Source organism: Companilactobacillus insicii, from assembly GCF_003946015.1.
GTDB classification, from domain to species: domain Bacteria; phylum Bacillota; class Bacilli; order Lactobacillales; family Lactobacillaceae; genus Companilactobacillus; species Companilactobacillus insicii.
On sequence record NZ_RHNU01000013.1, the window covers coordinates 1 to 57,671 of the forward strand.

At 34.8% G+C, this 57,671-nt stretch carries 58 protein-coding genes (1 of these 58 running past the window's edge); 34 read left to right on the top strand and 24 right to left on the bottom strand.

What is annotated here, in order from left to right; genetic code table 11:
• Nucleotides 1-121: 121 nt before the first annotated feature.
• The 5 genes from EKM79_RS05525 to EKM79_RS05545 form a co-directional block, all read right to left on the bottom strand.
• On the bottom strand, nt 122-1,309 hold the full coding sequence (locus EKM79_RS05525; RefSeq protein WP_125566720.1) for an NAD(P)/FAD-dependent oxidoreductase: 1,188 nt from the start codon (nt 1,307-1,309) through the stop codon (nt 122-124).
• Nucleotides 1,310-1,396: 87 nt separating this feature from the next.
• Nucleotides 1,397-2,545 (bottom strand): cation:proton antiporter, encoded by a 1,149-nt coding sequence (locus EKM79_RS05530; protein ID WP_125566722.1) that lies wholly within the window; start codon nt 2,543-2,545, stop codon nt 1,397-1,399.
• Nucleotides 2,546-2,553: 8 nt separating this feature from the next.
• Entirely contained in the window at nt 2,554-3,141 is a 588-nt protein-coding gene (locus EKM79_RS05535) for a TetR/AcrR family transcriptional regulator (protein WP_125566724.1), read from the bottom strand.
• A 121-nt stretch (nt 3,142-3,262) separates the two neighbouring features.
• On the bottom strand, nt 3,263-4,195 hold the full coding sequence (locus EKM79_RS05540) for a glycosyltransferase family 2 protein (protein ID WP_125566726.1): 933 nt from the start codon (nt 4,193-4,195) through the stop codon (nt 3,263-3,265).
• Nucleotides 4,196-4,269: 74 nt separating this feature from the next.
• Nucleotides 4,270-6,210 (bottom strand): coiled-coil domain-containing protein, encoded by a 1,941-nt coding sequence (locus EKM79_RS05545; RefSeq protein WP_125566727.1) that lies wholly within the window; start codon nt 6,208-6,210, stop codon nt 4,270-4,272.
• Between the two features lie 138 nt (nt 6,211-6,348).
• Between EKM79_RS05545 and EKM79_RS05550 the strand changes: the two genes are divergently transcribed.
• Nucleotides 6,349-7,542 (top strand): acetate/propionate family kinase, encoded by a 1,194-nt coding sequence (locus EKM79_RS05550; RefSeq protein ID WP_125566729.1) that lies wholly within the window; start codon nt 6,349-6,351, stop codon nt 7,540-7,542.
• Here EKM79_RS05550 and EKM79_RS05555 read toward each other — a convergent pair.
• Complete coding sequence (locus EKM79_RS05555; protein ID WP_125566731.1) at nt 7,539-8,453, bottom strand: 1,4-dihydroxy-2-naphthoate polyprenyltransferase; 915 nt, start codon at nt 8,451-8,453, stop codon at nt 7,539-7,541. The two genes, EKM79_RS05550 and EKM79_RS05555, sit on opposite strands and share 4 nt — an antisense overlap.
• Before the next feature lie 82 nt (nt 8,454-8,535).
• Between EKM79_RS05555 and EKM79_RS05560 the strand changes: the two genes are divergently transcribed.
• On the top strand, nt 8,536-9,507 hold the full coding sequence (locus EKM79_RS05560) for a polyprenyl synthetase family protein (RefSeq protein WP_125566733.1): 972 nt from the start codon (nt 8,536-8,538) through the stop codon (nt 9,505-9,507).
• 359 nt (nt 9,508-9,866) lie between these two features.
• Here the strand turns inward: EKM79_RS05560 and cydC are convergent, their stop codons facing one another.
• From cydC to thiD, 7 genes are all read right to left on the bottom strand, one after another.
• Nucleotides 9,867-11,606 carry a thiol reductant ABC exporter subunit CydC gene (gene cydC / locus EKM79_RS05565; protein WP_125566735.1) on the bottom strand — a complete coding sequence of 580 codons (1,740 nt, stop codon included), beginning with the start codon at nt 11,604-11,606 and terminating at the stop codon, nt 9,867-9,869.
• Nucleotides 11,593-13,338, bottom strand: a complete 1,746-nt coding sequence (gene cydD / locus EKM79_RS05570; RefSeq protein WP_125566737.1) for a thiol reductant ABC exporter subunit CydD — start codon at nt 13,336-13,338, stop codon at nt 11,593-11,595. The genes cydC and cydD overlap by 14 nt, the downstream gene beginning before the upstream one ends.
• A 2-nt stretch (nt 13,339-13,340) precedes the next feature.
• Nucleotides 13,341-14,354 (bottom strand): cytochrome d ubiquinol oxidase subunit II, encoded by a 1,014-nt coding sequence (cydB, locus tag EKM79_RS05575; RefSeq protein WP_125566739.1) that lies wholly within the window; start codon nt 14,352-14,354, stop codon nt 13,341-13,343.
• On the bottom strand, nt 14,351-15,793 hold the full coding sequence (locus tag EKM79_RS05580; protein WP_125566741.1) for a cytochrome ubiquinol oxidase subunit I: 1,443 nt from the start codon (nt 15,791-15,793) through the stop codon (nt 14,351-14,353). The genes cydB and EKM79_RS05580 overlap by 4 nt, the downstream gene beginning before the upstream one ends.
• Nucleotides 15,794-15,948: 155 nt before the next feature.
• The gene (locus EKM79_RS05585) at nt 15,949-16,407 is read right to left on the bottom strand and encodes a hypothetical protein (RefSeq protein ID WP_125566742.1); all 459 of its coding nucleotides are present in this window, start codon (nt 16,405-16,407) and stop codon (nt 15,949-15,951) included.
• A gap of 54 nt (nt 16,408-16,461) precedes the next feature.
• Nucleotides 16,462-17,052: a hypothetical protein gene (locus EKM79_RS05590; RefSeq protein WP_125566744.1), complete on the bottom strand. Its 591-nt coding sequence runs from the start codon at nt 17,050-17,052 to the stop codon at nt 16,462-16,464.
• A 35-nt stretch (nt 17,053-17,087) separates the two neighbouring features.
• Entirely contained in the window at nt 17,088-17,900 is an 813-nt protein-coding gene (thiD, locus tag EKM79_RS05595; protein WP_164506020.1) for a bifunctional hydroxymethylpyrimidine kinase/phosphomethylpyrimidine kinase, read from the bottom strand.
• A gap of 134 nt (nt 17,901-18,034) precedes the next feature.
• Between thiD and EKM79_RS05600 the strand changes: the two genes are divergently transcribed.
• Nucleotides 18,035-18,790: a MerR family transcriptional regulator gene (locus tag EKM79_RS05600; RefSeq protein ID WP_125566747.1), complete on the top strand. Its 756-nt coding sequence runs from the start codon at nt 18,035-18,037 to the stop codon at nt 18,788-18,790.
• Nucleotides 18,791-18,807: 17 nt separating this feature from the next.
• A complete protein-coding gene (locus EKM79_RS05605) occupies nt 18,808-19,353 on the top strand; it encodes a GNAT family N-acetyltransferase (protein WP_164506016.1) in 546 nt (181 codons plus the stop codon).
• 137 nt (nt 19,354-19,490) lie between these two features.
• On the opposite strand, the gene EKM79_RS05610 is transcribed toward EKM79_RS05605, so the two are convergent.
• On the bottom strand, nt 19,491-20,249 hold the full coding sequence (locus EKM79_RS05610) for a DUF975 family protein (protein WP_125566750.1): 759 nt from the start codon (nt 20,247-20,249) through the stop codon (nt 19,491-19,493).
• Between the two features lie 203 nt (nt 20,250-20,452).
• On the opposite strand from EKM79_RS05610, the gene proC reads away from it, so the two are divergent.
• Both proC and EKM79_RS05620 read left to right on the top strand, forming a co-directional pair.
• Nucleotides 20,453-21,220, top strand: coding sequence for a pyrroline-5-carboxylate reductase (gene proC, locus EKM79_RS05615; RefSeq protein WP_125566752.1), 768 nt, complete (start codon nt 20,453-20,455; stop codon nt 21,218-21,220).
• Nucleotides 21,221-21,370: 150 nt separating this feature from the next.
• Complete coding sequence (locus EKM79_RS05620; RefSeq protein ID WP_125566754.1) at nt 21,371-21,961, top strand: ECF transporter S component; 591 nt, start codon at nt 21,371-21,373, stop codon at nt 21,959-21,961.
• A gap of 46 nt (nt 21,962-22,007) precedes the next feature.
• Here EKM79_RS05620 and EKM79_RS05625 read toward each other — a convergent pair whose 3' ends face one another.
• Complete coding sequence (locus tag EKM79_RS05625) at nt 22,008-22,682, bottom strand: type 1 glutamine amidotransferase (protein ID WP_164506017.1); 675 nt, start codon at nt 22,680-22,682, stop codon at nt 22,008-22,010.
• Nucleotides 22,683-22,740: 58 nt separating this feature from the next.
• Here EKM79_RS05625 and EKM79_RS05630 point away from each other — a divergent pair, with 58 nt between their 5' ends.
• Nucleotides 22,741-24,063: a C1 family peptidase gene (locus EKM79_RS05630; RefSeq protein WP_125566756.1), complete on the top strand. Its 1,323-nt coding sequence runs from the start codon at nt 22,741-22,743 to the stop codon at nt 24,061-24,063.
• Nucleotides 24,064-24,110: 47 nt separating this feature from the next.
• Here EKM79_RS05630 and EKM79_RS05635 read toward each other — a convergent pair whose 3' ends face one another.
• The 3 genes from EKM79_RS05635 to EKM79_RS05645 all read right to left on the bottom strand — a co-directional run bounded on the left by EKM79_RS05635 (nt 24,111) and on the right by EKM79_RS05645 (nt 26,328).
• Entirely contained in the window at nt 24,111-24,758 is a 648-nt protein-coding gene (locus EKM79_RS05635) for an EAL domain-containing protein (RefSeq protein WP_125566758.1), read from the bottom strand.
• 206 nt (nt 24,759-24,964) lie between these two features.
• Nucleotides 24,965-25,735 carry a zinc ribbon domain-containing protein gene (locus EKM79_RS05640; RefSeq protein ID WP_125566760.1) on the bottom strand — a complete coding sequence of 257 codons (771 nt, stop codon included), beginning with the start codon at nt 25,733-25,735 and terminating at the stop codon, nt 24,965-24,967.
• Between the two features lie 161 nt (nt 25,736-25,896).
• Nucleotides 25,897-26,328, bottom strand: coding sequence for a GNAT family N-acetyltransferase (locus EKM79_RS05645; RefSeq protein WP_125566762.1), 432 nt, complete (start codon nt 26,326-26,328; stop codon nt 25,897-25,899).
• A 193-nt stretch (nt 26,329-26,521) separates the two neighbouring features.
• Between EKM79_RS05645 and rsmG the strand changes: the two genes are divergently transcribed.
• The 19 genes from rsmG to EKM79_RS05735 all read left to right on the top strand — a co-directional run bounded on the left by rsmG (nt 26,522) and on the right by EKM79_RS05735 (nt 42,337).
• On the top strand, nt 26,522-27,247 hold the full coding sequence (rsmG, locus tag EKM79_RS05650; RefSeq protein WP_125566764.1) for a 16S rRNA (guanine(527)-N(7))-methyltransferase RsmG: 726 nt from the start codon (nt 26,522-26,524) through the stop codon (nt 27,245-27,247).
• Between the two features lie 76 nt (nt 27,248-27,323).
• The gene (locus EKM79_RS05655) at nt 27,324-28,100 is read left to right on the top strand and encodes a ParA family protein (protein ID WP_125566766.1); all 777 of its coding nucleotides are present in this window, start codon (nt 27,324-27,326) and stop codon (nt 28,098-28,100) included.
• Nucleotides 28,081-28,953, top strand: coding sequence for a ParB/RepB/Spo0J family partition protein (locus EKM79_RS05660; protein WP_125566768.1), 873 nt, complete (start codon nt 28,081-28,083; stop codon nt 28,951-28,953). The genes EKM79_RS05655 and EKM79_RS05660 overlap by 20 nt, the downstream gene beginning before the upstream one ends.
• A 10-nt stretch (nt 28,954-28,963) precedes the next feature.
• A complete protein-coding gene (locus tag EKM79_RS05665; RefSeq protein ID WP_125566770.1) occupies nt 28,964-29,230 on the top strand; it encodes a DUF951 domain-containing protein in 267 nt (88 codons plus the stop codon).
• Nucleotides 29,230-30,333 (top strand): redox-regulated ATPase YchF, encoded by a 1,104-nt coding sequence (gene ychF, locus EKM79_RS05670; RefSeq protein ID WP_125566772.1) that lies wholly within the window; start codon nt 29,230-29,232, stop codon nt 30,331-30,333. The genes EKM79_RS05665 and ychF overlap by 1 nt, the downstream gene beginning before the upstream one ends.
• Nucleotides 30,334-30,348: 15 nt before the next feature.
• The gene (locus EKM79_RS05675; protein WP_125566774.1) at nt 30,349-31,095 is read left to right on the top strand and encodes a DUF1129 family protein; all 747 of its coding nucleotides are present in this window, start codon (nt 30,349-30,351) and stop codon (nt 31,093-31,095) included.
• Nucleotides 31,096-31,261: 166 nt separating this feature from the next.
• Nucleotides 31,262-31,393, top strand: a complete 132-nt coding sequence (locus EKM79_RS12460) for a hypothetical protein (protein WP_281273209.1) — start codon at nt 31,262-31,264, stop codon at nt 31,391-31,393.
• A 370-nt stretch (nt 31,394-31,763) separates the two neighbouring features.
• Nucleotides 31,764-32,450 (top strand): response regulator transcription factor, encoded by a 687-nt coding sequence (locus EKM79_RS05680; RefSeq protein ID WP_025023524.1) that lies wholly within the window; start codon nt 31,764-31,766, stop codon nt 32,448-32,450.
• A gap of 4 nt (nt 32,451-32,454) precedes the next feature.
• Nucleotides 32,455-33,582 (top strand): sensor histidine kinase, encoded by a 1,128-nt coding sequence (locus EKM79_RS05685; RefSeq protein ID WP_125566781.1) that lies wholly within the window; start codon nt 32,455-32,457, stop codon nt 33,580-33,582.
• Nucleotides 33,583-33,593: 11 nt separating this feature from the next.
• Nucleotides 33,594-34,817: a D-alanyl-D-alanine carboxypeptidase family protein gene (locus EKM79_RS05690; RefSeq protein WP_125566783.1), complete on the top strand. Its 1,224-nt coding sequence runs from the start codon at nt 33,594-33,596 to the stop codon at nt 34,815-34,817.
• A gap of 24 nt (nt 34,818-34,841) precedes the next feature.
• Complete coding sequence (locus EKM79_RS05695; protein ID WP_125566785.1) at nt 34,842-36,362, top strand: UDP-N-acetylmuramoyl-L-alanyl-D-glutamate--2,6-diaminopimelate ligase; 1,521 nt, start codon at nt 34,842-34,844, stop codon at nt 36,360-36,362.
• Nucleotides 36,363-36,364: 2 nt separating this feature from the next.
• Nucleotides 36,365-37,102, top strand: coding sequence for an aspartate/glutamate racemase family protein (locus EKM79_RS05700; RefSeq protein WP_125566787.1), 738 nt, complete (start codon nt 36,365-36,367; stop codon nt 37,100-37,102).
• 69 nt (nt 37,103-37,171) lie between these two features.
• Complete coding sequence (locus EKM79_RS05705) at nt 37,172-37,729, top strand: hypothetical protein (protein ID WP_125566790.1); 558 nt, start codon at nt 37,172-37,174, stop codon at nt 37,727-37,729.
• Nucleotides 37,730-37,828: 99 nt separating this feature from the next.
• A complete protein-coding gene (locus EKM79_RS05710; RefSeq protein ID WP_164506018.1) occupies nt 37,829-38,707 on the top strand; it encodes a metal ABC transporter solute-binding protein, Zn/Mn family in 879 nt (292 codons plus the stop codon).
• A gap of 103 nt (nt 38,708-38,810) precedes the next feature.
• Nucleotides 38,811-39,470 (top strand): ATP-binding cassette domain-containing protein, encoded by a 660-nt coding sequence (locus EKM79_RS05715; RefSeq protein ID WP_125566792.1) that lies wholly within the window; start codon nt 38,811-38,813, stop codon nt 39,468-39,470.
• A gap of 14 nt (nt 39,471-39,484) precedes the next feature.
• Nucleotides 39,485-40,282 (top strand): metal ABC transporter permease, encoded by a 798-nt coding sequence (locus EKM79_RS05720; RefSeq protein WP_125566794.1) that lies wholly within the window; start codon nt 39,485-39,487, stop codon nt 40,280-40,282.
• Between the two features lie 31 nt (nt 40,283-40,313).
• Nucleotides 40,314-40,736, top strand: coding sequence for a GtrA family protein (locus tag EKM79_RS05725; protein WP_125566848.1), 423 nt, complete (start codon nt 40,314-40,316; stop codon nt 40,734-40,736).
• Nucleotides 40,737-40,832: 96 nt separating this feature from the next.
• Complete coding sequence (locus tag EKM79_RS05730; RefSeq protein WP_125566796.1) at nt 40,833-41,747, top strand: hypothetical protein; 915 nt, start codon at nt 40,833-40,835, stop codon at nt 41,745-41,747.
• A 98-nt stretch (nt 41,748-41,845) separates the two neighbouring features.
• A complete protein-coding gene (locus EKM79_RS05735) occupies nt 41,846-42,337 on the top strand; it encodes a hypothetical protein (protein WP_125566798.1) in 492 nt (163 codons plus the stop codon).
• A gap of 65 nt (nt 42,338-42,402) precedes the next feature.
• Here EKM79_RS05735 and scrK read toward each other — a convergent pair whose 3' ends face one another.
• Nucleotides 42,403-43,275 carry a fructokinase ScrK gene (gene scrK, locus EKM79_RS05740; RefSeq protein WP_125566800.1) on the bottom strand — a complete coding sequence of 291 codons (873 nt, stop codon included), beginning with the start codon at nt 43,273-43,275 and terminating at the stop codon, nt 42,403-42,405.
• Between the two features lie 162 nt (nt 43,276-43,437).
• Between scrK and EKM79_RS05745 the strand changes: the two genes are divergently transcribed.
• The 4 genes from EKM79_RS05745 (at nt 43,438) to EKM79_RS05760 (ending at nt 49,878) form a co-directional block, all read left to right on the top strand.
• Complete coding sequence (locus EKM79_RS05745; protein ID WP_125566802.1) at nt 43,438-44,415, top strand: LacI family DNA-binding transcriptional regulator; 978 nt, start codon at nt 43,438-43,440, stop codon at nt 44,413-44,415.
• Between the two features lie 156 nt (nt 44,416-44,571).
• Nucleotides 44,572-45,795 (top strand): MFS transporter, encoded by a 1,224-nt coding sequence (locus tag EKM79_RS05750; protein WP_125566804.1) that lies wholly within the window; start codon nt 44,572-44,574, stop codon nt 45,793-45,795.
• Nucleotides 45,796-45,807: 12 nt separating this feature from the next.
• Entirely contained in the window at nt 45,808-47,238 is a 1,431-nt protein-coding gene (locus EKM79_RS05755) for a glycoside hydrolase family 32 protein (RefSeq protein ID WP_125566806.1), read from the top strand.
• A gap of 165 nt (nt 47,239-47,403) precedes the next feature.
• A complete protein-coding gene (locus EKM79_RS05760; RefSeq protein ID WP_125566808.1) occupies nt 47,404-49,878 on the top strand; it encodes an SLAP domain-containing protein in 2,475 nt (824 codons plus the stop codon).
• A gap of 23 nt (nt 49,879-49,901) precedes the next feature.
• Here EKM79_RS05760 and EKM79_RS05765 read toward each other — a convergent pair whose 3' ends face one another.
• From EKM79_RS05765 to EKM79_RS05780, 4 genes are all read right to left on the bottom strand, one after another.
• Nucleotides 49,902-50,420 (bottom strand): helix-turn-helix domain-containing protein, encoded by a 519-nt coding sequence (locus EKM79_RS05765; protein WP_125566810.1) that lies wholly within the window; start codon nt 50,418-50,420, stop codon nt 49,902-49,904.
• A gap of 119 nt (nt 50,421-50,539) precedes the next feature.
• Nucleotides 50,540-52,147, bottom strand: coding sequence for a putative polysaccharide biosynthesis protein (locus EKM79_RS05770; RefSeq protein WP_125566811.1), 1,608 nt, complete (start codon nt 52,145-52,147; stop codon nt 50,540-50,542).
• Between the two features lie 21 nt (nt 52,148-52,168).
• Entirely contained in the window at nt 52,169-52,540 is a 372-nt protein-coding gene (locus EKM79_RS05775) for a DUF1304 domain-containing protein (protein WP_125566813.1), read from the bottom strand.
• Between the two features lie 150 nt (nt 52,541-52,690).
• Entirely contained in the window at nt 52,691-53,575 is an 885-nt protein-coding gene (locus EKM79_RS05780; protein ID WP_125566815.1) for a LysR family transcriptional regulator, read from the bottom strand.
• A gap of 206 nt (nt 53,576-53,781) precedes the next feature.
• On the opposite strand from EKM79_RS05780, the gene EKM79_RS05785 reads away from it, so the two are divergent.
• The 4 genes from EKM79_RS05785 to EKM79_RS05800 all read left to right on the top strand — a co-directional run bounded on the left by EKM79_RS05785 (nt 53,782) and on the right by EKM79_RS05800 (nt 57,607).
• On the top strand, nt 53,782-54,771 hold the full coding sequence (locus EKM79_RS05785) for an ornithine cyclodeaminase family protein (RefSeq protein WP_125566817.1): 990 nt from the start codon (nt 53,782-53,784) through the stop codon (nt 54,769-54,771).
• 29 nt (nt 54,772-54,800) lie between these two features.
• Nucleotides 54,801-55,826 carry a proline racemase family protein gene (locus EKM79_RS05790; RefSeq protein ID WP_211331274.1) on the top strand — a complete coding sequence of 342 codons (1,026 nt, stop codon included), beginning with the start codon at nt 54,801-54,803 and terminating at the stop codon, nt 55,824-55,826.
• Nucleotides 55,827-55,948: 122 nt separating this feature from the next.
• Nucleotides 55,949-57,196, top strand: a complete 1,248-nt coding sequence (locus tag EKM79_RS05795; protein WP_211331275.1) for a CD0519/CD1768 family membrane protein — start codon at nt 55,949-55,951, stop codon at nt 57,194-57,196.
• Between the two features lie 93 nt (nt 57,197-57,289).
• The gene (locus EKM79_RS05800) at nt 57,290-57,607 is read left to right on the top strand and encodes a hypothetical protein (RefSeq protein ID WP_125566819.1); all 318 of its coding nucleotides are present in this window, start codon (nt 57,290-57,292) and stop codon (nt 57,605-57,607) included.
• 23 nt (nt 57,608-57,630) lie between these two features.
• Here the strand turns inward: EKM79_RS05800 and EKM79_RS12375 are convergent, their stop codons facing one another.
• Nucleotides 57,631-57,671 carry the final stretch of a nucleoside triphosphate pyrophosphohydrolase family protein gene (locus tag EKM79_RS12375; protein WP_246005637.1) on the bottom strand. 103 nt of this gene lie beyond the right edge of the window, so 41 of the gene's 144 nt are visible here — the last part of the coding sequence; its start codon lies beyond the right edge, outside the window; the stop codon is at nt 57,631-57,633.

Consider the following 57,671-nt stretch of genomic DNA (forward strand, 5'->3'; position numbering starts at 1 on the left):
CCATTTTACAAGGTCTCAGGCTATGAGTCTTCTTTTATATTCTAAAACTGATGTTGCACTTCAATTGTAAATTCGTCGTACAAAAAAAGACCTCAAAATGAGGTCTTTGTCTATTTATGAATTAAATTGTACCCTTCCTAAAGGCAGTCTTAAGTCCAGCAACTTCCATCAAACTTCTGTCACCTGATAGATGTTTGATAAGTGAAGCTGTGTGACCCTTGAATTTGTAACCCTTGCTTAATATTTCAGCAATACCATGGTTTTGACCAAGTGATGCAACAGTACCCATTGATTTGTATACGAATGGTTTTAATTCTTTACCATTTAATGCAGCACCAATGTTATTTGCTACTGATACACCTTCAGCTGAAGCAAGTTGACCAGTTGTTGGTAGTGGACGTTCTGCTCCTTCTGGAATCATAGCTGAGTCATCACCTATGAAGAATGCTTCAGGGTGTTCTTCTAGGTTAAGGAATGATGTTGTCATAACACGGTTTCTTCTAGCTTCGATACCTGAATCTTTGATAACATCACTACCACTAACACCAACAGTCCAAAGAATTGTGCTTCCTTCGACCTTTTTCTCTGTATCGCCATCCATGTATACGACAGCCTTTGGTTCGATTTTTGTGATTTTAGCACCAGTTAGAAGTTTGATACCGTTCTTTTCAAGGTATGAAACAGCGTAACTAGCAAGATTTTCATCGAACATTGGAAGAATTCTTGTTGCCATTTCTAGGCAAGTTACTTTAATTTCAGGGACACCGTATTTTGCTTTAAGAATCTTAACAGTATCAACTAATTCACCAAGGATTTCGATACCTGTGAATCCAGCACCACAAACAACAATACTTAAGTCAGCTGGGTCTTGAGATTCTTTGTAGTTAGCAATATTTTCGTTCATTGTCTTATATATATTTTTCGCTGTATCTAAGTCTTGGAGGATGAGGGCGTTATCGCTAGCACCTTCTAGGCCAAAGTCTTCAGAACGGAAGCCAAGAGCTACGACGATATAATCATATGTAATATCGTCGTGATCTTCGAATTCAACTGTCTTGTTGTCGAGATCAAGGTTCTTAACCGTAGCTTGAATGAAGTTGACGTTTGAAGGAAGAACAGAACGAATATCAAAGCTAACAGCATCTGCTCTTGTTGTTCCTGCTGCAATCATGTGTAATCCAGTTTTTTCAACGTGCAATGCATTTTTATCTACTAAATCGATTTGTGTTCCTGCTGGTGTCGTTTTGGCAAGGTCACGAGCGGCCGTTAACCCACCGTATCCAGCGCCTAATACTAAAATATGTGCCATATTAACCTTCTCCTTCATATAATTGATTGAAAAATTGTTTACGCTACCATTATATATCTTTTTATCAAATATGTGGTACTGATAAGATTATATTGGGTTTTTGCTGATAGAGTGTTTCAAGAAGAATGGTGCTAGTATCGTAATCAATATAATACTGATAATAACTGATGAGTAATATTCTTTTGATAACAGATGAACACTGAATCCTACTTGAGCGACAATTAGTGCCATTTCACCACGAGAAATCATCCCTGAACCGATAACGTATGAATCTTTCATGTCGAATCCGGAGATCTTTGCTCCGAATCCTGCACCAATAAGTTTACCAACGATTCCGGTAATAGTGAATAGCAGAATTAACCAAAAATCATTAATTAAACTATCAAATTCTAAGTTTAAACCAATACTTATAAAGAAAACCGGTATAAATATAGAATATCCGATGATCTCGATGTTTTGATTTATTTTCGTATTGTAATTTGAAGAATTAGAAATAGCGATTCCTGCTACAAATGCTCCTAAGACAGAATCTAATTGTGTCCAGTCTGCAAAGTAAGCAAACAGTAAACAAACAACCAGTGCGGTTATTGTTGGAGCATGTGTGGCTTCAAGATAGCTAGCTAAATGCATTAGCCCTGGAACGATCCAGCGGTAAGAAACATAAGTAACAACTACGAATAAAATCCAAAGAACCAGCAACATGGCAATCTTTTTAATTGAAAAGTGTCCTGTTAATGTTCCTGACATAACACTTAGGATAGAAATCGCTAAAATATCATCTGCTACGGCAGCTCCTAGAATTACTGTACCAGCAGTACTTGATAAATAATTCAAGCTTTTGAGAACTTCAACTGAGATAGAGACTGAAGTAGCTGCGAATACTACTGAAATAAAAATACTTTCGCGAAGATTTATTCTAAAGACTAATGCAGTTAGTAATGTCAATACTACTGGTAGAATAACCCCGAAGATGGCCACTGTAATACTGGGTCCTAAATGCTTTCGCAATAATTTCAAGTCACTCTCTAATCCAGCTATGAACATCAGTATAATTACACCAATATCAGCGAATAATTGTAGTTCATCTGTTGGTTTAACGATATTCAATAAGCCACGCCCTAGGATTACTCCAAGTATCAGCTGCCCAATCACAGCTGGTAAATTTAGCTTATTGAAGATGTGACTAACAATTAATGTAAGGAAAAGCATTAAAGCCAAAAGGGTTATAAATTCCATTATTTCTCCTATTCTTTTTTTATACCATGAATAAATATTTTGATCATAGTATTGAGATTAGCGATATTACGTTTACGACGAGCTTCGCTGTATTCAATATATGGTACTAGCATTGTCAAAAAAGTTCCAACTTGTACGGGAATTGATAAGTCAGTTCTAAGCTCGTCTTTATGAGCTTGAAAGATATTAAAAAGAACTTTGTAATATCCTCCATCCCAGTTTTTACTAATTTCTTTCTTTTCTTCGTCGGTAAAAACTGTATCTAAATCATGTCTTAACATAAAAAAGTTAAGCTTAAAATTTTCTACCATAAATGTTGAAATGGTGGTAAGCATTTCGTCAAATGGAAGGTCCTTGTTTTGATTGTATTCTTCATAGAGTTTTTCACTGAAGCCGCCGACTTCGTGCTCAATAGCCTTAACGTATAAGACTTTTTTATTCTTATAGTAGTGGTACATATTGGGCTGAGTGATATTTAACTCTTGAGCAATTTTTCTAGTAGATGTGGCTTGATATCCTTGAGATAAAAAGTCCTTTGCGGCTACTCGCAAGATTGCATTCTTGGTATTTTCCGCCTGTTTATCACGTGAGTTCATTTTTTTATCCGTCCTCTTGTTCGTTGATTCTATTATAGCCTATTGTTACTAAGTTTATATGCCATTTATCATTTGATAAGAATATATTTCGATAAAAAAATAAAGACCTCAAAATTGGCCTTTATTTTTTCTCTCTTATGATATAAATTGGACGTTTTTTAACCTCTAAGAAAATTTTTCCAATGTATTCACCTAAAATACCAATACTTAATAGTTGAATACCACCAATCAGAAGAATTATTGAAACCATTGATGCCCATCCAGTAACACTGCTTAATGGATAAATTAATTTACGTATTATAATACCAATGATTGCAAAAACAGATACAACAGAGAAGAATATTCCCATCCAAGTAGCAAACATCAGTGGTTTCTCTGTGAAGTCAATTATGCCCGTAATGGCGTATTTAAGTAATTTCCAGAAGTTCCAAGAAGTAGTTCCGGCCACACGTTCTCGGTTCTTGTAAGGGATGTATTTAGTTCTGAAGCCAACCCAGCTAAAGATTCCCTTGGAGAAACGATTATACTCAGTCATTGAGAGGATAGCGTCAACCATTTGGCGTGTCATAAGTCGATAATCACGAGCGCCTGGAATGATCTTAGTTTGCGACATTTTATTGATTACACCATAGAATGAATTTGAGAAGAAGGAAATAATCGGATTTTCACCTTCACGATCCATTCTAGCTGTACCAACACAGTCGTATTCATCAGTTTCTAGTAAGTCGAACATTTTCTCTAACATTTCAGGAGGATCTTGTAAGTCCACATCCATAACAGCAACATAGTCGCCAGTTACAGCATTAAGACCGGCATATAAAGCAGATTCTTTACCGAAGTTTCTGGAGAAGGTAATATAGTGTACCTCGTCAGGATGAGCAGCTTGCAATTCCTTGAGTACAGGATAAGTCCTATCCTTTGATCCATCGTCCACAAACCAGTATTCAAATTTGAATTTAGTACTGTCTTCTTTTACCTTAGTCATAGCGTCGTAGTACAAGTTAATTGTTTCCTCTTCGTTATAACAGGGCACAATTACGGATATGGTTTTCATATTTGTTAGTCACTTTCCTAATTTTAATTCAAAAAAAAGATACTCAAACAGATGAGTACCCATCATAAATACTATTATATTTCTAGTGATTCAGGTAATGCAAGGTTACTACTGTTAGAAGTTCTAATAACACTTACACTGATATCGCGATTTGTTTCACTTTCGATTGCATGTAAATCTTTGCTGTATTGAACAAGAATGTTAGTAATGTCTTGATTTTTGTCCAACAATTTAATTACATCATCGATATTTTCAGATACATTTTGTAATAGTGAAATTGTTTGATCATGGTCTAATTTATTTTCTTTAATAACTAATTGATATAGTTGATCGTCAGAACTACCTACAAAGATGGCATTTTGTGTATCAGGAGAGATACTTTCTAACCACCAAGTAATAAGTTCAGCCTTGCTATTAAAGTCGTGTTCTAATAAGCCATTCTTATCAAATAATTGGTAACTAGTAGGTTTGTTATCTTCAAAGATAATTGTTAAAACAATAGATCCATCTGTGCGATAGAAGTTTTGTTCTGTAAGAACTTTTTCTTTATTGAAATTTTGAACTGATGATAGTTGGCCATCGGCGTTATAAATATTTGCTTTAACGACTTGATCATTCTTGTAGTAATTAATACGATCTATCTTTTTGTCATCGTTGATATTGTCATATTCAACGGTCATCAATAGTGTGTTACTTTGGTCGTAAATGACTGTGTCGTGTGATTTGACGTCAGTTCTAGTTACCCAACCGTCATTTTCAGGGATTGTAACGGTCTTGTCCGTTGGGTTAGGGCTTGCTTGTAGTTGATCAAATAGACTGACAACATTTGGAATATGCACTTTAGCTGTCTTTGCATTGTGGTCGACTAATTCATTCAAGTGGTTGTTATAAAATGTAGAAACCAACGTAACAGGCTTTTGTAGTTTTGATTCGAGGAATTGAATTGTGTCGAAAACGTCGCGTTGTTGAGATTCTGTTTCAAACTCATCAGCTGTAACGTAGTAATCTTTGTCTTTATCTAAATAAACGTCACGTACTAAATAAGCTGAATGGAAGACATCTTTGATGTACTTTTCAAGGTAGTCAATATTACCATTAACTTCTTCCAATTCAGATTCGATTTTTTCACGTTCATCATCAAGACTTTGAAGGTGTCTTTCAAGCCCAGCTTTAGTTTCAATACGATAATTGCGGTCGTTTTTGATCTTGTCTTCGATTTGATTGGTTTTTGACTTCAACATATCAATGTTAGAGCTTGTATCATTGATATTCTTGTTAGCCTCATCGAGTTCTTTTTGAAGTGAATCGATAGTAGCTTTGATATCGTCGATATTCTTCTGGATACCTTCACGTTCTTGATACAATTTATCAATAGAATTCTTTTGATCTTCCATTAGAACCATCATCTTCTGGAGATCTTTTTCTTCCTTGATTGCAGAAGACATGTCGGTTTCAGCTTGCTCGTTCTTAGTTAATTCATCCTGTGCATTGCTCAATTTTGATTGATTATTAGAAATCTTATCTGATAATTCTTGTTGTTTAGACTTGAATCCTTCGAGTAATTCGTTTTGTTCTTTTTGATCGGCATGAACACCAGCTAGTCGTTCTGTTTCAGCATCGTCATTTTGTGCCTTAACATCAGCTAACTTTTCGCTGGATTCTTTTTGATCACGTTTTAATGTATCTAGGTAATTATCTAATGTTTCTTTTTTAGTTTCATGTTCATCTTTCTCTGAGAAAAGATTCGTTTTGAGGTCGTTACGTAGTTGAGCGTAATGATGTGATAGTTGATCCATTTGCTCTTCAATATTGACACGTTTGTCATGAGTTGTTACAGGAAGTTGTTCCTTTTCATTGTCTTTTTGTTCAACAATTTCACTTTTTTGATCATTATTTATATTTTTTTCGTCGGCAGCCGAATCTTCTTGGGCCGCCTTGGAGGAAGCGGTATCAGTATTTGGAGCACTCTTTTCTGGCTCTGCATCTATTTTGCGTAACATATCTAAAAATTTCACGAATGAATTCCCCCACAAGTTGACTTATAATAGTTACTAAAGAGTAGCATTTTTTTAAAGTGGTGTAAAGCTGTTGTGAAGCCTATTAAAGTACCACTTGAGCTAAATGTTAACATCAAAAATAAGGGAGATTTACGTATGAAGATAATGGCTATAAATGCGGGAAGTTCAACTTTGAAATGGAAGCTGTTCGAAATGCCGGAAAAACAAACAATTGCCTCAGGAATGATCGATCGTTTAGGCTCACCAAAATCAGTATTTAAGTTGAAGTATAACGGTGAAAAATTTGAACATGAAGAAGCAATTGAATCAAATGAAGTTGCCGTGTTGTTAGTACTTGATGCTCTAAAAGATAAGGATATTATTCAACGTTTTGAAGATATCGTTGCTTTTGGTCATCGTGTTGTTGCAGGTGGGGAAGAATTTAAAAAATCTGAAATCATTACTGAAGAGAACCTAAGTAAGATTCTTCAATTATCGGAATATGCTCCATTGCATAATAAAATCGAAGCTTATTATATTGATGTCTTCAAAAAATTGGTTCCTAAGGCAATACAAGTAGCTGTTTTTGATACATCATTTTTTGCAGATATACCGGAAGTAAATTACTTATATAGTGTTGATTTGAATGATTATAAAGAATTCAAGGCACGTCGTTATGGTGCACATGGAACTAGTCACCGTTACATTGCTCAACGTCTAAATGAACTAGTTGATGGTGGAATTAATGATAAGAATGTTATTGTTATGCATTTAGGTAGTGGAGCTTCTATCAGCGCCATCAAGAATGGTAAGGCCTTTGATATTTCCATGGGATTCACTCCGTTAGCAGGTATTACTATGAGTACTAGGAGTGGTGATATTGATGTTTCGATTTTGCCATATTTGATGAAGAAATTAGGGTTAACTGATATTGACGACATGATTGAAATTTTAAATCATAAGTCAGGATTACTTGGTATCTCTGGTATTTCTGCCGATATGCGTGATATTGAAGCCGCTGAAGATACTAATGATCGTGCTAAATTAGCACTTCAGATTTTCCGCAATCGTATTATCAAATATGTTGGATCATACATTGCTGAAATGGGTGGTGTCGATGTCTTAGCCTTTACCGCGGGTGTTGGTGAAAACTCACCTGAGGTTCGTCATGATATTCTTGAAGCATTCAGTTATTTAGGCGTAAAAATAGACACTGAAAACAACAAATTACGTGGAAAAGAAGTCCGTATTACAACAGACGATTCCAAGATTGCTGCATACACAGTGCCTACAGATGAAGAGTTGATGATTGCTCAAGATACTTACGGATTTGCAAAACTATTAAACTAAAAATGCATTAAAACTCCGATGAAAAATGTGACGACTTCAGTCAAAGTAATTAATAGTAAGTTCTTGATAATGAGTGGAAAAGTCTTCTTCTTGATTGGTTCGTCGCAGAAAGCTTTGGCATTTTTATAGACGATAGGTGTAATTAAAAATGTTAGTAACATGGCTTTAGGTAATACGCCAATAATTACAGAACAAGTAAGAGCCAAGTATCCAAGTACATATAATGATTTCAATATAAAAATAGAGTTATCTCTACCCAAATAGTAAACGAGCGTCTTGCGTCCTAATGTCTTATCCTCATCCTCATCAGCGATGTTATTAGCTAATAGGAGATTTGATATAGAGAATACTGTTAGTAGTGATGATAATAAAATATCACCGTAGAATTTGAAATCTAGAATTGCTGCTGGTGCATCGAAAACGTTAATATAAATTGCGATTAAGTAAATTATAAATCCCATTGTGAAGCCGGAGAATAATTCACCAAAGGGTCCGCGGTTTATTGGATGCGGGCCTCCAGCATAAAAGAATCCTACAGCAAACGAAAATAGTCCCATAAATAATAATGGTAATCCAGTTCGATAGACGATGATAAGTCCGATCAGTGCTGCAATAGCTGTGAAGACAAAGTCAATCCATCCAACTAGATGAATATTTAAATTATTAACACCGATAACGTTGGTATTTCTGCGAAAACTCTCAGCTCCAGTGGCGTTTTTGTAGTCCCAATAGTTATCATTTATGTCGACAGCCATGTTGAATAAAAACATGGCGATGAAGAATAAAATTAAATCAAGAGCATTAATAGACTGCCAGTGATAGTATGAATACAACGTTCCCATTAAAAATGGAAACACACTGGCAGTTTTTGCTTTTATTTCGACTAATTCAAAAAATACAGATGGTTTCACAAAATCATTCCTTTGGATTTGATAAACTATATTATAGAATTAGTTTTAGTTACACTACAAGTAATAGGGTGAGAGGGATTTCATGGCGCATTCAATTTGGAAAGACTATCCGAGTATAGATAGTAGATTAGATCAAACAACTGCTTTTATTCATAGCAGTGTAAAAATTAGAAATAACGAGATCAGCCAGATGATAGTTGACTTGACCTCAGAAGGGAAAATGCTTAGACCAGCATTTTTTCTATTGTTTAGTGCATTTGGTCCGGAAAAAAAATCTGAAAAAGAGCTAATACCACTAGCTGCTTCTTTGGAGTTATTACATGTTGCCACGTTGATTCACGATGATGTGATTGACGATTCACCACTACGCCGTGGTAAACCGACTATTCATACTCGTTATGGAAAACGTAACGCTATATATGCTGGGGACTACTTATTTACATTGTATTTTGAAATGATTTCTAGATATTCGCCAGAGCAAAAAAATATTTTGATGAATGCTTTGAGCATGAAGAAGATTTTAATTGGGGAATTAGATCAGATGCTCATCAATTATAATGTTGATGCGACTGCTAAGATGTACATTCGAGAAGTAAGTGGTAAAACGTCCGAACTGTTTAGTTTGAGTACTGAAATGGGTGCAATTATTAGTGAAGCTGATGATCGAATTGTTCATATATGTAAGAATATTGGCCATGACATTGGAATGTCATTTCAAATAATCGATGATATTTTGGATTTTGGTGATAGTCAAACCACTGGAAAACCTAATTTTGAAGATTTAAAAAATGGTGTTTATACATTGCCTTATATTTTGGGATTACAAGATAAAAATCAGAAGTTAATTTCAATTTTGTCTGGAACTGATCTAACCAATGAGCAGATTCAACAAGCAGCTGATATTGTTGAGTCAGAAGGCTACTTGGATAAGGCTAAGGACATTGCTAAAACTTATAATCAACATGCATTGCGTCGGATTAATTTATTACCGAATAGTAAAAATAAGATAGTGTTAAAAAAAGTTGTTAGAAAGTTATTGAATAGAATAAAATAAAGCATCATTAACCGTTATAACGGTTAATGATGCTTTATTTTTTTAATCTATTTTGCATTTTGTTGTAATTTTTCTTATAGATAGTTTTTCGATTATATTTAAAAATTAGATAAGTTGCGACGAAGGACAAGATGCCTAGTGAAAATATATCTAATGATGGATTATCTGAATAAAGCATTCTGAACCAAATTAGGACAGCCGCAGCTATAATGAATGCAATAATATAATTTATCCACTTAAACATTTTGATCACCCCGATACTTTTTATTTTGAGAGATAGTACAACATTTGTTGTAGATTATCAAAGTATTAGGAGTATTTTTTTATAAAAAAATAACGCCTGCTTAGGCGTTATAAGTTTAGAGACCTTGGTCCATTTTGTATAGTTCCTTGAAGTGTTCATTTGTTTGATACAGTTCACTTGGAGAACCTTGCATCTCGATTTTTTCAGAGTTCATAAAGATTACATGATCTACATGATTAATGCCTTGTAGATGATGAGTAACCCATATAATAGTCTTGTCTTTTAGAACATCAAAAAATGTAGATAATAAATCATTTTCAGTTATTGGGTCTAATCCTACTGTAGGTTCATCTAGTAAAACCACCGGGGCGTCTTGTAGAAGAATTCGAGCAAGAGCTAACCGTTCTTGTTCACCACCAGAGAAATTGGAACCATTTTCACCTACTAATGTGTTGTACTTATCGGGCAATGACTCTACAAGATCTTTGAGACCAACTTTTTCTAGGGCGGATTTTACTTCAGAGTCACTTTTATTTTCATTACCTAATCGAACATTATTCATAATACTAGTATTGAAAAGGAATGGTTTTTGGTTTAAGACAGAAAATATTTGTTCACGGTGTACTTGTATTTCTTGGATGTCGTGACCATTTACTTTGATACTCCCATTTTGTGGCTTCAAATCACCCAAAATCAATTGTAGAATCGTTGTTTTACCGATACCACTAGGCCCTAACAAGGCTATTTTTTGTCCCTTTTTAATTTCTTGTGAGAAATTCTTGATTAAGACTGGTGAGTCAGTATCGTACTCGAAATCGATATTTTTTATTTGAATATCCTTGAAATCACTAGGATTAAGTTCAAATTGTTCTGGCAGATTATTTTCCACTGGTTTAAGAGTATTTAAACGAATGATTGAGTCACGATATTCAGGCCATTCTTCGTAACCTTGACTGACTGGAATAAAGGTCTCAGAAAGTGGGAATAGGCACAATACAACAGCTGAAACAAAATTTGCTTGTTCTTGCCCATTAGTCATGGTCAAGTTTGTAAAGATAATAAAGCAAATAGCAATTCCAGCAAAAATCAGTTGTAGGAATAAATCACGATTTCTGCGAAAAGATTTAGATTTATCTTTGGAAATGTTTAATTCTGAAATATTCTTGGCAGATAAGTTTTTGAAGTCTTTTTGACGACCGGAAATGATCCAATCATCTGCTCCCAAAATATTATCTGTAAGATTAGTGTATAGGTCGGCTTTAATTTGCTTTTGACGCTCACGTCTGGCACTTTCAATCGTTACAGATGCAAGTGGGACAATTAATACTTCGATTGCTAGTAATAAAAAGACGAAGAATCCAAAAGCTGGATTGTAGAGACCAAGTACTAGTGAGCCGATGATAGCCAATAAGTATGAAATAACAGTTGGAAATACAGTTCTCAAATAAAGGTTTTGCAAGTGACTGATATCTTCTGATAGTAGTCCCATGATATCACCAGTTTTGTGATGTTCATTTAGGAATGCTGCATCACTTTCTAGTGTCGTGTATAAACGAGTTCTTAGATTAGAGGTTACTCTTAGAACCCAATTATGACTCTTAAGTCTTTCGATATATTTGAATGTTGGACGACCAATACCAAAGGCACGTGTTAACAAAATAGGCACGTAAATTAGCAATATATTGACGGGGTGTGTAGCAGCCTTATCAATTGTGTAACCAGAAGTGAACATCAAAGCAGATGCACAGATAGCTGTTATTAATCCTAATAGTAGAACTGTGATCAATAGACCTTTGTATTGTTTGATATATGGTTTGACCCAAGTATCGTGTTTAAAAGTTTTAAAGAAGTTCATTTTGATTACCTCGCATATTAGAAATTAATTGTTTATATGCACCGTTATGGTTAGAAAGCTCTTCTGGTGTACCTTGTTCAGCAATTTGACCATTATTCATAACGATGACGTAATCCATTTCTTTTATCCAATGTAATCTATGAGTTGCAAATATTACAAGATGATCTTTAAATAATTCCTTCATAGGAGCCTTCAAAGCATATTCGGTTTCGATATCCAAATGAGCTGTAGGTTCATCGAATATCAAAATATGACGGTCATTGGCCAAAAATGCTCTAGCCAACATGATACGTTGTTGCTGACCACCGGATATACCACGTCCACCTTCTCCAATTATCGTTTGATAACCGAGTGATAAACTACTGATGAATTCCGTTAAACCAGCCTTATCAGCTGCAGATTCGATTTGCTTTTCAGTAGACTGAGGTGCATAGAAGGCAATATTGTCGGCAATTGTTCCGGCAAATAAATATGGTGATTGCGGTAGAAATGTCAATTCATCTTGCCAAGCTCTTTGTTTAAAATGATTTAAATTTTTACCGTTGACCGTTATAACGCCTGAGTCAGGAGTTAAAAATCCTCCTAACGCACGAATTAAGGTTGTCTTACCGGAACCAGATTTCCCAATAACACCGATTTTTGTATAGCCAGATAATTTTAATTTATCAATATCTAAACTAGAATCAGCATTACTTTGATCACGAGTGTAATTGAAGACTAGATTTTTAACATCTACTTCGGAATTTTTATCCCAAGTGAAGTTATCTAAGTTGTCATCTTCTGCAGTATCGTTGTACTCTAAAATTTTGAAAATGGCATTGAGTGCATTTTTACCATTTAGAGTTGCGTGATAATCACTGGAGAAATCACGCAATGGTAGGAAGTATTCTGGCGCTAATATTAAAGTTACTAGGGCAGGGAATAATGGAAAACTATTATTTATTAGTCCCAGTCCCAAGAATACGGCTAGAATGGCAATTCCTAGCGTTGTGAGCCAATCTAATGCAAAGGTCGATAGAATAGCAATGCGCAAAGTATTCATTGTACGTCGGCGATATTCGTCACTGACAGTGTAAATGTTTTTTGCATAACGTTTACTTAATCCAAGCATTTTAAGTGTTGGTAATCCACGTAATGCGTCTAAAAAGTGATTAGACAGTATCGTGTATTGATGATATTGTGCATCAGCTTTTGATTGAGCTGCTAATCCTAGAATAATCATGAATAAAATTACTAACGGTACGATAACTGTTAACGTAATACCTGATGCAAGATTTTGCATGTAAATATAGACCAGTAGTACTGGTGGAATAATTGACATGTTCATCAGTTTTGTAAATATTAGTTTGAAATAATTCTCAATTAAATCTATCCCGTCTAATGAGGAGGTTACTAAATTACCAGTACCTTCTGCTGAAATCATAGCAGGTCCCGATGTATATACTTTGTCTAACAAGCGGGCACGCACTTCTTCTGAAGTGTTTTCTGCATAATTCTCGACGATTTTATTGTTTACCCAATTGAAACAATGACGCAAAATAAAGGCTACTGCGAAGAACGTCATTGGTTGGATAATAGTTTGTAGTGATTTTTGCTCCCACGAATTTACTAATGCTTCTGCTAAAAACTTACCTTGGAATAATATAGCAAATGCTTGCAAGAGGGTTAGTCCTGCAAGCATTATGAATAGTTTCTTTGTTCCTGGTAAGCTGAATAACCGCTTATCAATCATTTTTAATATTTCACCGTGTTTTCTTTTGGATTTATTCTCTTTGTGAAGAGTGTGTATGACCAAATGAAGTAGATAGCTACAATTGGTACCAATACAGCGGCAACAATTGTCATAATTGTTAATGTGTATTGTGAATTTGCAGCATCTTTGATCAAGATACTGTGTGCAGGGTTCGTAGCAATCATAACACGTGGGAATAATCCGTTAAAGAGTAGGACGATAACCATGCTGAGGGACAAACCACTTCCAGCAAAGCTCCAACCCTCTCTGTCTTTCAACACTCCGTAGTAGCCAAGAAGTGAGAAGAGAACAATTAGTAATGTAATTACTAATGATGAACCAAATCTCTTAGTAAAGAAGTCTGTTTGGAAGAATACCAATACTGCAAAGACTACTTCACCTGCAAAAAGAATTGGATAAAGAATTTGGTTAAGTTTTCTAGCACGGTCACGAAGTGGTCCTTCGATTCTTAATCTGATGAAGTTTAATCCGTGAACTAATGATAGAAGTGTACCAGCTACTCCTCCGACAACTGATAACAAGTTAACAACGTCGAAGAATTTAGGGAATGCATCACCATTAGCGTTCATAGGAATACCTTGAACCATACTCAAGAGCATCATACATAGCAAGAATGGAGCCAGGAAGCTTCCTAGGAAGAAAGCCCACATCCAAATATTCTTGCCAGTTTGTGTTTCAGCATGTTTAACGAACTCGAATGAAACACCACGAATGATTAAGCCAACTAGAACTAGTAATAGAACAATGTAATAACCTGAGAATAATGAAGCGTACATAAGTGGTAACGATGCGAACATTGCACCACCAGCAGTAACTAACCATGTTTCGTTTCCATCCCAGTGAGGTCCGATAGAAGTCATAAGAGCTAGACGTTCATCAAAATCTTTAGCTAGAAAACGAGTTGACATACCTACACCGAAGTCGAATCCTTCAAGAAATAGGAATATCGCGAATAGAAGTCCAATTAATATAAACCATAAATTAGCGAGTGTCATTTTACAAAGGCCTCCTTTGCAAATGGATCAACATTTTGTTTTGAGTCTTCCATTTCATAATAAGGTCCGTGATGAAGTGTCTTTCTACTGTACCAAACCATTACACCACCAAGTAGTGTGAATAGTAAGAAGTAGAGAATATTACTGAATAATAGACTACCAACGGTTGATGTTGGTGATACGGCATCAGCAATAGTGAACAGTCCATAAACGATCCATGGGTAACGACCGAATTCTGTAACGAACCAACCTGCTGAATTACCAATGAATGGAATCCAAATTGCTAGTCCAACAATAACCATGAACCATTTCTTATTTTCAATAGTATCTTTCTTCTTACGTGACCAAATAACTCCGAAGATTGCAATCAACATAATTAATAGATCGATACCAGTCATTACTCTGAAACTCCAGAATAATGTCTTAGGTGGAACATAGTAATCCATATCTTTACCGAATTGCTTATCATACTTAGCATGTAGTTCCTTGTTCAAAGTATCCATACCTTTTACAGAACCACTAGTCTTGTGATATGCAAGCAAACTCAATAATTTTGGAATTTCAATTTGATTAGATGCTTTGTGGTTCTTATCATCAATTGTTTCAACTACAGTCCATGGAGCTGGATCTTTTGTATCTTTGTAAATACCTTCAGTAGCAGCAAATTTCATAGGTTGATCTTTGATAATTTGTTGTGTCTGAAGATCACCTGCGCCGGCTGATAAAATAGCAAAAATTAAACTTACCCAAAGGCCGAAACGTAGAGAAGTCTTGAAGAAGTGATTCTCATTCTTCTTCTTACGTAATAATCCCCAAGCACTCATACCTGCAATAACGGTACCTGCAGTTAGAATAGCGGCTAGGATAACGTGTGGAAATACCTTCCACAATTGTGGGTTAGCAATAACAGCACCAAAATCAGTCAATTGAATACGACCAGTAGCGTTGTTAATCTTGAATCCTGTAGGATGTTGCATGAAACTGTTGGCAGCTAAAATCCAAATAGCAGATAACATAGTACCAATAGCAGTCATCCAAATCATGAATGCATGAACACCTGGTTTGAATCTATCCCAAGTGAACATCCAAATCCCGATGAAGACAGATTCGATGAAGAATGCCAGTAAGGCTTCAATAGCTAGTGGAGCACCGAATACATCACCCATAAATCGTGAGTATTCAGACCAGTTCATACCAAACTGGAATTCTTGAATAATACCAGTAACAATACCAACAGCAAAACTCAGAAGAAAAATCTTTCCCCAGAACTTTGCCATATCAAGATATACTTTGTCTTTTTTAACTGCGTAGATAGTTTCCATGACAGCAACTAAAACACCCATTCCGATAGAGAAGGGAACAAAGAAGAAATGGAAAACAGTTGTCATAGCGAACTGAAAACGAGCTAAAGAGACAATACTTAAACCAATACCTAACATGGTAATAGCCTCCTTAAAAACAATATTTATACTCCCTTATTTATACACATTTATCATATGATTACTTAGTGAAATAATCAACAATAAGCCCTTACAAATTTTATAAAAAAAGATCTAAGTCAAGAAAATTGACTTAGATCATAAATTTTTTTGTTTTATCTACGACTACGACTCTGTGATGAGTCATAATTTGGAAATCCATAAGAACCATTTGATCCATAGTTATTGTTTGGATACTGATTAGATTGAGGATTTTGTGGCTGATTATTAAATTGGTTATTATTCATTTGGTTGTTTTGATTTGGCATTCCAAATTGATTATTTTGGTTATTTCCATTAAGTTGATTTCCACTAAATTGTCCATTGTTATTAGGCATTGGATAATTTGTCTGTTGACTTTGTTGCGGAAATTGTTGTTGATTAGAAACTTGATGGTTCATGTTATTGCGAGGGTTAAATTGGCCTGATGGTAATTGACGTTGATTTTGCGTAGAACCTTGTTGCATTGGATTTTGTCCATACTGGTTCTGCGCTTGATTCATACCATTCATTTGATTATTGAATTGTTTATTGTTTTGACGATTGAATTGATTATTTGCTTGTCCCTGTCTCATACCATATTGATTGTTTTGAGGTGCAGGTTGATATGGTTGGGGTTGGTAACCCTGCTAGCCGTTAAATTGGTTATTAGGCATATATGAATTTTGTTGATTAGGAAATTGTTGCTGATTGTATTGTGGTTGTCCTTGCATTTGGTTCATAGGTTGTTGGAACTGACCTTGTTGACCAAATTGTTGATTTTGTTGAGGATAACCATTTTGTTGTTGTTCAAAACCATTATTACCGTATTCATTATTGTAATTATTGCCTTGCTCTTCATCTTCTGCTGGAGCAGGATTCATAATTAAGTCAACGATACTAATTATTAGAACAATGGCTCCAATAACGATACCGACCCACGACCAAATAATCAAAAACTTAGTATCAGGTAAATTGGAATTAAATAATCCCATTAATCCACCCAAAATTAAAATAACGAAACTTACAATATCTGGAACAATGCTGTAAGTCCGATTCGTCAAAATATAAATAGCTGCTGCAATAATGTAGGTGATGGCCAACAAAATTCCCGCCGCTCCACCAATTGCACCAGTACCGACCAAAGCGGCAATGAAGTTTTCAAAGCCAGATTTGATCATCAAAATGATTGATAGAATTAATAATAATGTTCCGGCAGAAATTTTTGTGATTCTTACCATGAGTTTAACCCTCCGATTCATTTAGTGCTTAACTCTTATTTTACCTCATCCTTGACAAAATGGTTAATAGGTCCGTATTTATGTCCAACATCGATTTCGTTCTTAATAGCATGATATGTAAATGTTTTAGCAGTTCTGATAGCATCTTCAAGACTTGCACCTTTGGCTACTTCAGAAACGATACATGAAGACAATGTATCTCCAGTACCATTAACGTGTTCAGTTTTAACATATGGTTCTGAAATCCAGAATGACTGTCCATCTTCAAGGAGAACATAATCCTCAACGTAATCAAGAGAGTCGTCGGCGTGCTCACCCTTGATCATGATGTTCTTAGGTCCGAGATCACGAAGCTTGTGTGCCGCTTCTACGATATCCTCTTTTGAATTGAGATCCATACCTGAAAGTTTTTGTGCTTCGTAGAAGTTTGGTGTAATTAAGTCCGCCAATGGGAACAATTCGTCGATCAATGTTTGATAGGCTTCAGCTTCTAACAACATTGCACCGTGTTTAGTGATAATAACTGGATCTAATACAAATGTACCAAATGGCTTATCTTTAATCTCTTCAGCCACTGTATGAATAATTTCGGAATCAGAAAGCATACCTGTTTTGAATGCTGAAACTTCAAAGTCATCCTTGATGTCTTTGATTTGACTCTTAATAAAACTTGAAGGCATATTGATACTATCGTGGATGCCGTATGAATTACCGGCAACCGCAGCAGTTAAAACGGACATACCATAAACACCGCGTGCCATGAAAGTCTTAAGATCAGCTTGTGCTCCGGCACTACCATCAGAGTCAGAACCAGCTATAGTTAATACTTGAATAAATTCGTTCATAATCTCACCCACCTAGTTTTTTAATAATTTTAACCTTTATCTTAACAGTTAAGTAAAAAAAGTGATATTGATTTGAAAATTTTCTTGAGGTTTACGTTGCGTCATACTTTATACTTCATTTTGTTGGAGGAGAAAACATGGAATATACGATTAAGCAATTAGCTGATATAGCAGGCGTTAGCAGACGTACTTTACGCTATTATGATCAAATTGATTTATTGAAACCTAAGTATAATAGTAGAAATAATTACAGAATTTATACTGAAAATCAGGTAAATCAACTGCAAAGGATACTCTTTTACAAGGCCTTGGAGTTTCCCTTATCAAAAATACAATTGTTAATGAAAGATGACAGTTATTCTGAATTATCAGCTTTGAAAGAGCAACAGAAATTATTACTTTTGAAGAAGCAAGATATTGATTCTCTTCTGACGACTATCGATAAGACTATTAAAGACAGACAAGGAGACTTAACAATGACTGACACTGAAAAATTTGCAGCATTTAAAAATGCTAAATTACAAGAAAATGAAGATAATTTTGGATCAGAAATTCGTCAAAAGTACGGGGATGAAACAATTGAAAAGTCCAATAAAAAATTTATGAATTTATCTCAAAACGACATGAAAGATATGGAAAATTTGGAGAAAGATATGTTTGCTAATTTGGAATTGGTAAATAGCGATAACTTGGATTCTCCAGAAGCTAGAAAGGTTTATGAAGATCACAAGAACTGGTTAAGTTATAGTTGGCCACATTACAATTCTGAAGCACATCGAGGATTAGTAGATATGTATTTAGCTGATGATCGATTTTCAAAGTACTATAACGATCGGGCTGGGAAGCAAGTTGTACAACTTCTACATGATGTGGTATACCATTACACAAAATAGTGTAGGGGATGAGTTTCGTGACGGAAAATACTAGTTGGCGAGTGGACGATGAAATAGAGTTGAGACTGGTTCAGCCAAATGATGATGAGGCGCTTTTCAGACAGGTTGATGATACAAGGAAACAATTGGAAGAATATATGCCTTGGGCTGAAGATACTAAGACTATCGCCAATGAACGTAGATTTTTAGAATATTGTCAGAAACGAATTGCTGATAACGCACTTTGGCCAGTTACTATATTGGTTAGTGGCGAAGTTGCGGGGATGTTTGACTTTCACGATTTTGATCATCCCAATCGTCATTGCTCAATAGGTTATTGGTTAGGCAAGAACTTTCAACATAACGGTGTTATGACTAGAACGGTGGAAGCGGCTGTAAAAATTGGCTTCAATGAATTGAAAATGCACAAGATAAATATTCTGGCAGAAGTAGAGAATAAATCTAGCAATGCAGTCGCGATTAGAAGTGGTTTTCATTTGGATGGAACTTTGAGAGATCATATTTATTCGGCTGGAAAATTTCATGATGCAAATATTTATTCTTTGGTTGACAATAAGGCGTGACAAGACGTGATTAACTTCAAAGTATAATTTTAAAATACCCTCCGTATTTACTTGGCAAATACGAAGGGTATTTTTGACGAGATGAAGGGACTTGTATTCTTCATAAAAAAACGGATACCAAACGGCATCCGTAAATACTATTTCAGTAATTCAGGATTTTGATCGACTAGGTCTTTGTAGAAGTTCGCTAGTGTCATCACGTAGTAAGGGTAAAACCATAGCATGTATAATGCTAATAATAGAGTACTAACAAAACCGGATAACGGACCAAAGAGAAAACCGACTGCAGCTATGATACCAGATAGTAGCCACCAACCGATAAAACTAAGTTGGAGAACAAAGTAACGCCACTTATTACCATCCATTAATTTACGACTAATTGTAATATAATCAGTCAATGATTTATCATCACCTAATCCTTTGTCATTCATATCCTTATAAACGTAGTACGTTTGTGAGTAAGAAAATGTTTTAATGATTCCGGGAATCACAAGAAGAAGTGTCCAGAGGAAAGTGAAGATATTAATCAAAATATAAGTTAAAATCAATTTCCACCAATCAGGATTTCTAAAATAGGTGAAATTACTTTTTAGTGGTTCAAAATCTTCATCTGGATTTCGCAATAAGTCTAGCCCCTTGAAGTTAGCAGATTGAATAATTATTAAGAAAAGTAATCCAAAGATAACACCAAAAAGTGATGTTTCAATAAGGTTTTTTACTGCATAGAGTTGATCAGCTGTTGAGTATGGTAATACGGAAGTATGCTTTCCACTGTATTGTGCAAAGATAATAGTAAACATCGGAATCATGAATAATAACGTAACTTTTTTTCTATTACGGTAAATTAAATCTTTAACATCGCGCTTCAATTCGTATCTGGAGCGATAGCTTTTCATAAAATGGTCCCCCTAGTATTTATGTACATAAATAGCATATCTTAAATATACAAATTATTCATTGAAAACAGTTAATTATTACAAATTCATTCACTATATATTTTGTATAGTGATATTCACTCAATTAATTTTATATTTTTAGTAAATTTGTATAGAATAGAAAAGATAATAGAATCAACAAATACTGAAAAGGGGTATTGGACATGATTGGATTTATTGGTGCAGGTAGTATCGGTGGTGCGGTAATCACTGGTTTAGTTAAGAATGGCTATGATGCCGAAGAAATCATCGTTAAAGGTGGCAAATCAAATCGTACTAAGGATTTGCAAGAACACTTAGGATTTAAGATGGTTCAAAAAATAAAACAGATGGAAGATGCTAATCCAATTTTTATTGGTGTTGGTGCGAATGCACTTGATAGTGTTCTTTCAGAATTGAAGTCCATTAGTAAAGATAAATTGGTAGTGGCATTCACAGGAAGTGCTACTATTGCAAAGCTAAGACAAGCTTTACCTGAAGCTAAAGTTGCCCATGCCATCCCTAATACACCTGTAAAAGTAGGTGCAGGTTTCACTGGAATCACATATTCAGAAAAATTTACTGCTGATGATAAGAAGAGTATCGCTTCAGTTATGGGCTATACTGGCCAATTAGTAGAAGTTCCTGAATCCCAGTTAGGAATTTTAGGAACAGTAGCCGGATGCAGTCCAGCATTCTTAGATCTTTTCATTGAAGCATTGAGTGATGCAGGTGTTAAACATGGATTGAATAGAAAACTAGCTTACGATGCTGCGATTGGAATGGCTATAGGTGCTAGTAAGTTAGCTCTACAATCAGATTTAAATCCCTCAGCTCTAAAGGACGAAGTAACTTCACCAGGTGGTTCAACTATCAAAGGTGTCGCCGCTTTGGAAGAACATGGATTTCGTAACGCCGTTATAAAAGCTGTTGATGCAGCAGAAGGTGAATAATATAAAATTAAAGTCTGAAGCCACGTAGTATCTGTCCACGTTTGGCTAAGGACTTTTTTTATATACTACGAAATTTGTGAACGTTAAATTTGGATAAGTTCGGTATAATAATATAGAATTAAAGAAATAATTTTGAGGGGTTCATAGTAAATGCAAAAGAGAAAAGCTTACCGCATTGCTATTTTGGGCATTTTGATGGCGATTATATTCGTCCAGTCATTAGTCCCATTTTTAGGTTTCATTCCAACAGGGTTCATTAATATCACGATAATTCATATTACCGTAATTGTGGCAGCGATAGTATTAGGACCAAAGAGTGGGGCAATTGTTGGCCTTGTTTGGGGCTTAGGTACAATGATACGTGCTTTCACTAGTCCAACGTCCATTATTGATACGACGGTTTTTACTAATCCAATCGTTGCAGTATTGCCGAGAATTGTAGTCGGGCTGGTGGCTGGATATATTTATCTCGCACTTAAAAATCGTTTTAAGAAGCAAGTTATAGCGATGGGTATCGCCGCTGGAGCTGGTTCTCTTACTAATACACTGCTGGTATTAGGATTGATGAGAGTAATGTATGCCAGTGCATTGTCACAGGCGTATACTACACAGTCAGATTTACTTAATAAACTATTATTGATAATTGTCGGTACAAATGGTTTGCCAGAAATGATTGCTGCAGTGATTATCGCTCCAGCTATTTCAGCGGCTATTTTGAAAGCTAATAAATTTTTGAATTAAAAAAATAATCGTCACTAGAAATCAATTGATTTCTAATGGCGATTTTTTACTTAGCAGTTTCAGCCATACGTTCTTTATGCGAAACAATAATTTTGTCTGCAATGGCACGTGCAACATTTTCGTTTTTTAGGATAGGTCCGTGAGAGTAACTACCAATGGTGTTTTTATAACGCATACCTTCAACACCTTCCTCAGGATTGTTACCATAACCTTCAATCATCTTACCAAATGGCTTTAGAACGGACTTATCATCGAAGTATGTACGTCCAGAATGGTTTTCAAAAGCGCAAACCTTACCCCATTCTGTCTCATATTCGGTGTCGCCAATCATACGGCTGTCAGCCTTGAAGACGGTGTGAAATGGTAAGATGTCTAATCCTTGAATAGTCTCGCCACTGGATGTTTCATAGTAAGCTCCGAGAAATTGGTAACCACCGCAAATGCATAGCATTGGTTTGTTAGCATTTATGTACTTGTCGATAGTGTCCTTGTGACGGACAAGATCTTTGGCAACGACAGATTGTTCAAAATCTTGACCACCGCCCCAGAAGACGAAGTCGTAGTCAAAAGCATTAAAGTCATCACCTAGGCTAATATTGTCGACTTGAGTGTCATAACCCTTTTCTTTAAATAAGAAAGCAAGGATTTTTACATCACCGCTATCTCCATAAGTATTCATTAAATCTTCGTATAAATAAGCAATTTTGATTGTTTCAGGCATAATTTTCTCCAATGTGAATATAACTATTGTAATATATTTAGTTAATGAGGTGATTAAGTTGACTAAAGAAATTAATAAAAAGATTTTAGCAGATTTTCATAATAACTTAAATCAAGACGTTTCAAATAATGTCTTGAAAAATGCAGTGGCACAAGTAGGTATTTTTCAAACTGCACAAAACATTGATGCGAAGAGCAAGTTGAATCCTACCTTCAATGTTGAAGTTCCAACAGGTAAGGTATCAAACCAAAAACGTTCAGGACGCTGTTGGCTATTCTCATCATTAACAAATCTTCGTACAGAATTTGCTATGAAGTACAATGTTAAAGATTTTGAACTATCTCAGAATTATATATCATTTTGGGATCGTTTGGAAAAAGCTAATTACTTTTTTCAAGGAATCATTGATACTGCTGCGTTACCAATTACTGATCGTAAGGTGAATGCGTTGTTTAGCCATCCAACCGGTGACGGTGGATTTTGGCAATATGCGACCGATTTAATAAAGAAATATGGTGTTGTACCATCTTATGCAATGCCAGAAACGGCTGTGTCAAATGATACTTCAGCATTTAATGCCACAATTGGTACTATGTTACGTAAAAATGGTATTGAATTGCGTAAACTGGTAAACGAAGGCAAAACTGAACAAGATATTGAGCAGAGAATTGATGAAATGTTAACAGAAGTCTACAAGGTATGCGCTTATTCATTTGGTCAACCACCAGTTGAATTTGAATTATCAATTCGTGATGATAATGGAAAATTGATAGAGCAACCAAGTATTACTCCTAAAGAGTTTTTCAAACAATACTTTACGATGAACTTAGATGACTATGTAGATATTTTGAATGCACCACAAGATTCTAAGGAATATGGAAAACTTTATACGATAGATACAGAAGGTAATATGATTGGTGGCAATCAGACAGTATTTTTAAATCTGCCTTTAAATCGTTTGAAGGAAATGGCCATTGCACAATTAAAGGGTAATGACACTGTTTGGTTTGGGAATGATGTTGGTAAACAGTCACAACGTACTAAAGGTATGTTGTCAGGTGATTTATATCAAACAGATCAATTATTTGGCATTAATACTAAGATGACTCGTGGTGAGGCATTGGACTATAAAGAAGCTACTATTTCTCACGCCATGACCTTAACTGGTGTAAATATTATTAACAATGAACCAAATCGTTGGAAAGTTGAAAATTCATGGGGAGAAGCTAATGGTGATAAGGGCTACTTCATGATGGACGATGATTGGTTCAACGATCACGTATATGACGTTGTTATCAATAAAAAGTATTTGACTGATGATGAATTGAAGATGTTAGATCAAGAGCCAGTATTATTGCCAGCTTGGGATTCTATCGGATAAAAAATAACTAAAAAAGGCTTCGCATTTATTAATGCAAAGCCTTTTTGCTAAACTAAAGCAGGTTTACCGTAAAGGTAACCTTGCTGAATATAGATTCCAAATTCTTTGGCTAAAATTTGATCAGCTTTATTTTCGACGCCTTCTAGTACCATATCCAAACGATACTTTTTGGCCAACTTGACCCAGAATGACAAGCAGTCAGGTATTTTATCAGCATCGCCATTCATTCTTAGATTTTGCATAGCAAATTTGATTTGATCAACATAGGGTAATAAATACTTGACGTTGTCATAAGTATTAGATCCAGTTCCTACGTCATCTAATACAACATCAATATCATACTGATGCAAAATAGAACTGATTTCCTTCATCTCGGACAATGTTGGTGCTTCAGTTAGTTCGATCGTTAGTGCAGCGGGGTTAATACGTTTTTTTAAAGCAATGATTGACCCTAGTGTTAAAGGATTGTTAGCCTGTTTCTGATTTAAATTGAACGCGAGAACAATATCATGTAGTGCTGTATTCAATTTTTTTGATATTTGTTCCAAAAGGTTAGCCTGTTCATCAATGGAAATAGCTGTGAAATCTTCTGGAAGTTTCCATGAACCGTTCTCTTCTGTTCTTAGCAAAAGTTCGTAGCCAAAAATAGAATTATTTTCCTCATTTACTTGTGGTTGAGCAAAAAACCGGTACATAGACGCATCCCCTTTTATATTTAGTTTAAATTGCTGTTTATTAAAAATAATTGTAGTCTAAATTATAACTATCATCAATGGTATATACAGGTGTAAATATGTATTAATAAAGACATTTTGCCAAATGTTACCACTCAATTTTTAATATACACCCTGATATGTATATCAGCCAAGTAAAAAAGCTTATTGAATGACCTCTTATGACCTTAGATGGCAGGGGATCGTCTCATTGTTATATCGATATTAGTTTCGTTGCATGTACCTGATACGGGAACTACAACTGTTCTGGTTTTGTTGTAGCTACCAGATTTGTTGCTAACTTTGACCGGATAGGAGCCAGGGATGCTTTTGATCAAGTAGTATTCTGTTCCATTCCTTTTTGCTTTGTAAATCTTATTGTTGATTTTAAAAATTGGATTATTAATATTCGTTTCTACAACTATATTTCTTTTTCTAAGTTCAATTTTATACTTAGGATATATTCCCCAGTACTTACCAACTTTAATAACACGAAAATTGCTGTAAGAACTTTCATGTTCAACGATAGTTTTTATTTGACCATTTGTCTTTTCATCAGACGCTTGTAATTTTTGAAGCGGTTCTAATTCTTTCTCAGAAATTCTTTCTTTATTAGGTGTTACTAAGACTTTTGACATTTTGCTAGGAACTCCACTAGTTATGTTACTTGCCAGTGTATCTAGTTGTCGCTCTCTAGAGTAATGCGATACTCCGATCATATACATGGTGAACATTATTATTACAGTCGTGATAGTTATTAAGATTATTGGGTATTTTCGTTCAATTATTTTTTTTAGAATTTTCTTTGCTTTATCTAATCGTTCTTGCCAGTCATCATTAAGCAAAGGCTTCTTTTCTGTATCAACAGTTTTTTTGCTTTTTTCAGTTAAATCTTTTTCTTCTGATTTTTCTTTTTTATCATTATTTGACTCGACATCAAAATCTTTTTCTTTAGTCAATTTAATTTGCCTGACATAGAGGCCAATTTTCTGACCCTTTAGAATGTTTATGGCCTCTTATAAGAATTTTTAACCCTTTTATTCTAGGATGTCGACTTATTTGCATAGACAAAAAAGACACATCTCTGTGTCTTTAAATATACTTGATAGTTAACTATTTTTTAAAATTCCATAATCATATCGAGATGGGGAATATTGTCTTCCAGATATACGTCTGAGATAGGTTTGAAACCGAAGCCAGCATAAAATTTTTGTAGATAAGCTTGAGCTTGTATTTGAATAGTTTTTCCAGGAAATCTTTTTTTGATTTCTTCAATTGTAGCTGAGACAATTTTCTCTCCCAGTCCCTGTTTACGGTATTTTTCGACAACTAAGACACGACCAAAGTGTATCTTATCTTCATCCTCAATAATCCGTGTATAAGCCTCCAAATTGCCATTTTCAGTTAAGCAAACATGTAGGGTATTATAATCATCATCGTCTACTTCTTGATATGGACAGTTTTGTTCAACGACAAAAACAGCAACACGAGCCTTAAGTATGTCTATGAGTTCTTTAGGCGTTAATTCATTAGTATTTTTTATGGTTATCATATATTTTCCTCCAGATAAGAATATAAATAATTTGTTTTTTAGATTGCGAATATAATATATCTTTTTAGTTGCATTTACAACTAAAAATGTACTATTTAAAAATTTTTGACAAGTAACTCATCATTGAATTAACCACTATAATAATATAGGATTAAGAAGTGTGAAACATGTGTTTCACGAGTGGAGGATGTAAATGAAACCTGAAGAATTTTATCAAGCTTTAGCCGCAAAAAAAATTGATTTAAATGAAAATCAAAAGAAACAATTTGAAATCTATTTTCATGAATTAGTTGAAACTAATAAAGTAATGAATTTAACTTCGATTACTGAAGAGGATCAAGTTTATTTGAAACATTTCTATGACTCATTGATTTTGGATTTTGTAGATGAAAAATTGCTTACTGAAAAATTAACTTTATGTGATGTTGGTTCAGGTGCCGGTTTTCCATCAATACCGTTGAAAATAGTTAATCCAAATTTGAAAATTACGATTGTTGATTCATTGAATAAACGTATCAAGTTTCTTGATGGACTTGTGAATAAATTAGGATTAGATAATGTGACGTTGGTTCATGGTCGAGCAGAAGAAGTAGGTAAAAATAAACTTTATCGTGAAAAATTCGATGTTGTAACGGCAAGGGCCGTTGCAGCTTTAAATGTTTTAAATGAATTATGCTTACCTCTAGTAAGGGTTGACGGAACTTTTATCGCTATGAAATCTGAAAAAGCTACTGAAGAATTAGAAGATGCTACATATTCTGTACAGGTTCTAGGTGGTAAAGTTACGGATCAAAAATCATTTGAACTTCCCAATGATGAAGGTATTAGAAACTTTATCTTTATTGATAAGGTAAAAGATACACCTAATAAATATCCAAGAAAACCAGGAACTCCATCTAAAAAGCCACTCGTGAAATAATCAAATGACCTTAAATTAACTACTATTAAATGTTAAAATTTAATGTATGTATTTTTTCGAAGAATAGGGGAATAAAATGGCACGAAAAATATCCGTTGCGAACCAAAAGGGTGGTGTAGGTAAAACAACCACGACCATCAACCTTGGTGCGTGCTTAACTGACTTAGGTCAAAAAGTTTTGATAGTAGATATTGATCCACAAGGCAATGCTACAAGTGGTTTGGGTATAAAAAAGGCCAATGTGGAGAAGGATGTTTATGACGTCTTAGTGAACGAATATCCACTCGCAAAAACAATTATTCATTCTAATCATAAGAATCTTGATATTGTTCCAGCTACTATTCAGTTAGCTGGTGCAGAAATGGAATTAACAACCATGATGGCACGTGAAACACGTCTTCGTGCAGGCTTGGAAGAGGTAGATGACAAGTACGACATTATTTTAATTGACTGTCCACCTTCATTAGGTCAATTATCAACGAATGCTTTCACCGCCAGTGATTCAATTATTATTCCAGTTCAAAGTGAGTATTATGCTTTGGAGGGATTGAGCCAGCTATTAAATACTATTCGTTTGGTTCAAAAACATTTCAATAATAATTTAGCAATTGAGGGTGTCCTCTTGACTATGCTTGATGCTAGGACTAATCTGGGCGCTCAAGTTGTCGATGAAGTTAAATCATACTTCGGTAATAAGGTATACAAAGCAATTGTGCCACGTAATACACGTCTTGCTGAAGCTCCTAGTTATGGGTTGCCTATTGTGGACTTTGACGATAAATCTCGTGGGGCAGAAGCATATTGTGACCTTGCTAAGGAGGTGTTAAAACGTAATGGCATCAAACAAAAATAAAAAAGGCCTTGGAAAAGGCATCGACGCAATTTTTTCTGAATTTGAAGCAATCGACGAAAACAGTGAGACGGTCGTTGATCTATCACTAGATGATATTCGTCCTAATCCTTATCAACCACGAAAAACCTTTGATGAACACGCACTTAATGAATTGGCTAGATCTATCCAGCAAAATGGTGTCTTTCAGCCAATTATTGTTCGTGAGAGTGTTAATGGTTTTGAAATAATTGCTGGAGAACGTCGTTTTAGAGCAAGCAAAATTGCTAAGCAAACTACTATTCCTGCGATTGTTCGTCCATTGAGTGAATCAGGGATGATGGAAATTGCTGTTCTAGAAAACTTACAACGTGAAGACTTAACACCTCTTGAAGAAGCTGATGCATATCAAACATTGATATCCAAACTGAACTTAACTCAAGAACAAGTTTCTCAGCGTCTAGGTAAAAGTCGTCCATACATTGCCAACTATCTACGTCTATTGAATTTGCCAGATGCAACTAAGAAATTAGTTCAGAATGGTGATTTATCAATGGGGCAAGCAAGAACTTTGCTGAGCTTAAAGGACAAGGAACAAATTGATAAGTTAGCTAAAAGAGCAGTTAATGAAGACTTAACCGTGCGTCAATTGGAACAATTAGCTACTGAAACTAAACATGATATTAAGAAAAAAAAGAAAGTTTCAAAATCTAAATCACCTTATATTCGTGCGACTGAAGAAAAACTGGTCGAAAAGTTCGATACTTCTGTAGCTGTTAAAGAAACACGTAGTGGTCATGGTAAATTGGAAATTGATTTTACTAATACAGAAGAACTCAATCGAATTTTGGATATTTTAGGGATCAATTTAGATTAGAGGACCGTATATGTTTAATTTAGGTGACATCGTTATGATGAAAAAGCCTCATGCCTGTGGGGCCAATAAATGGGAAGTTATTCGTATGGGTGCAGACATCAAGGTGAAGTGTCTTGGATGTGGTCATATCGTTATGATTCCTAGAAATGATTTTAAAAAGAAGTTCAAAAAAGTAATAACGGAAGCTGCGCAAGTTTATGTAAGCCAAGAAGAATTCTATTTAAAGCAAACACAAATTGCACGACCAAATATTAATGGAAATGGGGAGAATTTATAATGGCTTTAACTGCCGGAATCGTAGGATTACCTAACGTCGGAAAATCAACACTATTTAATGCTATAACAAAAGCGGGTGCAGAAATGGCAAATTATCCATTTGCTACTATTGACCCTAATGTAGGTATGGTTGAAGTGCCGGACAAGCGTTTGACAAGAATTGATAATTTAATTCCTGCTAAGAAATTGATTCATACAACTTTTGAATTCACAGATATTGCCGGAATCGTTAAGGGTGCCAGTAAGGGTGAAGGACTTGGTAATAAGTTCCTTGAGAATATTCGTCAAGTTGATGCTATTGTTCACGTTGTTCGTGCATTCGATGATGACAATATTACTAGTGTTACAGGTACTGTTGATCCATTAGACGATATCGAAACTATTAATCTAGAATTGAGTATTGCCGATCTTGATAGTGTTAATAAACGTTATACAAAAGTTGAGAAGATGGCTAAGAGTGCCAAAGATAAAGACGCTATTGCTGAATTCGAAGTACTTAAGAAAATTAAACCAGTTCTTGAAGATGGTGGTTCAGTAAGAACTATTGAATTCAATGAAGATGAACAAAAGATTGTTAAGGGATTATTCTTATTAACATCTAAACCTGTTTTGTATGTTGCTAATATTGCTGAAGACGATATGGCCGATCCAGAAGAATCTAAATACTACAAGGTCATTGAAGATTACGCTAAAAAAGAAGATGCACAAGTTATTGGTGTTTCTGCTAAAACTGAAGAAGAAATCGCTGAATTAGATGACGATGATAGACGTGACTTCCTTGAAGCTGAAGGTGTAAAAGAATCAGGTCTTGATAAGTTGATCAAAGCCAGTTATAAGTTGTTAGGACTCAGAACATTCTTCACAGCCGGTGGCAAAGAGACTCGTGCCTGGACATTCCATGAAGGTATGAAGGCACCACAAGTTGCTGGTATTATTCACTCTGATTTTGAACGTGGATTTATTCGTGCTGAAGTAATGTCATTTGATGATTTAGATGCTTTAGGTAGTGAACAAGCAGTTAAAGAAGCTGGTAAGCTACGTGTAGAAGGTAAGGATTACGAAGTACAAGATGGTGACATCATTGAATTCAGATTCAATGTCTAATTTGGGGGAGAATTAATGGCTGACGATTTAAGAGAGAAAAATAAGCAAGCTGTGGAAAAGCAAAAAGTTACTGCGGCTAAGAAGTTGAAGCAATCAGAAACTACAGAAAAAATTTATGCTGCCGATTCTAATGATTTGCGTTCAAAATTAAGTAATAAAAATGAAGAATATGTTTTTAAGTTAAATAAGCACTTACTTGATGATGGATTTAAAGAAGATGAAGCTAAAGAAGCAATTGATAAATTGCTACCAGAGATTGTTGATAATCAAATCAAAGGTACACCTGCTAATCAATTGTACGGTCCGGTAACTAAGAAAGCTGGAGACATCGCGCATCCCGTTAAGCCAGTTAAAAAGACACCATTTTGGGCATCAGCGGTAGATAATTCATTACTGTTCTTTGCACTATTTGGTTTGTTATACGGAATTGTTGCACTCACTAATAAAGATTCCAGCTCAGCTAATCAAACTGGTATCATTACCTTGGTTATCCTTTCTGGAATGTGGGGAACACTGTTAACTTGGTTCAATATCCAAATGAAGAAACCTAAGAAGGAACGTCCAGGCTGGGGTATCACTATTGGTTACTTGGCTCTTGGATTAATACTAATGTTTATCTTCTTAGGAGGAATGGCATTAGTACCTTCAACTATTAATCCTTCATTGAGTGGGATTGGCTACTTTGTTGTTGCCGTAGTTGTTTACGGAATTCGTTTTGTATTCCGTCGTTACATGGGAATTCATGATCGTGGGTTCTTTTAGGAATTAAAATTTCAAAATCATCAAAACTTGCACATCTGATTTTTTGCGTTAACATGGAGTTGTGATCAATTATGAATTACACAAGAAAGAGCTTCAACGCTAACAACGCCTACTATTTCCTTTGCAATAACTCATATGGTCTGAATAAGACGTGGAGGTATTAAGAATGAAAAAGTTAGACAAAAGTGAAAAGAAGAGATTAAGTAAGTTGGCTGAATCAAAGGTCAACAGCAAGGGTGCTGACATTAAGAAGTCATCATTCAAGTCATTTGTCGATCAAATGAACAATGACAAGTAAAATTTGATAATTTATATGGACTGCTTATAGCAGTCCTTTTTTTGTACAAAAAACGACTGGAAAAGTTTTTCCAGCCGTTTTTATTTAACTCTAAAGAACATAACTATTGCATAAAGTCCAAATCCAATACATGCTGATTTCAATATTTCAGAAACCCAAAGTATTTTGGTACCACTGAGATTTACGTTATTCGACATTTGCCATTGAACGACGCCGAAAATAATTAGTGAAAAAATAAGGATTATTATAAATCGAATCCGCTTCTTTAAGTAGTCCATAGATACTCACTTTCTTTTCCAGTTAGTAATACACTAACATAATATTGTATAATATGACTAGTTGTAAAAATGTGCGCTTGAGAGGTTTAGTAATGAAGATATTAGTTGTAGATGACGATAAAGAAATTGTTGAATTACTAAGTATTTACATAAAGAATGAAGGATATGAACCTGTGTCAGCCAATTCTGGTCAAGAAGCACTTGATGCATTAGCTGCTCACAGTGATATTGCCTTGATGATCTTGGATATTATGATGCCGGGTATTGATGGAATTGAAGTAGTAAAACGAGTTCGTAAAGATTCACAAATTCCAATAATTATTGTTTCAGCAAAGACAACTGACATGGATAAGATTCAAGGACTTATAACTGGTGCTGACGATTATGTCACTAAACCATTTAATCCTTTGGAAATTATGGCACGTGTTCGTTCGTTGCTCCGTCGTAGTGCACAACAAACATCAAAAAATGTTCCTGATAAGCTTGAAGTTGGTCCAATTACTATTTATAAGGATTCACATGAAGTAGTTACTAGCTCAGGAAATAAAGTTCAGTTAACAGCATTAGAATTCGGTGTCTTGTATCTTCTGGCAAGTCACCCAAATCGTGTTTTCTCAGCTGATGAGATTTTTGAACGTGTATGGAAACAAGAGAGCGTTGTTTCTGCTAAAACAGTTATGGTGCACGTAAGTCACCTTAGAGATAAGCTTGAAGAAGCAACAGACGGCGAAAAGGTTATCGAAACTGTCTGGGGCGTTGGCTATAAAGTGGAGGTTTGATTTTTTGAATAAGCGAATCAAACTGGATATTAGAGAAAAAGGTGTCCTCCTGTTTGAAGGAATAGGCACCTTTCTTTTATTTCAGATTATAAATATTACCTTAATTATTATTTCTGATCTCTTCTATAATAATGAAAACTTCAAAGGTATTAACTATGCGTTTAAAAATATTAATAGTGTACTGTCCAAATCAACTTTTTGGGGCATCTGGTTTTTCCTTGGATTGATTATTTTAATTGAATTAGGAATTTCGATTCATGTGGTGATTAAAACCTATCGTCAATTTGAAGTTTATAAAGTTGAATCTGAATTGATTCAGATTGCTGCGGGAGATCTCAATCACAAAATCAATCTTAAGGTCAACAAGAGATTACAAAGTATTGTCGACAGTGTCAACTTGTTGGTCTCGAATACTAATAATCATATTTCCGAACAAAAAAAGTCTGAAGAGAGTAAAGATGAGCTAATTGCGAACGTTAGTCATGACTTACGAACTCCGTTGACTTCAGTAATCGGATATTTGGGATTGATTGAGAGCCAAAATTTCGAAGATATTGGGCAAATACTTAAGTATTCTCATATCGCTTATAATAAGTCACTTGAGATGCAAAACTTGGTTAACTCATTGTTTGAGTATGCTAATGTAGAACAAGCTACTAGCAAAATATCAGCATCAACTTTTGATATGACACAGATGCTCGATCAATTATCAGCCGATTTTGAATTAGAGGCTAACAAGCGTGGTATGGAAATAATAGTAAAATCAAAGCCTGAAAAAATATTGATGAGTGGTGATACTGAAAAGCTTGGGCGAGTATTTAATAATTTGATAACCAATGCTTTCAAGTACGGTAAAGGTGCAACTCATTTGTGGTTAGAAGCGGAAAAAACTCCAAACGACATCATAGTTCGAGTAGCAAATAATGGTCAGCCGATTCCTCAAGAATCACTATCACACTTATTTGATCGTTTCTATCGTGTCGAAGATTCACGTAATAAAGAAACTGGAGGTACTGGATTGGGACTAGCTATTGCTAAAAGTATGGTTAAGTTGCATGGTGGTACAATATCAGTTACATCTGATGATGAGCGAACCGCTTTCATCATTCACTTTCCAATTTCAAAGCAATAGCGAGGAGCTCAATGAAAACTTTAATACAAAAAATTCTATTACTAATGTCAGTGGTAATATTATTACCAATTTTTAGTCCTAAAACGATCCAAGCAGCTGAAGAGCCTGAACTAAATGCCAGTGCGGCGATGGCTTTTGACGTAAAGTCTGGACAAATTATTTATTCTAAGGATCCTGAAAAGAAAGTTGCCATCGGTTCTATAACCAAAATAGTTACGCTGTACCTTGTTACTAAGGCTATCAATGAGGGCGATCTTAAATGGACAGACACATTGACACCCACTTCTGAACAAGCTGAGATGACTCAAAAAGACGAGTTGACTAATGTTAGATTGGATGCTGACAAGTCATATACTGTCAGACAACTCTATGATGCCGCGTGGATAGTATCTTCTAATTCAGCAGCGATGATATTGGCGCAACGAGTTGCTGGTAGTCAAAAAGCTTTCGTTAGATTAATGCGCAAAACAGTAAAGAACTGGGGCATCAATGATTCTGAATTAAATAATGTTTCAGGTTTAAATAATGACGATCTTTATGAAGGTATGTATCTAGGCAATAAGGGTGATGAAAATAAATTATCGGCAAATGATATAGCTATTATTGTTAAGCATATCCTTGACGAGTACCCAAGCGTCCTAGAAACTACCTCAAAAGCTAAGCTGGATTTTCCAGTTGACAGCGAAACTAAAACTTACAATTCCTTAAACCTATTATTGAAGGGTCAACGTGATTATCAAGAAGGCTACGAATTCGATGGTTTGAAGACGGGAACAACTGAACAAGCTGGAGAATCATTTGTAGGTACATTACCAATTGATAATACTAGAATTGTTACAATTGTTATGAATGTTTCTGGTGAAGAGAATGATAATGACAAACGATTCCGCAGTACTCAGAATTTAGCTCATTATGTCAAAGAAAACTATACGTATCAAAAAATTATGACACCAGGTGATAGGGTTAACCAAAAATATAAACCAGATCAAGACGTTTATATGTGGTTACCAAGTGATTTTGATATTTCTAATTTGAAGTACAGGACTGCCACGAATGACCTAGGATTTAAGGCAACATATAATAAAAAAAATATTAGATTGATTGCAACCAATTCTCCAAGCGGATATATTCCGTATACTAAAACTGAGAAGAAATTAAAAATCAAAAAAGTTGCTGCTGTAAAACAAAATTTATGGGATAAAATTGTCGAATTCTTTAGTAATTTATTTAAGTAAATAATGTGATTAGGGGTACAGATAATGAGTTTAGAAATAGGTAAAGCTATTGATATATTGCAAGAACATGACTTACTAGTTTCAAGTAAAGTTTTAGATGAAAATTTATTCATGACAAATATTAGTTATAACTCACAAGAAGATCAAACTAATGGCGTTTTCTTCTGCAAGGGAAATAACTTTAAAGCCGAATATTTACAACAAGCAGTTGATGCTGGAGCACAAGTTTACGTATCTGAAAAAGAATACGATGTCGGTATTAGCAATTTGATTGTTAAGAATGTTCAAAAAGCATTGTCGATTTTGAGTGCTGCTTTTTATGGTAATCCTGAAAAAGATTTGTTCATAATTGCTTTTACTGGAACAAAGGGAAAGACAACCACGTCTTACTTCATTCATAATATTTTGGATAAGGTTTATCCTGGAAAAGTAGCTTTATTTTCAACTGTGGATCGTATCGTTGGTCCTAAGCCTGAAGATAAGTTCAAGTCTGATTTAACTACACCTGAATCGATGGAATTGTTCCGTGATATGCGTCGAGCAGTTGATAATGGGATGACTAAGTTAGTCATGGAAGTTAGCTCCCAAGCTTATAAAAAAAATCGTGTATACGGATTAAACTTTGATATCGGTGGTTTCTTGAATATTACTCCTGATCATATTGGTGAAAATGAACATCCAACATACGCTGACTATTTGTTCTGTAAAAAACAATTGTTGATAAATTCTAAAGTCAATATTATTAATGCACAAACAAATGACTTTGATACTGTGATTGCTGCCGCTCGTGAGACTAGTTCAGACAAAGATATTTATTTATTCGGTCGTGATACTAAAGATGCTGATTTCAGTATTTCTAGCAAAGAAGCCACTTTAAGTGATAGTATTTTTGATATTGCAGCTGTTTCTGAAAAGGGAAAGCAGTTGAATGTTGAGGGTGAATATAAGTTAGGTGTAGTTGGTGACTTCAACGAGATGAACGCAACGGCTGCTGTTATAGCATCTAAGTTAGCGCAAGCTGATAAGAAAGATATCGCAGAAGGTCTACGCACAGCAAGGGTTCCCGGACGTATGGAACATATCAATACTAAGAGTCACGGGACAATTTTCGTGGATTATGCTCATAATTATGCTAGTATGAAAGCTCTACTAGGATTCTTGCGTACAGAATATCCTAAGTCAAAGCTCAAAGTAGTTGTAGGAAGTCCAGGTAATAAAGGAATATCAAGACGTGCAGGATTCGGTAAAGTATTAACAGAATTAGCTGATAGTGCAATTTTAACGACTGATGATCCAGGTTTTGAAGATCCAGCAGATATTTGTAAGCAAATTGACGCACATATTGATCATTCGAAGGTTGAAGTTAAAACTATTATTGATCGTCAAGAGGCCATTAAAAAAATGATTGAGACCAGTTCTGGAGATGACATTATTGTTCTAGCAGCTAAAGGTGAAGATCATTATCAAAAGACTAATGGCGTTGATGTACCATATCCAAGCGATCCTACTGTCGCAAAGAGCATTTTAAAAGATATCGAGGAATAGTTATGAAGAATTTCTTTACAGTTATTGGTGGCATGGGTACTCTTGCCACAGAAAGTTACATCCATTTATTGAATCAAAGAACACATATAACTAAAGATCAAGATTATATGGATTATATTATTGTTAATCATGCGACTGTACCAGATCGGACAGCTCACATATTAGACAATTCCAAACCAAGTTTTTTACCTCCATTGGTCGAGGATTTGAAACAACAAAGCCTTTTGAACCCGGCTTTCATGGTTATTATTTGTAATACGGCTCACTATTACTACAAGGAGTTGCAAGCAGCGACTGATATTCCTCTGATTCATATGCCACATTTGGCCGTTACAACGATGAAGGAAGAATATCCTAATGCCAAAAAAGTAGGTTTGATAGCTACTAAAGGTACGATTGCAGATCACATTTACGAAAATGAGATTAAAAATGCCGGTTTTGAAATCACATTAGGTGATGAGCAGATTCGTGATGATGTTGAAAGCTTAATATATGACGATATTAAGGAAAACGGTCGTGTTGATGCTAAGAAGTACTATGATATTTTGGAGCGTATGCACGATGAATTCGGTTGTGATGTAATTGTTTTAGGGTGTACTGAATTATCTTACGCCCAAGAAAAAGCTCCAGATCATCCTTATAATGTGATTGATGCTCAAAGTATTGTTGTAGATAAGTCAATTGAACTTGGTACAAAGATCCGTAATGGAGAAAAAATCGATTTATCTAAGATTTATTAACGTTTCTTGTATAATATTGCATAACTAAGGATTCCCCATATATAATTAATCGATAGGGAGGTACTGATTATGTTCAAAAAAATCTCACTTGTGACCGTAGCATTAGCCGGAATTTTACTGGCAGGATGCTCAAGTCAATCGGCTAGTTCGACTGATACCAATACCAAGTCAGAACAAACCACACAAAAAGGTACTAAGAGTTCTACACCAAAGAAAAAATCAGCGACAAAAAAAGATAATCAAACAAATAATGATAATATTGATGATTCCCAAGGCACTGACAGTAATTCTCAAAAAGATTCTACTGACAATGGTACAAATTCTCAAACGGGTACATCAACGGATAAGACAACAACTACAGCACCTAATGACAATCAAAGTAGTGACCAAAATACACAAGACAGTAGTAATGGTGTCAACCTAACTACTTCTGATCAAGCGGTTGAATATTTGGCCAAGGCTTTAAGTACAACTTATGACAATACAAATACTCAGTACGTTGCTAATGGTAAGATCACTTGGAACAATGTTACTGGTTATCAAGTAAACATTTATAGCAAAGGTTCAGACTCACCGGCCGGAAGTTATATTGTTCAAGCTAATGGACAATATTCTCAACTTTGGTAGAGCTTGATTTTCTTGCCTTTGTGTTTAATATTCGATACTATTCTAGAGGTTGGGATTTGATCCTAAGCTCTAGTTTTTTTGTATAGGAAGGGAAAATTTATGCGAGTCATACAAAAGGCAAAACTGATTGCACTAGTCATGATAATGGTAATTTTAGGGGGATGTACCCAGACTGAACATTCTCAAAATACGATAACTACAACCGTTAATACTTATAAAGAACCAGTGCAAAGTGTGGTAGGAAATAAGTACAAAGTTGAATCTATTATCAAATCAGTAAATGTCGATCCGCATAGTTTTTCTCCGTCTAACAATAATGCTAAGCAAATTGCTGATTCAAAGTTAATTGTTTCCAATGGTCTTGGCTATGATGACTGGGTTAATAAGCTAGTTACTGCCAACAGCCAAGATAAGAATCTAATTGATTTTGCCAGTGAAGTTTTGCATAAGAAAAATGGTGATAATGAACATATTTGGTTTGGAGTCTCCAATGTTCAGAAACTAAGTAATTCTGTTTACGAAAAAATGTCGAAGAATGACCCTAAAAATAAAGATTATTACAAAGATAATTATCAAAAATATTCTAAAAGGTTAGATAAATTAATAATTCGTGAAAATAAATTAAAGCAAAAGTTGAATGGAAAGAAAGCTTATGTGACAGAGCCACTTCCATATTATTTGTTGAAAGATCTTGGAGTGACAATAGATAATCAGCATTTTGCAAAGGCAATAGAAGATGATACTGATCCATCTATTTCTGACATAGAAAACATGCAACGTGGACTAAAAAATCATAAGGTTGATTTTTTAGTAGTCAACAAGCAAGTAACCAGTGGAATTATTACTAAGATGACTAGTTTAGCCAAAAAGAATAATGTTCCAATAATTTATTTCACCGAAACCTTGCCAAGTAATTTAGGCTATTATCAGTGGATGAATGATAACCTTAATCAAATTGAAAAGATTGTAAATGAATAATTATTTTGTAAATGATAATTTTTACTATTTACAAAAGAGACTATTTTGTATATTCTGTAATGTATTGATGTAAATGGATGAAAGGTCTGTGAAGGTATAACCAGTGATTGAAGCTAAGAATTTAACAAAAAAATTTGGAAAACAATTAGTTTTTCAAAATGTAAATTTTAAGATTAATGATGGTGAATTCATTAGTCTAGTAGGTCCTAACGGATCAGGAAAGACCACACTTGTTAAGATAATTATGGGCATGGAAAAGAAAACTGATGGTGAGTTGATTATGGATAAGAAACAAACGTTTGGTTATGTTCCACAGTTCCGTAATATTGATATCGATTATCCATTGGATATCGAGAGCTTTGTACGACTTAATTTGAAGTTCACAATGAGTCCTAAGAAGCGTGCTGAAAATAATGAATTGATAAAACAAATTCTTGAAAAGACACGTTTAACTCATTTGCGTAAGCGTCCATTGGGATTAGCATCCGGTGGTGAAAAGCAAAAGGCCTATTTAGCACAAGCTTTGCTTAATGATCCGCAAATTTTGATTTTAGATGAATCAACGGCTAGTTTAGATGTTGAAGTTAAAATGCAGTTGATGGATCTAGTTAAAGAGTTAAACGAAAAATATAATTTGACTGTAATATTTATCACTCATGATTATGATTTGACTAAGAAATATACTCATCGAGCACTGTTCTTTGAGAATAATACGATCAAACCAATCAGTGTCGATGAAATTTCAGAAGCAATGTTTGAGTGAGGGTGGAGTAAATTATGTTTGGATATGAGTTTATGAGAGAAGCTTTTATAGCTAGTACTTTTATCGCTATAACGGCTGGGTTAGTCGGTGTTTTCGTAGTTTCTAGAAATATGTCATTTTTATCACACACACTTTCTGAAATCGGATTTGCTGGTGCTTCGTTCGGTATTTTAATTGGAATATCACCTTTAGCGGGGATGATAATCTTCACTATGGTGAGTTCGATTGCTGTTGGTTCACTGAGTTCTGAGTCGTCACGACGTGAGGCTTCGATTAGTGCAATATCTTCATTATTTATTGGTTTAGGAATTTTGTTCCTATCCTTATCATCAGAGTCGAGCAGCTACGCAACTAATATTTTATTCGGTAGTATCGTTGGAATCAGTTCTAAAGAAGTGCATCAGTTAATGATATTGGCATTAGTTGTAATTTTTGTTTTTATTATTTTTTATAAGCCATTGGCATTTGATTCATTTGACCATATAGGTGCTAGATCGGCAGGGTTGCCAACTCGTATGCTCTCAATAGCATTTCTTGTAACGTTAGCCTTGAGTGTTAGTATTGGAGCTCAGATTGTTGGTTCACTTTTAGTCTTTATCTTATTAACGCTACCTGGCGCTACGGCAAAATATCTGGTACACTCAGTTCCTAAGTTAATTATGGTTTCAGTTGGTTTATCGCTAGCTGGTGTATGGTTAGGATTGTACTTGGCCTTTATTACCAATTGGCCAGTTACATTCTTTATCTCCTCTTTTGAAGTTATCGCCTATTTCTTGGGATTAACTTATAAGAATTGGAAACTAAATCACTAGAGCGTTCACAGGAGAACTATTTATTATGGATATGAGAGAATTATGGAATAAATATAAAGATGCGATACCATACTTGATATTCGGTGTTTTAACAACAGTAGTAAATTACGTTGGATTTTGGTTCTTCACCTACATTGCAGGATGGAATTACCAACTAGCCAATGCATTTGCTTATTTACTGTCAGTCGTCTTTGCATATGTGACTAACAAATTATGGGTATTTGATTCACATACTGATACTATGAAGGCCTTTCTATTAGAAATGGGATCATTCTTCCTGTTCCGTGGAGGCTCTTGGATCATCGATCAAGGAACAATGACAATAGGTGTATCGTTGTTACACATTAATGATATGATTGTAAAATTGTTTGCGAATGTCTTTGTAGTTGTATTAAATTATATTTTTAGTAAATTTATTATTTTCCGTAAAAGAGAAAAGTTAGATGGTAAATAGACATACATGGCAGCAATGCCGTGTATGTCTATTTTTTTGTTGTCAAATTTAGAGTGTAGTAATACCATTAATTCCGTTGATACGGGGGGATTGTGAATGAAAAAAAGAGGAATTTTATTTGTAACGTTAATGGCATTATTACTAGTGGTTTCGGGCTGTTCGAGTTCAAATAATAAGAGTACGAAACATACGTCGGAGCCAGTTAGTCACGCTAAAAAGGTTGATACAAAGGCCTATGATAAATTGTCTAAAACGGATCTTAGTAAAGTTAAATTTAATTTCAAATATTATCTAGATAGTAATTCTGATGGAGTAGTTAGTGTTGATATAGATAATCAAACTAATAAAAAAGTTAGCTTTGATCAAAGTAAGTTTATATTTAGAGGTTCAAGAGATGTGAAATCCAGTAAAAATGGGCTTGTAACGATATCTCCTAGCAAAGGAATGAGTATCAAAAATTTATTTACTAAAGTTGATAATTCGTTCTTTGAGGAACCTGGATTATTTGTTTATGATAATCCTGACTTTAAGTTGGCTTATGTAGAACAAAACCAAAAAGAGTTCGACTCAAGTAATTTGTCCAATAAGGCTTTGATAAGTGATTATAAAAAGTTCTTTGTACGTAGAGATGCGTGGGATAAGCAAAAAGCCGATGATTATAATAATGGAATATATGGTAACGATAGTTCTGATAGCGATGATTCCCAAAGTGATGCTGATGAGGATAGTTCTTCGAGTGGAACAAATTTTAATAGAACGTTAATTCTCAGCGAAAAGGATGCCGTAGCTTTGGTGGAGAAGCAGAATGGGTCCGCGGATGAAGTTACCGGTTCAACAGATGGGGCTCAATATACTTACAATCCTGGTATGTACGATACAAGTGTTGATGGAATGGCTTATTGGGTAAGAATTGCTGTACCTGTTGAAGGTAGTGACGTGAACTATTATCCATACAATTGGACAGTTTATCCAGATGGATCAGTATATCCAGGTAATCCAGAAGATAACTAATACATATACCATACGTCTTTCATATTCACGTTCAATATTTTGATATATTAATTAAATTATTAAATAATGATATCAAAATATGTGAGTAGGTGGACGCCATGGGATGGAGTTTTGGAAAGAAACAATCTTATGAATTATTAAAAAGTTCAGTACTTATTTCAATTTTGATATTTATGATATCGTTCGTTATAACGGATTTAACCTGGATTAGTTCTGTTATTGCAGTTGTCGGATTTACTTTGCTGACTTTAGTTATTTTTCCATTCTATCTACCGAAGATGATCAGTTACTTAAATGTTAATTTACATGGTGTTGAATACTATGATATTTGTAATTGGCAAAGTAGAATAAAGTTGATTTTTAATCCTAAGTCTTTTGTATTAAGAAGAATAGACTACCATGATATTAATGATATAAGCGTTATAACGGGTAAAAAGGTTATGGATCCAAGTATTGGCATCACTTCGAAAAGTGGAGTTTTAATTACCAAGGGGGATAAGGACAGTGTCTTTGTCGATGTATCTTGGTATGACACCGTAGATAATCCTACTTTTGACCGTGCCATGATATTTGCTCAAAGTTGTATTTAATAATAAACGGAATTAAAAAGCCCATGATAAGAGATTTCTTATCATGGGTTTTATTTATATAAATATTATTCTTGTAATTCACGAATAGCTAGGGCAAAGTCACCAAGAGTTGCAGATCCATTGTTTTTAACAATTGGCATAGTAATGTACTTGTCTAATTCTGGTACTACAACATAATCATTCAATAATGTCTTGAATTGCTCTCTGACTTTAACCAAAAATGGTTCACTAACAACTCCACCACCAAAGACGATTTTGTCTGGGCGAAGGATCAGTGTGGATTGAATTGCTGCTTGCGCTACGTAGTAAGCCATAATGTCCCAAGTGTGATCAGTCAAAGGTACGTCTTTACCAGGTTTGCCAAGTCGAGCGTCAAAAGTTGGTCCAGCAACTAATCCTTCTAGACAGTCACCGTGGAAAGGACATACTCCCTTAAAGTCTAGGTCATCAGGGTGGCGTTTGAGTAGTGTATGGCCCATTTCAGGGTGTCCCATACCGCCGATAAATTTACCATCAGAAATAGCTCCGGCACCGACACCAGTTCCAATAGTGTAATAAACTAATGAGTCGATCTTTTCGTTGGAAAGAGTCGACATAACATATTCACCGTAAGCTGATCCATTAACGTCAGTTGTCCAAAACATGGGTACATCAATTTCTTTCTTTAAAGTACCAACGAAGTCGGTATCTTGCCAACCTGGTTTTGGTGTTGATGTTATATAACCAAATTTTGGTGAATTTTTACGTAATTCGATAGGTCCAAAAGAAGCAATTCCTAATGCTTCAATGTCGAATTGTTTAAAATAATCAATTGTTTTTCGTAAAGTTTCTTCTGGTGTTGTTGTCGGGAAGTTGGTACTATCCTTGATACGATAGTCTTCGTCACCCACAGCACAAACGAATTTTGTTCCACCTGCTTCAATACTTCCAACTAGCAATTTAGTTTCCTCCCATATTTGAAAAATTCTGCAATCGCTTTCGATGATTTAAGATACCATTATGAAAACTGACCGTCAATTGCAATTATTTCAGATTGAGTTAAAAAACATAGTATTACTGTATAATGGATTTATCAGAATCAAGGATATAGGTGGATTTAAATGGTAGTCAAAATAGATGATGTAGCAAGGGTTGCGGGAGTTTCAAAAACTACGGTTTCACGAGTACTGAATAACCGTGGATATTTGAGTGAAAAAACAATAAAAAAAGTTCATGATGCAATGGAATCGTTAAATTATCAACCTAATGCCGTAGCACGGCAACTTTATAAAAAAGAGACAAAGTTAGTTGGTCTGATATTTCCTACTGTTGATAATCCATTCTTTGGTCAATTGGTGGCAGAATTGGAGAAACGTCTGTTTGACTCTGGATTCAAAGTATTAATTGGTAATTCGATGAATGATCCAGCAAAAGAAGAAATGTACTTAAAAGAATTAATTTCTAATCAAGTTGACGGTCTGATAGTTGGAGCTCAAAACCGTGGAATTGATGAGTATCACAAAGCCAATTTACCAGTTGTTGCAATTGATCGTGTTATGAATGAGGATATTCCAGTTATTGCTTCAGATAACTACATGGGTGGTAAGTTAGCCACTGAGTTGTTGATAAATAGTGGTGCTAAGCACATTATGAATACAGATGGTCCCATTAATTTGGAGACCCCAGCGCACCGAAGAAGAGATGCTTATGAAGAGGTTATGAAGTCACATAATATGGTTCCTCACACTTATCTAGTGGATTTCAGTTGGGATATAAAAAAGAAAAAGCAAGCAGTTAAAGAAATGTTTGCTAAATATCCAGAAATGGACGGTATTTTTGTAACTAACGATATGGATGCTGCATTAGTTTGGCGGACTGCCACCGAGTTGGGGTATAAAGTACCAGATGATTTAAAAATTGTCGGATATGATGGGGCTAATATTACTAGGGTTCTTCTACCAGAGCTAACTACCATTGAACAACCAGTAGAAGAAATGGCTAAGATGGCAGTAAGTACCTTGATTACTAGGATAAATGGTGAAGATACGCCTTTGGAACAAATAGTACCTGTAAAGATTTGGCATGGAACGTCAGTATAGAGGACGATAAGGTTAGGGAATTATTTCCTAACTATTTTTTTGCAATTTTATGATAACCGGTTGACATAAAATGTGATAGCGATTACAATACTTTTTGAAAACGTTTTAGTAAATATATGTCAACCGGTTAATATAAAATAAATTAGGAGAGCTATTATGAGAAAACAAGTTTACTTTAAGCTCAGTGCATTCTTTTTCTTCTTCTTCGTTAGTTGGTCTGCTTGTTATTCATTGTTTGCCATTTGGTTAGGTCAAGAAATCCACTTGAATGGTGCTGCTACAGGATTGATTTTTGGTATTAACGCTGGTTTTACCTTAGTAATGCAACCTCTTTATGGATTTATTTCTGATAAGTTAGGTGTTCGTAAGAACTTACTAATTGGTTTAAGTGGGATTTTGATTTTTACTGGTCCATTTTTTATTTATGTCTATGGTCCATTGTTAAAATATAACGTTTTACTTGGTTCGATAGTCGGAGGTCTGTTCTTAGGAATTGGTTATTTGGCATCATGTGGTGCAATTGAATCTTATGTTGAAAAAATAAGTCGTAAGTATGATTTCGAGTATGGCCGTGCCCGTATGTGGGGTTCATTAGGTTGGGCAGCTGCTACATTCTTTGCCGGACAATTGTTTAACATTAATCCTAATTATAATTTTTGGATTGCATCTATTGCCGCAATTATTATGTTTGTTATTATGCTATCTCTTAGAATTGAAATTTCATATGTTGAAGTTAAAAAGGCTCAATCAGTTAAGGTTGCCGATGTATTCAATTTGTTCAAAATGAAAGACTTTTGGTTCTTTATTATCTTCGTTTTAGGTGTAACTTGCGTCTACGGAGTATACGATCAACAATTTCCCAGATATTTTGCCGAGCAGTTTAACACCATCAAGGAAGGTAACTTAATGTTTGGTTATCTAAATTCGTTCCAAGTTTTCTTGGAGGCGGGAATGATGTTCCTTGCACCTAAGATTGTTAATAAGTTGGGTGCTAGAAACTCATTGCTATTAGCTGGTTTCTTAATGGCATTTCGTATTACCGGTTCAGGAATTGTTAATGGCCCAATTTTAATCTCAATGATGAAATTAATTCACTCAATTGAATTACCAATTTTACTTGTTTCTGTATTTAAGTATCTTGATGCCAACTTTGAATCGAGATTATCATCAATTCTTTACTTAGTTGGATATCAATTTTCAGGTCAAATTGGAACTATTATCTTATCTTCATTGGTTGGAAAGTTATATGACCAAATGGGATTCAAGACAACATATCTATATTTAGGAATATTCGTATTTGTATTCGCTACATTAGCAGTATTTACTTTAAAAAAATCAAACGAACAAGAAATCGATACATCACAAATAGGTCACGCTTAACAGGAGATTATTATGCAAACAATATTAAAACCGATTGAAGTAACGAATAATCGTTACCGCTTAGGATATCATGTTGCAGCGAAATCTGGTTGGATCAACGATCCTAACGGATTTTGTTATTTCAAAGGATATTATCACATCTTTTATCAACACTATCCATTCGCCGCAGAATGGGGTCCGATGCATTGGGGACACGCTCGTAGTAAAGACTTGGTTCATTGGGAAACATTACCAATAGCATTGAAGCCAGGTGATACCGAAGACGAAAATGGTTGTTTCTCAGGTAGTGCTGTTGTCCACGACGGTAAAATGTACTTAATCTATACAGGACATCATTATTATCCTGGAGATGATAATCCGGATCATTTTTGGCAAAATCAAAATTTGGCTATCAGTGAGGATGGAATACATTTTAAAAAATATGAAAATAATCCCATAATTGCTCATGCTCCAGAAGACAATACACAACACTTCAGGGATTCAAAGGTCTGGTATGACAATGGTAATTGGTATCTAATTTTAGGTAGTCAAGGTAATGATAATTTGGGTCGAGTGCTACTTTATAAATCAATTAACTTGATTGACTGGAAGTATCTGGGACCAATTGCTAAATCTAATGATCTCAAAAAAGAAGGCTACATGTGGGAGTGTCCGGACTTCTTCACATTGGGTGACAAACAAGTATTATTGATGTCACCCCAAGGTGTTGAGTCTGACGGCATTCATTACAACAATGAAAATGAAACAGGTTATGTGACAGGTAATTTTAGCTATACTGACAATAGATTTGAACGTAGTAATTTCCAAGAATTAGATAATGGTCATGATTTTTATGCTACTCAAACTACTATGGCTCCTGATGGACGTAGACTTTTGTTCGGTTGGATGGACATGTGGGGAAGTGAGTTTCCTGAAAAGCAAGATGGATGGTCAGGTGCGTTGATTTTTCCTAGAGAATTAACTTTGAAAAATGACAGATTATATATGAATCCAGTATCTGAGCTGAAACTGCTTCGTACTGAAGAATTACTTAAGGGTGCTTCAAATATTGATGGAGAATATCCTTTAGATTTTAGTAGTAAACAATATGAAGCATTAGTCGAGTTAGATCTTAATAAGTCGAGTGAAGTCGGTTTTGTCTTAACAGATTCTAATAATACTAAGGCTTTGGAATTCAAATATTCTAAGAAAAATAACCACGTTTCAGCTGAACGTCCAGAAAATGATGGTATTAGAGAGGCAATAATACATTCTACTAATAAAATTAAGTTACATATATTAGTAGATACTAGTTCAGTTGAAATATTTATTAACGATGGAGAAGCAACATTCACTGAACGTATTTATAGTGAAGATACTTTGAAGTTCAACCTAGTATCTGACGGTTCTGTAACAGCAAATTATGATATTTATCAATTAGATTCTCATGCTGTGAAATATTAATTTTTATTAAAGAGGCTTGTATATTCAAACAATGAATATAAGCCTCTTTTTGTCATTTATTTAAAGATAGTTTTCTATAAATAAACAGGTAAATGTATAAACAACTATTGTGAAATTCGTCACAGGTGATATTATAAAGGTGTATATCGATGGGAGGATATCAAAATGAAAAAGTGGAATATTGTAGGTATATCCCTTTTTTCAGCAATGCTTTTTGGAGGGATAGATTATACTCAAGTTAAAGCAGAAGATTTTCAGAATAACAATGCTGTAAGTGATTCTGATGTTCAAAATAGTACAACAAAAGCTAGTCAGTTAGATAGTACGGATGATTCAAACGGTGGTACTACTACACCAGATTCTGATCCGATTAATGTTCAAAATGACACACAGAATAACGATTCTCAATCGGAACCAAGTGTGCAAAATAACGTTAATACACAAGATGATGTACAAAATAATTCACCAGATGAAACTGATCCTGATGAACAACAGGTTAATGTATATTTAAAGAACCAGAATGGAAATATTGTGAAAGATGTATATGGTAATCCAATTTGCCTTTTTTCAGGTGTAAAGAAAGTTGGGGATCAGTTGAATTCAGATGATTATAATTTTTCTGGCGATAAGATAATGTATGATGATCTTTATAATCAATCTTTGAGTGTTCAAAAAAATATCAGTGATTATTATTTTAATGTGGTAAGTAAGATGGCATTGATAAACGCTGTTTCGTATTCTAACGGGAAATTTTTAGAGGCAACCGAAGTACATTCAACTTCTCTGGAAAATAGTGATCCACCAGGTAGAAAAGTATATGCGGGAGATACATTTAATATTAAAGAAGTAAGTAAAAATGTTAATCATTTTTACAGATTGAATGGACAAAAGCCAAGTAAGATATTAGTTGGATATAATAATGGTAGTAGTCAAGTCGAGTTACAGAATGCTCCTGATGATATTACTGTTTCATCGTACTATAATTATTATCTATCAGTTAACTCTGGTATTTTTGATTTTCTCGTTTATTTATATTTCGAAGAACCAGTGCCAGTTATGTATCAGGATACTGATGGTAATTCCATCGGTAATTTTGAAGGAAAAAACAAAGCTATTATTAATGATGATGGTAAAGGTAATATAATACATCCTGATTACGATAAGTATGTTAAACCAATCGATGGATATACATTTCAAAAAGATGCGTCTAGTTATGTTATGAAGTGGAATAACGATGGAAGCGTAAATACCGATGTCAGCAGGGTCGTGATGGTCTATTCTAAAGATGACGAAACTTATCCAATTGTTAACTATGTTGGTAGCGATGGAAAAGTTGTCTATAGTATGACCAGTTATGATTCTAATTTAACTCCTGATAAAGTAGCTGATATTTCGTCGCAAGGTGATGGTAAATTTAATGATCTTCAAAATATGAAAATCATTAAAACTAATACAGGATATAACGTATTAGTATCGGATAAAGGAGTCTTATATAGAATTATTCAAAAAATCGGTGATCTAGTAATTGCCGATGAAAGTACCTATATGAGTCCGCAAAATGGAATTTATCAAATTGTCTCTAAAGCTACTAACGATAAGTACACTATAAATACGGATGAATCTACTTATAACATAATCAATCTCGAGAGCTCAGATTTGAATTATTACTCTACTTTATACGGAGAAGGATACACAAGTGCAAACGTAAGTGATTTGATAAAAGTTCTGAATGCTGGTATATATGATGGGTTTGTGGAGAATAATTTGCATACCGAATTTGTTGTTACCGCAATTTATAATGAGAAACCAACTCAAGTTAAAATAAACTATCTTGATGATAATGGGAATAAGGTAAGCAGTTCAATGGAAGCCGCTCCAAAAACTGATAATACAAGTATTGATCAAATCATTCAATTACCTAGTGGTTATAAAATGAGTGGTTTACCAGCTGGAGTGGATGCAACTAGTGATGCTGAAACTCTTGTTTTAAATGTTACGGTTAATAAGGATTCAACTGGCGACACACATTCTGGAGGTGGTGGTTCATCATCACATCACAATAGTGGTGGTGATACTTCTGATGTTGTCAAAATAAATCAAAAACTATCTATTAAAAATAAAAATGTAACGATAGTAAATTCGTCTGGAAAAACCTTATCAAGATCTCTATCAGAATATAGTAATTGGGTAACAGATAAACGGATGAATATCGGTGGAGAAGTATACTATCGTGTAGGTTCCGATGAATGGGTAAACGAAAAGGACATTTATCTGTATACAGATAACATGTCTCAAGTTTATACGTACTCTGATAGTTATAAGTTATTGACGCACCATAATGGAAAAATGGTTAATAGAGCGTTACAAGCAAGAACAGATTGGTTGACTGACCGCTATGCATATTTTGATGGTCAAAAATACTATCGTGTAGCTACAAATGAGTGGGTCAAGGATTCGGATGTATTAGAGTATCAACCAGTAACAACCGTTGTAAATACTTCGGGGACTACAATTTACGATGAACGCGGTAATCGTATTAGGACTTTATCTGCTGGTGCTTACAAGATTGACAGGGTTGCGACAATTAATAATGTAAAAATGTATCGTGTTGCTGCAAATGAATGGATTCAAGTAAATTAAAAAACAGCCAGATGGCTGTTTTTTTAGTATTTAATCATAACAATAATAATGATGCTGATAATAACTACAATGAATCCTAATAAAGTCCATTTTATAGAGCTTTTAAATAGTTCTTTTTCAGATTTATTTTCTAAAGTATTAATTTGATCTAAGAAATAAACCATCGAGAAAATATTACCAAGTGCTCCAATACAAACAACGATATAAACGGGTAATGCTAGATCACCATATAATCCTGTACTTCCCAGAATAAAAATGAATGATAAGAAAGTGATAAAAGTAACAGCCAGATATTTATTCATTAAACTAAGTTGAGCTTGTTTCTTTATGTTGTTAACAACTTTGGAATTATTGAGTAGCAAGTCGTCTAAGGAAATGCCGTAAAGTTTTGCCAGTTGTATTAGGCTGTCAATGTCAGGAGTTGTTTTACCGGTTTCCCAATTAGATATGGAGCGTACAGAGACATATAATGACTTAGCCAAATCCGCTTGAGTCATATTAAGTTGCTTGCGTTTGTCTTTTAACAATTGACTGATTTCCATAATGTAATTCTCCTATGTATTCGCTACATTTAAATTAACTTAAAATTGACATAAATCCTATAGAAAGTTAATTCTATTCAATCGTTATAACGATAAAAAAATAAACCCGAAGGTTTACTTTAATAAATATCAGTTCCGCGAATCTCTTTAAGAATCTTCATTGAGCCATCTTTATAGGCAAGGATACCGTAGATGATCATTCCAATCACCGCGCATATCGATAGTATAATAGCGGCACCGATCTTTGTTTGTCCGTTGATGAATCTGGATAATAATACATCTGCGCCATAGACGATTACTAACATAACTGTTGAATCGATTACGACTTTTAACAACTTGATTGCCAATGACTTATCAACGATTTTGTATTCTTTGTTGATAATACGAAAGGCAAAGTGTCCCATGATCATGAATGCAATAGTAGTAGCAACGACCGGTCCAAAAGCGCCCATGTAAATAGTTAGTGGGTACTGGAGAACGACTTTGATCAAATATGCTAGGGCTAAAAATATCATGGATGTTTTAGTTTTATTATCAACTTGAAGGACGTTTTCTAGAATCATGAATACGCAATAGAAGAATGCTTCAATACATGATACTGCCAAAATTTCAGTACCTAAGTTACTTGGAATATAAAAGGCTGTCCATAAATGACGACCGATTCCAATCATTCCAAAGGTAGCAGGTAAGATTATAAATACCGTAAATTGCACCATATTTCTGAGCAGTTTTTGGATTTCTTCAAACTTAGACTTACGACTTATCAACGCTGACAAAGCAGGGATGATAGAAGCTGAAACGGAAATGGCAAGTGATACTAAAACCATGATTAACTTATTAGCTTGGAAGCCAAACATTGAATATAAGTTATCAATTGTATGTTGGCTAGCGTGTAAAACGTTTTGATAGATTAAGACGAAACTAGTTTGGTCAAATAACTGAAGCACGGTCATGATAGTATCAACTAATAAGAATGGAATCGCTGATTTTAACATGGAACCAAAGTTTACTTGTGTTAGTTCACTATCTGGTACCTCGGCTGAAGTTTTAATATCTTCTGCAGGAATGGATTTACGCACCCTGAATCGCATCCAAATTAAAAATGCGTAAGCTAGGGTTGCACCAATAAATGAAGCAAAAGTTGATTGGTTAACGGCACTCATATAACTACCCTTTTGCATAATCATAATTGTATAAGTTGCGTATAGCATGTAGGCTACACGAGCAATTTGCTCAATAACCTGTGAAAAGGCAGAAAACGAGATGAAGGCATAACCCTGAATATATCCACGCATAATTCCTAGTGCAGGAATAATCAAAATTGCAACACTCAAATATTTGATTGGTGTAACGACACGCATGTCTCCAGCCGCAAATATAATAGCAACGTATTTAGCACCAAAGAACATGAAGCCGGCTAGTACCACACCAACCAATGTCATATAAAAAGTGTATTTTTTAAGTAATTTTTCACTTTGGTCATAACGGCCTAAAGCATTGTGAGCTGCTACTTCTTTAGAAATGGCTGATGGAATACCAGCTGTAGCTATTATCAGGAAGAGGTTATAAATGTTATAAACCTTTCCGTATAACGCATTGGCAGCTCCTAATGCGACTGGACCAATCCAGATATTCCAAGGAATGATGTAGATAACTGCTAGAATTCTTGAGAATATACCGGATATTGAAATCCAAAGCGAACTTTTTAGTAGTGAATCTTTTTTCATTAATAAGTTTCCTATCTATTACTATTTATAAAATATTAGTACGAAGATCAATGCAATCAATGCGGGTAATCCTTGAAGATAAAGGATTTTTTTAGTGGCAGTAAAAGCACCATAAACAGCAACGATAATAATATAGATCATCAATAGGATCATGATAGTTTTTAGAACTGAACCAGTAAAGAATAATATCATTGCTAGGATCAGTATACCTAACATTCCGTTATATATTCCTTGATTAGATAAAGCTGTTTGAGCGTTTTTTTGTTTTACAAAGTCCAATGGCATATCGAAGGCGGCTGCTTGTTTTTCAGGTGCCGCAAATATTTCTAGAATAGCAATTCCAATATGTTCTAGTGCAACCAATGCCACTAGAAATAGTGTAAGAATTTCCATGAATGATTCCCCTCCTCTTAGGGTATGTCTACTATAATAAACTGTTTTGATTGTCTTCACAATGTTACATCAAAATGTCTAAAGAAAAAGAGGATTTTGAATTGATAGTTTGATGAGTAATGTTTATCTGCTCTCATTAAAAAGTACTTTTTATTCGTTATGTTTAGTGACAGCTGCTTTTATATATTCAATAAATTGTTTAGTTGCTGGTGATAAATCATTTTTTGCAGAATAAGCAACACCCAGTCTACGGTACAGTATAGGATTGGTGTTTCTGACTAAAACTCCCTCGGTGTTCTGTGTAGCGATGACTTTTTCAAAAAGTAAACTAGCTCCTAAATCTTGTCGAACTAGAGCTAATATTGTTGCTTCATCTTTTGATGTCAAAATTATATTTTGAAGTTTAATATCCATGTCCTTTAGAATTCTACTGACATCATATTCATAATCACTGTCTGAGTTTATTACAGGACTAGTTTCAAAATATTGTAAAGGTACGTTTTCTCCAACTAATGACCCTTCACTTTCAGGGATAATTGCTTTTAAGTAGTCATGAACTAAGTCCAACCATAAATAATCAGGCCTCTTACGATAACTTGTAAAGGCTAAATCAATGTTTCTCTTCAGTAAGTTATTTTCGACATTTGAACTTGAACCCTCAATTACCTCTATTTTTATATTAGGATAATCAGCATTAAAACGTTCAATAATGGCCGGTAGAATACTAGTTGCTAAGCTAGCAAATGTTCCGATACGCAATATTCCTTCTGACAAGCCGTTTATTCTTTTGCATTGCTTTGATAATTCACTTGCCTGTTTAACTAATTGTTGGACAGGTTTTAAGATGAGTTCACCTTCTTTTGTAAGCGTGACTCCCTTTGGTGATCTGATAAATAATGGAAAGCCTGTCTGTTCTTCGAGTGTCTTCAAAATGTAACTTGTTCCTGACTGACTTAAATTCAACTTTTCGGCTGCTAAATTGATGCTTCGATAATTCTCTATTGTTAAAAAAACTTGCCAATCCGAGATTTTCATTTTGTCATCCCCCAGCTATTTACTTTCTATTTTATACGTTATCAAAAAGTTTGATAACCCCTTTCAGTTATTCGATTTTAATAAGTTATCTCTACGTGATAGTCTCTACATGACAAGAAGTTCACAAGCAAATACCGGTATTGTATTGAAACGTTTTTCTTGTTCAAGAATAGATACGTTTTCCATAGAAGCGAAGGAGGTTACTTATGTTATTACTCTCCAAATCTGATATTCAAGCCTGTTATTCCTTAACGGATTGTATAAAAGCGGTTGAAGATGCTTTTAAATTATTTTCAACTAATAAGGTGGAAGTGCCTTTACGAACTCAAATAAAGAATCATGCAAATTCAGGAAGTTATTTGTGTATGCCAGCATTATGTGAAAGTTATAACGCTTCATGTGTAAAAGTTTTAAATGTTTTTCCTGAAAATATCAATCGTGGTGAATCTTCCATTAATGCTCAAGTATTAAATATCGATACTGAAAGTGGTGCTATCAATGCTATTTTAGATGGTAACTATTTAACTCAACTTAGAACAGGAGCCGCTTCGGGAGTAGCAATTGAAAAGCTTGCTAAATCACAATGTCATAAGGGTGCTCTAATTGGAACTGGTGGTCAAGCAGCTACGCAATTAGAAGCAATGCTTATTTCTCGTCATTTAGATGAAGTTCAGGTTAGTGATCTCGATTATAGTCGTGCTAAAGAATTTGCAGCAGAGATGACGGAAAAACTGGAATCTTACAAGACAACAATTACTGCTGTTCCAACAGCAAATATGGCAATTACTGATGCAGATATCATTATTTCAGTTACGCCTTCAAAGCGCCCTGTATATGATGGTACGTTAGTAAAACCAGGAGCTACGATTTGTGGAGTAGGTTCTTATCAACCACAAATGCAAGAAACTCCATCTGAACTAGTACAGCGCGCTGATAAGATTTATTTTGATTCTCAGGACGCCGTATTATCAGAGGCTGGTGATATTTTGATACCGCTACGTAAAAAAGAAATTACTCAGTCTAAGTTTACTGGTGAACTTGGTAAAGTTATTTCCGGTGAATTAGCTGGTCGGCAAAGTGATTCAGAGATTATCTTCTTTGAAACTGTCGGAATTGCAGCTCAAGATCTAATAACCGCTAAGTCAATCTATGATAAAGCAGTTCAAAAAAAGGTTGGTACTAATTGGGCCAATTAAAATAATTAAGTAAAAGGGAGCGACAAATTATGATGAATTTTACACACTATATTCAATGCGTTGATGTCTCGACTGGTGGAGAACCAACTAGAATCGTTACATCTGGTTTTCCCCCTATTCCGGGCGATACTATTTTAAAGAAACGTCAGTATGTTTTGGATCATTTGGATAATTACCGTAAATTAATTATGTTTGAGCCACGTGGGCATAGTGGTATGTATGGAGCTATTCTTTGCGATAAAGTAACTCCAGATGCTGATTTTTCAGTATTATTCACGCATAATGAGGGATTAAGTTCTATGTGTGGACATGCAACAATTGCCATTGCTAAAACCGCTGTTGAAATGGGCTGGGTTCCTCATCATGAAGGTAGAAATGTTATTAAACTAGATGCACCAGCTGGTAGAATTACTGCCTTTGTTGAAGTAAAAAATGATGAAGTTCAGCATGTTAGCTTCCAAAATGTACCCTGCTTCTTATACGAGCCAGATGTTAAGGTCGATGTTGATGGTTATGTTGAGATTACTGGAGATATTGCTTATGGTGGGGCTTTCTATGTATATGTGGATGCCTCACAATTAGGTATGAAAGTTGAACCTGATCACGCTGATGACTTTGTTAAAATTGGAACTGAAATTAAAGAAAAAGTTGCTGCAACTCATACTTTTAATCATCCAACAAATCCAGGAATTAATTGGCTTTATGGTACTATTTTCTACGATCCGATTACTGAAGGTGACGACGGAAAGGCGTACACACGAAACGTATGTATCTTTGCTGAAGGACAAATTGATAGAAGTCCTACAGGTACTGGTACTGGTGGCCGTGTTGCACTTCATTATGCAAAAGGTGAACTCAAAAAAGATCAAATTTTGGTAAATGATAGTATTATCAATACTCCTATGGAAGGAAAAATTATTTCCGAAACAACTGAAGGTAAATATCCAGCAGTTATTACTGAAGTTTCTGGAAATGCACACATAACTGGTTTTAATAATCTTGTCCTTGATCCAAAAGATCCTCTTCCCGAAGGCTTCCGAATCACTGGTAACTAATATGTAGTCAGAAATTTTCGGCACAATTTTTCGCAACAATCAAAATACCAATCAAGTCTTCTACTGAAAAAATATCGGTTTTGGCATGATTGGTATTTTTATTTATAGATTGAGGTGGTCTTATGATTCAACATTCCGCTACATCAAAGTCAGTTATTTCAAAAAAAGCAAAATTTAATGTTACTTCTAATAAGAGGTCACAACCAAGATATACAAAAGAACTCTCTAAAGGAACCTGGCTTTGCTTGTCGTTCATTTTAGTATTATTAGTTGGTTTCGGTTCAGTCATGGGTATTGGTCCTATGTTTAGTACTATGATGAAAACTGCCCATGATTTACTATTAAATACTGCCTTTTATATTATGGGGGTCGCTGTTTTGGCTGGTGCCATTTCATCAGTTTTCTCTGAATTTGGCGTTACTGCACTATTAAACCGGTTAATTTCCCCCATAATGAAGCCGTTATTTGGCTTGCCAGGAGCTTCCGCTTTAGGTTTAATCGCTACATTTTTTTCTGATAATCCTGCAATCGTACCAATCGCTCAAGATCCAGCGTATGCAAAATATTTCAAAAAATACCAATGGGCTACCATGGTTAACTTTGGTACCACATTTGGTATGGGAATTATCATGCTCGGTGGTATTTTGGGGATTCAAGGTGGAAAGTTTAGTTTAAGCCTGTTAATTGGATTTATATGCGCCATTATTGGTGGTTTAGTCAGCACACGATTACTCTTACTAATTGCCAAAAAAATGTATGGAGAAACAGCAATTGTTGAAGACAAATACCTAAGTTCAAAAAGTTATGATGTTCCAGCCGGTAAAAGAGTTATTAGAGATGGGAATGCTTTTCAACGCGGCTTGAACGCAACTTTTGATGGGGGTAAAGCAGGTGTTAATCTGGGGTTGTCAGTTATCCCTGGTATTTTAATTTTTTGTACTTTTGTAATGATGCTTACTAATGGTCCTACAATGGTTAATCATCATGCTGTTTATCTGGGGCATGCATATGAAGGAGTTGGTCTGCTGCCATGGATAGGAGAAAAGATTTCATTTATATTGCATCCATTATTTGGTTTTAATAATAACGACGTTATCGGCTTGCCTCTTACTTCTCTAGGGGCGGTAGGTGCATCATTGGCCGGAGCAACATCGATGGCTAACAATGGGTTGATGAGTGCTCATGATATGACTGTATATGTGGCAATGGGGTACTGTTGGTCTGGCTTCTTAGCAACGCATCCTAGTATGACCGATTCGTTGAAGTTACGCGATATTACAACAAAAGCAATGGCCACTCAATTTTTGGGAGGAATCATCGCTGGAATATTAGCTAACTATGTGTGGATAATATTGCAATCCATTTCCTGAACTAGTTTTCAATTTCTTATAAATATATAAATTTTTGAATATGGATAATTTTTGAGATAATTAGATCAAAGTAAATAATGAGGGAGCATATTTATGAAGTCTATGAAGGATCAATTACTCAGTATGTTGATATTCCTTACATCTAAAGATACTATCTTTTCTATTTCAGAATACAGCCCTGAAGTAGTTGACGGACAATTTTATGGTTACTCACTGGCATTAAATATAGATCCTTCGAATGTAAATAAGATAGTTAAGATTTTTGATTTTTTAGGTCAATTTTCAGTCAATTATTCTGTTACTACAAGCTTATTGGAAAATGGAACAATTGAATATATACAAATAGTTTTAAAGGAACCTGATAAAAATAGAGAGTTAAAAAACTTTTTAGATGACTTTATTAAAATATAAAAATGAGATTGCAATTTGCAATCTCATTTTTCATTATCATCTTTAATTGTCATTACGTATTTTT

Excerpts from the sequence above, each read along its gene's own strand:
- EKM79_RS05525 (WP_125566720.1), bottom strand. The coding sequence starts at position 1,309 with ATGGCACATATTTTAGTATTAGGCGCTGGATACGGTGGGTTAACGGCC.
- EKM79_RS05530 (WP_125566722.1), bottom strand. The coding sequence starts at position 2,545 with ATGGAATTTATAACCCTTTTGGCTTTAATGCTTTTCCTTACATTAATT.
- EKM79_RS05535 (WP_125566724.1), bottom strand. The coding sequence starts at position 3,141 with ATGAACTCACGTGATAAACAGGCGGAAAATACCAAGAATGCAATCTTG.
- EKM79_RS05540 (WP_125566726.1), bottom strand. The coding sequence starts at position 4,195 with ATGAAAACCATATCCGTAATTGTGCCCTGTTATAACGAAGAGGAAACA.
- EKM79_RS05550 (WP_125566729.1), top strand. The coding sequence starts at position 6,349 with ATGAAGATAATGGCTATAAATGCGGGAAGTTCAACTTTGAAATGGAAG.
- EKM79_RS05560 (WP_125566733.1), top strand. The coding sequence starts at position 8,536 with ATGGCGCATTCAATTTGGAAAGACTATCCGAGTATAGATAGTAGATTA.
- cydC (WP_125566735.1), bottom strand. The coding sequence starts at position 11,606 with ATGAACTTCTTTAAAACTTTTAAACACGATACTTGGGTCAAACCATAT.
- cydD (WP_125566737.1), bottom strand. The coding sequence starts at position 13,338 with ATGATTGATAAGCGGTTATTCAGCTTACCAGGAACAAAGAAACTATTC.
- cydB (WP_125566739.1), bottom strand. The coding sequence starts at position 14,354 with ATGACACTCGCTAATTTATGGTTTATATTAATTGGACTTCTATTCGCG.
- EKM79_RS05580 (WP_125566741.1), bottom strand. The coding sequence starts at position 15,793 with ATGTTAGGTATTGGTTTAAGTATTGTCTCTTTAGCTCGTTTTCAGTTC.
- EKM79_RS05585 (WP_125566742.1), bottom strand. The coding sequence starts at position 16,407 with ATGAGACAGGGACAAGCAAATAATCAATTCAATCGTCAAAACAATAAA.
- EKM79_RS05590 (WP_125566744.1), bottom strand. The coding sequence starts at position 17,052 with ATGGTAAGAATCACAAAAATTTCTGCCGGAACATTATTATTAATTCTA.
- EKM79_RS05600 (WP_125566747.1), top strand. The coding sequence starts at position 18,035 with ATGGAATATACGATTAAGCAATTAGCTGATATAGCAGGCGTTAGCAGA.
- EKM79_RS05610 (WP_125566750.1), bottom strand. The coding sequence starts at position 20,249 with ATGAAAAGCTATCGCTCCAGATACGAATTGAAGCGCGATGTTAAAGAT.
- proC (WP_125566752.1), top strand. The coding sequence starts at position 20,453 with ATGATTGGATTTATTGGTGCAGGTAGTATCGGTGGTGCGGTAATCACT.
- EKM79_RS05620 (WP_125566754.1), top strand. The coding sequence starts at position 21,371 with ATGCAAAAGAGAAAAGCTTACCGCATTGCTATTTTGGGCATTTTGATG.
- EKM79_RS05625 (WP_164506017.1), bottom strand. The coding sequence starts at position 22,682 with ATGCCTGAAACAATCAAAATTGCTTATTTATACGAAGATTTAATGAAT.
- EKM79_RS05635 (WP_125566758.1), bottom strand. The coding sequence starts at position 24,758 with ATGTACCGGTTTTTTGCTCAACCACAAGTAAATGAGGAAAATAATTCT.
- EKM79_RS05645 (WP_125566762.1), bottom strand. The coding sequence starts at position 26,328 with ATGATAACCATAAAAAATACTAATGAATTAACGCCTAAAGAACTCATA.
- rsmG (WP_125566764.1), top strand. The coding sequence starts at position 26,522 with ATGAAACCTGAAGAATTTTATCAAGCTTTAGCCGCAAAAAAAATTGAT.
- EKM79_RS05655 (WP_125566766.1), top strand. The coding sequence starts at position 27,324 with ATGGCACGAAAAATATCCGTTGCGAACCAAAAGGGTGGTGTAGGTAAA.
- EKM79_RS05660 (WP_125566768.1), top strand. The coding sequence starts at position 28,081 with ATGGCATCAAACAAAAATAAAAAAGGCCTTGGAAAAGGCATCGACGCA.
- EKM79_RS05665 (WP_125566770.1), top strand. The coding sequence starts at position 28,964 with ATGTTTAATTTAGGTGACATCGTTATGATGAAAAAGCCTCATGCCTGT.
- ychF (WP_125566772.1), top strand. The coding sequence starts at position 29,230 with ATGGCTTTAACTGCCGGAATCGTAGGATTACCTAACGTCGGAAAATCA.
- EKM79_RS05675 (WP_125566774.1), top strand. The coding sequence starts at position 30,349 with ATGGCTGACGATTTAAGAGAGAAAAATAAGCAAGCTGTGGAAAAGCAA.
- EKM79_RS12460 (WP_281273209.1), top strand. The coding sequence starts at position 31,262 with ATGAAAAAGTTAGACAAAAGTGAAAAGAAGAGATTAAGTAAGTTGGCT.
- EKM79_RS05680 (WP_025023524.1), top strand. The coding sequence starts at position 31,764 with ATGAAGATATTAGTTGTAGATGACGATAAAGAAATTGTTGAATTACTA.
- EKM79_RS05690 (WP_125566783.1), top strand. The coding sequence starts at position 33,594 with ATGAAAACTTTAATACAAAAAATTCTATTACTAATGTCAGTGGTAATA.
- EKM79_RS05695 (WP_125566785.1), top strand. The coding sequence starts at position 34,842 with ATGAGTTTAGAAATAGGTAAAGCTATTGATATATTGCAAGAACATGAC.
- EKM79_RS05700 (WP_125566787.1), top strand. The coding sequence starts at position 36,365 with ATGAAGAATTTCTTTACAGTTATTGGTGGCATGGGTACTCTTGCCACA.
- EKM79_RS05705 (WP_125566790.1), top strand. The coding sequence starts at position 37,172 with ATGTTCAAAAAAATCTCACTTGTGACCGTAGCATTAGCCGGAATTTTA.
- EKM79_RS05710 (WP_164506018.1), top strand. The coding sequence starts at position 37,829 with ATGCGAGTCATACAAAAGGCAAAACTGATTGCACTAGTCATGATAATG.
- EKM79_RS05720 (WP_125566794.1), top strand. The coding sequence starts at position 39,485 with ATGTTTGGATATGAGTTTATGAGAGAAGCTTTTATAGCTAGTACTTTT.
- EKM79_RS05725 (WP_125566848.1), top strand. The coding sequence starts at position 40,314 with ATGAGAGAATTATGGAATAAATATAAAGATGCGATACCATACTTGATA.
- EKM79_RS05730 (WP_125566796.1), top strand. The coding sequence starts at position 40,833 with ATGAAAAAAAGAGGAATTTTATTTGTAACGTTAATGGCATTATTACTA.
- EKM79_RS05735 (WP_125566798.1), top strand. The coding sequence starts at position 41,846 with ATGGGATGGAGTTTTGGAAAGAAACAATCTTATGAATTATTAAAAAGT.
- EKM79_RS05745 (WP_125566802.1), top strand. The coding sequence starts at position 43,438 with ATGGTAGTCAAAATAGATGATGTAGCAAGGGTTGCGGGAGTTTCAAAA.
- EKM79_RS05750 (WP_125566804.1), top strand. The coding sequence starts at position 44,572 with ATGAGAAAACAAGTTTACTTTAAGCTCAGTGCATTCTTTTTCTTCTTC.
- EKM79_RS05755 (WP_125566806.1), top strand. The coding sequence starts at position 45,808 with ATGCAAACAATATTAAAACCGATTGAAGTAACGAATAATCGTTACCGC.
- EKM79_RS05760 (WP_125566808.1), top strand. The coding sequence starts at position 47,404 with ATGAAAAAGTGGAATATTGTAGGTATATCCCTTTTTTCAGCAATGCTT.
- EKM79_RS05765 (WP_125566810.1), bottom strand. The coding sequence starts at position 50,420 with ATGGAAATCAGTCAATTGTTAAAAGACAAACGCAAGCAACTTAATATG.
- EKM79_RS05770 (WP_125566811.1), bottom strand. The coding sequence starts at position 52,147 with ATGAAAAAAGATTCACTACTAAAAAGTTCGCTTTGGATTTCAATATCC.
- EKM79_RS05775 (WP_125566813.1), bottom strand. The coding sequence starts at position 52,540 with ATGGAAATTCTTACACTATTTCTAGTGGCATTGGTTGCACTAGAACAT.
- EKM79_RS05780 (WP_125566815.1), bottom strand. The coding sequence starts at position 53,575 with ATGAAAATCTCGGATTGGCAAGTTTTTTTAACAATAGAGAATTATCGA.
- EKM79_RS05785 (WP_125566817.1), top strand. The coding sequence starts at position 53,782 with ATGTTATTACTCTCCAAATCTGATATTCAAGCCTGTTATTCCTTAACG.
- EKM79_RS05790 (WP_211331274.1), top strand. The coding sequence starts at position 54,801 with ATGATGAATTTTACACACTATATTCAATGCGTTGATGTCTCGACTGGT.
- EKM79_RS05795 (WP_211331275.1), top strand. The coding sequence starts at position 55,949 with ATGATTCAACATTCCGCTACATCAAAGTCAGTTATTTCAAAAAAAGCA.
- EKM79_RS05800 (WP_125566819.1), top strand. The coding sequence starts at position 57,290 with ATGAAGTCTATGAAGGATCAATTACTCAGTATGTTGATATTCCTTACA.